The 55,842-nt window shown below is 65.9% G+C and carries 52 protein-coding genes (2 of these 52 only partly in view); 27 read left to right on the forward strand and 25 right to left on the reverse strand.

All coding sequences use genetic code 11. The features are described from left to right. The 6 genes in view from CEW88_RS00470 to CEW88_RS00495 are tightly spaced (at most 42 nt apart) and all read right to left on the reverse strand, a layout consistent with a single transcriptional unit that may run on beyond the window. Positions 1 to 744, reverse strand: the 5' end (the start) of a protein-coding gene (locus CEW88_RS00470; protein ID WP_108964200.1) for an ABC transporter ATP-binding protein. Its footprint begins 1,089 nt before the window's first position; 744 of the gene's 1,833 nt are visible here — the first part of the coding sequence; the start codon lies at positions 742 to 744; its stop codon lies beyond the left edge, outside the window. A 27-nt stretch (positions 745 to 771) separates the two neighbouring features. After that, on the reverse strand, positions 772 to 2,628 hold the full coding sequence (locus tag CEW88_RS00475) for an ABC transporter ATP-binding protein (RefSeq protein WP_108964201.1): 1,857 nt from the start codon (positions 2,626 to 2,628) through the stop codon (positions 772 to 774). Between the two features lie 42 nt (positions 2,629 to 2,670). Beyond that, positions 2,671 to 3,252, reverse strand: a complete 582-nt coding sequence (locus CEW88_RS00480) for a LysE family translocator (protein WP_108964202.1) — start codon at positions 3,250 to 3,252, stop codon at positions 2,671 to 2,673. A 9-nt stretch (positions 3,253 to 3,261) separates the two neighbouring features. Then, on the reverse strand, positions 3,262 to 4,425 hold the full coding sequence (locus CEW88_RS00485) for a CCA tRNA nucleotidyltransferase (RefSeq protein WP_254694414.1): 1,164 nt from the start codon (positions 4,423 to 4,425) through the stop codon (positions 3,262 to 3,264). Continuing rightward, positions 4,422 to 5,024 carry a CoA pyrophosphatase gene (locus CEW88_RS00490; protein WP_108964203.1) on the reverse strand — a complete coding sequence of 201 codons (603 nt, stop codon included), beginning with the start codon at positions 5,022 to 5,024 and terminating at the stop codon, positions 4,422 to 4,424. The genes CEW88_RS00485 and CEW88_RS00490 overlap by 4 nt, the downstream gene beginning before the upstream one ends. Then, positions 5,021 to 6,016 (reverse strand): Hsp33 family molecular chaperone HslO, encoded by a 996-nt coding sequence (locus CEW88_RS00495; RefSeq protein WP_108964204.1) that lies wholly within the window; start codon positions 6,014 to 6,016, stop codon positions 5,021 to 5,023. Before CEW88_RS00495 ends, CEW88_RS00490 begins: the two co-directional genes overlap by 4 nt. A 76-nt stretch (positions 6,017 to 6,092) precedes the next feature. On the opposite strand from CEW88_RS00495, the gene CEW88_RS00500 reads away from it, so the two are divergent. Further along, on the forward strand, positions 6,093 to 6,530 hold the full coding sequence (locus CEW88_RS00500; protein ID WP_108964205.1) for an NUDIX hydrolase: 438 nt from the start codon (positions 6,093 to 6,095) through the stop codon (positions 6,528 to 6,530). Between the two features lie 6 nt (positions 6,531 to 6,536). Here CEW88_RS00500 and CEW88_RS00505 read toward each other — a convergent pair whose 3' ends face one another. Further along, the gene (locus CEW88_RS00505; RefSeq protein WP_254694415.1) at positions 6,537 to 7,778 is read right to left on the reverse strand and encodes a PP2C family protein-serine/threonine phosphatase; all 1,242 of its coding nucleotides are present in this window, start codon (positions 7,776 to 7,778) and stop codon (positions 6,537 to 6,539) included. A 140-nt stretch (positions 7,779 to 7,918) separates the two neighbouring features. Between CEW88_RS00505 and CEW88_RS00510 the strand changes: the two genes are divergently transcribed. Next, positions 7,919 to 8,314, forward strand: coding sequence for an Hpt domain-containing protein (locus CEW88_RS00510; RefSeq protein ID WP_108967447.1), 396 nt, complete (start codon positions 7,919 to 7,921; stop codon positions 8,312 to 8,314). Positions 8,315 to 8,375: 61 nt separating this feature from the next. Here CEW88_RS00510 and ilvA read toward each other — a convergent pair whose 3' ends face one another. Together ilvA and CEW88_RS00520 are read right to left on the reverse strand one after the other, a co-directional pair. Continuing rightward, entirely contained in the window at positions 8,376 to 9,602 is a 1,227-nt protein-coding gene (gene ilvA / locus CEW88_RS00515) for a threonine ammonia-lyase IlvA (protein WP_108964207.1), read from the reverse strand. A 61-nt stretch (positions 9,603 to 9,663) separates the two neighbouring features. Continuing rightward, complete coding sequence (locus CEW88_RS00520) at positions 9,664 to 10,401, reverse strand: hypothetical protein (RefSeq protein ID WP_108967448.1); 738 nt, start codon at positions 10,399 to 10,401, stop codon at positions 9,664 to 9,666. Between the two features lie 133 nt (positions 10,402 to 10,534). On the opposite strand from CEW88_RS00520, the gene CEW88_RS00525 reads away from it, so the two are divergent. The 3 genes from CEW88_RS00525 to msrA all read left to right on the forward strand — a co-directional run bounded on the left by CEW88_RS00525 (position 10,535) and on the right by msrA (position 13,609). After that, positions 10,535 to 11,755: an argininosuccinate synthase gene (locus tag CEW88_RS00525; protein ID WP_108964208.1), complete on the forward strand. Its 1,221-nt coding sequence runs from the start codon at positions 10,535 to 10,537 to the stop codon at positions 11,753 to 11,755. Between the two features lie 204 nt (positions 11,756 to 11,959). Beyond that, the gene (locus tag CEW88_RS00530) at positions 11,960 to 12,382 is read left to right on the forward strand and encodes a DUF1810 domain-containing protein (protein WP_193989041.1); all 423 of its coding nucleotides are present in this window, start codon (positions 11,960 to 11,962) and stop codon (positions 12,380 to 12,382) included. Between the two features lie 582 nt (positions 12,383 to 12,964). Then, positions 12,965 to 13,609, forward strand: coding sequence for a peptide-methionine (S)-S-oxide reductase MsrA (gene msrA, locus CEW88_RS00535; protein ID WP_108964210.1), 645 nt, complete (start codon positions 12,965 to 12,967; stop codon positions 13,607 to 13,609). A gap of 78 nt (positions 13,610 to 13,687) precedes the next feature. Here msrA and CEW88_RS00540 read toward each other — a convergent pair whose 3' ends face one another. Together CEW88_RS00540 and CEW88_RS00545 are read right to left on the reverse strand one after the other, a co-directional pair. Beyond that, positions 13,688 to 14,560: a ribokinase gene (locus tag CEW88_RS00540; RefSeq protein WP_108964211.1), complete on the reverse strand. Its 873-nt coding sequence runs from the start codon at positions 14,558 to 14,560 to the stop codon at positions 13,688 to 13,690. 67 nt (positions 14,561 to 14,627) lie between these two features. Further along, positions 14,628 to 16,883: an NADP-dependent malic enzyme gene (locus CEW88_RS00545; protein WP_108964212.1), complete on the reverse strand. Its 2,256-nt coding sequence runs from the start codon at positions 16,881 to 16,883 to the stop codon at positions 14,628 to 14,630. Between the two features lie 143 nt (positions 16,884 to 17,026). On the opposite strand from CEW88_RS00545, the gene mutS reads away from it, so the two are divergent. Beyond that, positions 17,027 to 19,666, forward strand: a complete 2,640-nt coding sequence (mutS, locus tag CEW88_RS00550; RefSeq protein WP_254694416.1) for a DNA mismatch repair protein MutS — start codon at positions 17,027 to 17,029, stop codon at positions 19,664 to 19,666. A 130-nt stretch (positions 19,667 to 19,796) separates the two neighbouring features. Here the strand turns inward: mutS and CEW88_RS00555 are convergent, their stop codons facing one another. Both CEW88_RS00555 and hrcA read right to left on the reverse strand, forming a co-directional pair. Further along, entirely contained in the window at positions 19,797 to 20,351 is a 555-nt protein-coding gene (locus tag CEW88_RS00555) for a nucleotide exchange factor GrpE (protein WP_108964214.1), read from the reverse strand. A gap of 9 nt (positions 20,352 to 20,360) precedes the next feature. Next, positions 20,361 to 21,425, reverse strand: coding sequence for a heat-inducible transcriptional repressor HrcA (hrcA, locus tag CEW88_RS00560; protein ID WP_108967450.1), 1,065 nt, complete (start codon positions 21,423 to 21,425; stop codon positions 20,361 to 20,363). Positions 21,426 to 21,539: 114 nt separating this feature from the next. Between hrcA and rph the strand changes: the two genes are divergently transcribed. The 3 genes from rph to hemW are packed head-to-tail and all read left to right on the forward strand — an operon-like array spanning position 21,540 to position 24,020. Next, positions 21,540 to 22,250 (forward strand): ribonuclease PH, encoded by a 711-nt coding sequence (gene rph, locus CEW88_RS00565; protein WP_108964215.1) that lies wholly within the window; start codon positions 21,540 to 21,542, stop codon positions 22,248 to 22,250. Then, a complete protein-coding gene (gene rdgB, locus CEW88_RS00570; RefSeq protein ID WP_108964216.1) occupies positions 22,247 to 22,870 on the forward strand; it encodes an RdgB/HAM1 family non-canonical purine NTP pyrophosphatase in 624 nt (207 codons plus the stop codon). The genes rph and rdgB overlap by 4 nt, the downstream gene beginning before the upstream one ends. Then, on the forward strand, positions 22,863 to 24,020 hold the full coding sequence (hemW, locus tag CEW88_RS00575) for a radical SAM family heme chaperone HemW (RefSeq protein WP_108964217.1): 1,158 nt from the start codon (positions 22,863 to 22,865) through the stop codon (positions 24,018 to 24,020). The genes rdgB and hemW overlap by 8 nt, the downstream gene beginning before the upstream one ends. A 242-nt stretch (positions 24,021 to 24,262) precedes the next feature. On the opposite strand, the gene CEW88_RS00580 is transcribed toward hemW, so the two are convergent. The 6 genes from CEW88_RS00580 to rho are packed head-to-tail and all read right to left on the reverse strand — an operon-like array spanning position 24,263 to position 31,090. Next, complete coding sequence (locus tag CEW88_RS00580; protein ID WP_108964218.1) at positions 24,263 to 25,171, reverse strand: ParB/RepB/Spo0J family partition protein; 909 nt, start codon at positions 25,169 to 25,171, stop codon at positions 24,263 to 24,265. A gap of 27 nt (positions 25,172 to 25,198) precedes the next feature. After that, positions 25,199 to 26,008 carry a ParA family protein gene (locus CEW88_RS00585; protein ID WP_108964219.1) on the reverse strand — a complete coding sequence of 270 codons (810 nt, stop codon included), beginning with the start codon at positions 26,006 to 26,008 and terminating at the stop codon, positions 25,199 to 25,201. Continuing rightward, positions 26,001 to 26,621 carry a 16S rRNA (guanine(527)-N(7))-methyltransferase RsmG gene (gene rsmG, locus CEW88_RS00590; protein WP_108964220.1) on the reverse strand — a complete coding sequence of 207 codons (621 nt, stop codon included), beginning with the start codon at positions 26,619 to 26,621 and terminating at the stop codon, positions 26,001 to 26,003. Before rsmG ends, CEW88_RS00585 begins: the two co-directional genes overlap by 8 nt. Then, positions 26,618 to 28,495 carry a tRNA uridine-5-carboxymethylaminomethyl(34) synthesis enzyme MnmG gene (gene mnmG, locus CEW88_RS00595; RefSeq protein ID WP_108964221.1) on the reverse strand — a complete coding sequence of 626 codons (1,878 nt, stop codon included), beginning with the start codon at positions 28,493 to 28,495 and terminating at the stop codon, positions 26,618 to 26,620. Before mnmG ends, rsmG begins: the two co-directional genes overlap by 4 nt. 3 nt (positions 28,496 to 28,498) lie before the next feature. Beyond that, positions 28,499 to 29,782, reverse strand: coding sequence for a tRNA uridine-5-carboxymethylaminomethyl(34) synthesis GTPase MnmE (gene mnmE / locus CEW88_RS00600; protein ID WP_108964222.1), 1,284 nt, complete (start codon positions 29,780 to 29,782; stop codon positions 28,499 to 28,501). 24 nt (positions 29,783 to 29,806) lie between these two features. Then, the gene (rho, locus tag CEW88_RS00605; protein ID WP_108964223.1) at positions 29,807 to 31,090 is read right to left on the reverse strand and encodes a transcription termination factor Rho; all 1,284 of its coding nucleotides are present in this window, start codon (positions 31,088 to 31,090) and stop codon (positions 29,807 to 29,809) included. A gap of 539 nt (positions 31,091 to 31,629) precedes the next feature. Here rho and CEW88_RS00610 point away from each other — a divergent pair. Genes CEW88_RS00610 through dnaQ form a run of 4 tightly spaced genes read left to right on the forward strand, consistent with a single transcriptional unit; the run spans position 31,630 to position 34,331 of the window. Further along, positions 31,630 to 32,229, forward strand: a complete 600-nt coding sequence (locus tag CEW88_RS00610; RefSeq protein ID WP_108964224.1) for a Maf family protein — start codon at positions 31,630 to 31,632, stop codon at positions 32,227 to 32,229. Continuing rightward, positions 32,226 to 33,056, forward strand: a complete 831-nt coding sequence (locus tag CEW88_RS00615; protein WP_108964225.1) for a shikimate dehydrogenase — start codon at positions 32,226 to 32,228, stop codon at positions 33,054 to 33,056. The genes CEW88_RS00610 and CEW88_RS00615 overlap by 4 nt, the downstream gene beginning before the upstream one ends. Continuing rightward, on the forward strand, positions 33,056 to 33,646 hold the full coding sequence (gene coaE / locus CEW88_RS00620) for a dephospho-CoA kinase (protein ID WP_108964226.1): 591 nt from the start codon (positions 33,056 to 33,058) through the stop codon (positions 33,644 to 33,646). Before CEW88_RS00615 ends, coaE begins: the two co-directional genes overlap by 1 nt. After that, positions 33,639 to 34,331 carry a DNA polymerase III subunit epsilon gene (dnaQ, locus tag CEW88_RS00625; RefSeq protein ID WP_108964227.1) on the forward strand — a complete coding sequence of 231 codons (693 nt, stop codon included), beginning with the start codon at positions 33,639 to 33,641 and terminating at the stop codon, positions 34,329 to 34,331. Before coaE ends, dnaQ begins: the two co-directional genes overlap by 8 nt. Before the next feature lie 22 nt (positions 34,332 to 34,353). On the opposite strand, the gene secB is transcribed toward dnaQ, so the two are convergent. Next, positions 34,354 to 34,863, reverse strand: coding sequence for a protein-export chaperone SecB (secB, locus tag CEW88_RS00630; protein WP_108967451.1), 510 nt, complete (start codon positions 34,861 to 34,863; stop codon positions 34,354 to 34,356). A 60-nt stretch (positions 34,864 to 34,923) separates the two neighbouring features. Further along, positions 34,924 to 35,436, reverse strand: a complete 513-nt coding sequence (locus CEW88_RS00635; protein WP_108964228.1) for an FxsA family protein — start codon at positions 35,434 to 35,436, stop codon at positions 34,924 to 34,926. Positions 35,437 to 35,541: 105 nt separating this feature from the next. Between CEW88_RS00635 and CEW88_RS00640 the strand changes: the two genes are divergently transcribed. Genes CEW88_RS00640 through CEW88_RS00650 form a run of 3 tightly spaced genes read left to right on the forward strand, consistent with a single transcriptional unit; the run spans position 35,542 to position 37,852 of the window. After that, a complete protein-coding gene (locus tag CEW88_RS00640) occupies positions 35,542 to 36,201 on the forward strand; it encodes a Tim44/TimA family putative adaptor protein (protein WP_108964229.1) in 660 nt (219 codons plus the stop codon). Then, complete coding sequence (gene mltA / locus CEW88_RS00645; protein ID WP_108964230.1) at positions 36,198 to 37,265, forward strand: murein transglycosylase A; 1,068 nt, start codon at positions 36,198 to 36,200, stop codon at positions 37,263 to 37,265. Before CEW88_RS00640 ends, mltA begins: the two co-directional genes overlap by 4 nt. Continuing rightward, positions 37,262 to 37,852, forward strand: coding sequence for a Smr/MutS family protein (locus CEW88_RS00650; RefSeq protein WP_108964231.1), 591 nt, complete (start codon positions 37,262 to 37,264; stop codon positions 37,850 to 37,852). The genes mltA and CEW88_RS00650 overlap by 4 nt, the downstream gene beginning before the upstream one ends. Positions 37,853 to 37,856: 4 nt before the next feature. Here CEW88_RS00650 and idi read toward each other — a convergent pair whose 3' ends face one another. Continuing rightward, positions 37,857 to 38,372, reverse strand: a complete 516-nt coding sequence (idi, locus tag CEW88_RS00655) for an isopentenyl-diphosphate Delta-isomerase (RefSeq protein WP_108964232.1) — start codon at positions 38,370 to 38,372, stop codon at positions 37,857 to 37,859. Between the two features lie 149 nt (positions 38,373 to 38,521). Here idi and CEW88_RS00660 point away from each other — a divergent pair, with 149 nt between their 5' ends. Next, a complete protein-coding gene (locus tag CEW88_RS00660) occupies positions 38,522 to 38,935 on the forward strand; it encodes a c-type cytochrome (protein ID WP_108964233.1) in 414 nt (137 codons plus the stop codon). A 92-nt stretch (positions 38,936 to 39,027) separates the two neighbouring features. Here CEW88_RS00660 and CEW88_RS00665 read toward each other — a convergent pair whose 3' ends face one another. Beyond that, complete coding sequence (locus CEW88_RS00665; protein ID WP_254694417.1) at positions 39,028 to 40,149, reverse strand: polysaccharide biosynthesis/export family protein; 1,122 nt, start codon at positions 40,147 to 40,149, stop codon at positions 39,028 to 39,030. A 155-nt stretch (positions 40,150 to 40,304) separates the two neighbouring features. On the opposite strand from CEW88_RS00665, the gene CEW88_RS00670 reads away from it, so the two are divergent. Beyond that, a complete protein-coding gene (locus CEW88_RS00670; protein ID WP_108964234.1) occupies positions 40,305 to 40,916 on the forward strand; it encodes a sugar transferase in 612 nt (203 codons plus the stop codon). Here the strand turns inward: CEW88_RS00670 and CEW88_RS00675 are convergent, their stop codons facing one another. Continuing rightward, complete coding sequence (locus tag CEW88_RS00675; protein WP_108964235.1) at positions 40,917 to 41,582, reverse strand: YjbF family lipoprotein; 666 nt, start codon at positions 41,580 to 41,582, stop codon at positions 40,917 to 40,919. After that, on the reverse strand, positions 41,579 to 43,705 hold the full coding sequence (locus CEW88_RS00680) for a YjbH domain-containing protein (RefSeq protein WP_108964236.1): 2,127 nt from the start codon (positions 43,703 to 43,705) through the stop codon (positions 41,579 to 41,581). The genes CEW88_RS00675 and CEW88_RS00680 overlap by 4 nt, the downstream gene beginning before the upstream one ends. A 241-nt stretch (positions 43,706 to 43,946) precedes the next feature. Here CEW88_RS00680 and CEW88_RS00685 point away from each other — a divergent pair, with 241 nt between their 5' ends. The 9 genes from CEW88_RS00685 to flhA form a co-directional block, all read left to right on the forward strand. Beyond that, positions 43,947 to 44,780: an OmpA/MotB family protein gene (locus CEW88_RS00685; protein WP_108964237.1), complete on the forward strand. Its 834-nt coding sequence runs from the start codon at positions 43,947 to 43,949 to the stop codon at positions 44,778 to 44,780. A 117-nt stretch (positions 44,781 to 44,897) separates the two neighbouring features. Continuing rightward, the gene (locus CEW88_RS00690) at positions 44,898 to 46,196 is read left to right on the forward strand and encodes a flagellar hook protein FlgE (protein ID WP_108964238.1); all 1,299 of its coding nucleotides are present in this window, start codon (positions 44,898 to 44,900) and stop codon (positions 46,194 to 46,196) included. Positions 46,197 to 46,283: 87 nt separating this feature from the next. Further along, positions 46,284 to 47,744 (forward strand): flagellar hook-associated protein FlgK, encoded by a 1,461-nt coding sequence (gene flgK / locus CEW88_RS00695; RefSeq protein ID WP_108964239.1) that lies wholly within the window; start codon positions 46,284 to 46,286, stop codon positions 47,742 to 47,744. 12 nt (positions 47,745 to 47,756) lie between these two features. Next, positions 47,757 to 48,758 carry a flagellin gene (locus CEW88_RS00700; protein ID WP_108964240.1) on the forward strand — a complete coding sequence of 334 codons (1,002 nt, stop codon included), beginning with the start codon at positions 47,757 to 47,759 and terminating at the stop codon, positions 48,756 to 48,758. Next, the gene (locus CEW88_RS00705; protein WP_108964241.1) at positions 48,758 to 49,882 is read left to right on the forward strand and encodes a flagellar basal body P-ring protein FlgI; all 1,125 of its coding nucleotides are present in this window, start codon (positions 48,758 to 48,760) and stop codon (positions 49,880 to 49,882) included. The genes CEW88_RS00700 and CEW88_RS00705 overlap by 1 nt, the downstream gene beginning before the upstream one ends. A gap of 64 nt (positions 49,883 to 49,946) precedes the next feature. Further along, the gene (gene motA, locus CEW88_RS00710) at positions 49,947 to 50,816 is read left to right on the forward strand and encodes a flagellar motor stator protein MotA (RefSeq protein ID WP_108964242.1); all 870 of its coding nucleotides are present in this window, start codon (positions 49,947 to 49,949) and stop codon (positions 50,814 to 50,816) included. Further along, entirely contained in the window at positions 50,813 to 53,128 is a 2,316-nt protein-coding gene (locus CEW88_RS00715; RefSeq protein ID WP_108964243.1) for a hypothetical protein, read from the forward strand. Before motA ends, CEW88_RS00715 begins: the two co-directional genes overlap by 4 nt. 205 nt (positions 53,129 to 53,333) lie before the next feature. Then, positions 53,334 to 53,999: a transglycosylase SLT domain-containing protein gene (locus CEW88_RS00720; RefSeq protein WP_438839468.1), complete on the forward strand. Its 666-nt coding sequence runs from the start codon at positions 53,334 to 53,336 to the stop codon at positions 53,997 to 53,999. A gap of 12 nt (positions 54,000 to 54,011) precedes the next feature. Continuing rightward, positions 54,012 to 55,842: the 5' portion of a flagellar biosynthesis protein FlhA gene (gene flhA / locus CEW88_RS00725; protein ID WP_108967455.1), read on the forward strand. It continues 254 nt past the right edge of the window; the window shows 1,831 of its 2,085 coding nt (coding positions 1-1,831); the start codon lies at positions 54,012 to 54,014; its stop codon lies beyond the right edge, outside the window.

The raw sequence follows: 55,842 nt of genomic DNA on the forward strand, positions 1-55,842 counted from the left end.
CATGGCGTCGAGCGCGGCGCGGTCCTCGAACTCGTCATGGGCAAAGAGCTTCACGGTCTTGATGTTGGTCACCGTGTCGACCAGCTGGCCGGTGACCATCGCCCGCGCCGCTGCCCGCGCCTTGGACCGCGTGCGGATGCGCGGCATGAAGTGGCGCAGCAACAGCGCGTAGACGACGATCCAGCCGATCAGCGCCAGCCCGATGCGCCAGTCGATCGAGCCGACCAGCCAGACCGAGCCGATCACCGAAGCGAGCGCAAAGAGCACCGCCTGGATGACCTCCGAGATCACGTCGTTCAGCGCCCGCGCGGTTTGCATCTCCTTTTGCGAGATGCGCCCGGCGAAATCATTGTCGAAGAAGGTGACGGAATGGCCCAGCGTGTAGCGATGCACCCGGCTGAGGATAAGGTTGAACACATTGGGCTGCATGACGACCGACTGCACATAGGCCGAAAGCCCGGCGATCCCCGGCCGCAGCAGGATGAAGAAGGCGGCGCAGAGCAGCAGGAACAGCCAGTGATCGGCAAAGACCGTGCTGGCGGGACTGCTGAGGGTCTTGTCGATCACCTCGCCCAGCAGCTTTGCCGACATCACCTCGAAGATCCCGCCCAGGGCCGAGAGGATCGCCGCCGGGATCAGCACCGGCCAGGCCCCGCGCAGCGCCCAGAGCGTGAACCGCCCCAGGGTCTGCGGCGGCGGCGTCTCGGCGCGGGAAAACGGGTCTATCATGTCGGAAAGGCTCATGCCTCGCCCTCTCGGTCTTGGGTCAGATCATGCGGTGTCCTGCGCTTGGCTGTCGGCGTCGGGGTCGAGGAAGCCGCCGGACTGGCGCGCCCAGAACCCTGCATATAGTCCAGCCTTGGTCAAAAGCGCGTCATGGGTACCCTGCTCGACGATGCGCCCGTCGTCCATCACCAGAATGCGGTCCATGGCGGCGATAGTCGACAGCCGGTGCGCAATGGCGATCACCGTCTTGCCCTCCATCATGCCGTAGAGCGTGTCTTGGATGGCCGCCTCGACCTCCGAGTCGAGGGCCGAAGTCGCTTCGTCGAGGATCAGGATCGGCGCATCCTTGAGGATCACCCGCGCCAGCGCGATGCGCTGCCGCTGCCCGCCCGAGAGCTTCACGCCGCGCTCGCCAACATGGGCATCATAGCCGCGCCGCCCCTGCCCGTCCTCGAGCGTGAGGATGAACTCATGCGCCTGCGCCTGCTTCGCGGCCTCGATCATCTGCGCCTCGCTCGCCTCGGGGCGGCCGTAAAGCAGGTTCTCGCGCACCGAACGGTGCATCAGAGCGCTGTCCTGCTGCACCATGCCGATCTGGCGTCGCAGGCTGTCCTGCGTCACCCGGGTGATGTCCTGCCCATCGATCTCGACCTTGCCGGATTCAGGGTCGTAGAAGCGCAGAAGCAGCTTCACGAGGGTCGATTTCCCGGTGCCCGAGCGCCCCACGAGGCCGATCTTCTCGCCCGGGCGGATGCTCAGCGTCACCCGGTCGAGCCCTCCCGAGCCGCGCCCGTAGTGGTGCGAGAGATTCGAGACCGCAATTTCGCCCTGCGCGACCCGAAGCGGCTTCGCATCCGGGCCGTCGACAAGTTCGATCGGCTGGGCGATGGTCTCCATTCCCTCGGCCACCACGCCGAGCTGGCGGAAGAAGGTGGTCAGCGCCCACATGATCCAGCCGGTCATCGCGTTGAGCCGCAGCGTCAGCGCCGTCGCCGCCGCCACCGCGCCGGTGCTGGCCTGCCCTTGCATCCACAGGGCAATGGCCCAGCCGACAACGCCGACGATGAGCAGCCCGTTGAGCACCATCAGCCCCAGATCCATCAAGGTATAGAGCCGCATTTCCGCCTGGAAGGTCTGCCGCGCCTGCTCGATCGCCTCCTTGGCGTAATCGAGCTCCTGCCGGTCGTGGGCGAACATCTTCACCGAGTGGATGTTGGTATAGGCATCCACCACGCGGCCCGTCACGAAGCTGCGCGCATCCGAAGCGGCCTTGGACGCCGCGCCGACGCGGGCGACCGTCCATTTCATCAACCCGGCGTAGAGCACCAGCCAGAGCAGCATCGGGATCACCAGCCGCGGGTCGGCATCGCCCAGCAGCACCAGCGCGCCGACGAGGTAGGAGATCGAGAAGGTGATCGCGTCGAAGACCTGGAACACCGCCTCGCCCGCCGCCGGGGGCGTCTGCATGATGCGGTTGGCGATGCGCCCGGCAAAATCGTTCTCGAACCAGCCGATCGACTGGCGCAGCACCTGCTTGTGCGCCCGCCAGCGCACCAGGGTGCCGAAGTTGGGCATGATCGCATTGTTCAGCAGCAGCACGTCGAGCGCCTGGAACAGCGGCCGCAGCAGCAGGATGAAAAGCGCGAGGGCTATGAGATGCCAGCCGTGGTCTTCCCAGACCTGCGCCGGCTCGCCGCCGAGGATGTCGACGACCCAGCCCATGGCCCAAATGAGCCCGATCTCGATGCTTGCGACCACCACCGACAAGAGCCCTGTCCAGACGAAGACCCGGCGGAACGGCCGGGAATAGTCCAGCATGAAGGGCAGCAGCTTGGTCGGAGGCCGGTCCGTCTGCGGGTAGTCCACATAGGGATCGACCATGCTTTCGAAACGGCGAAACATGTGTCGTGTCCTGATTGTCTGACGCTAGGTCTAGGTCAGGCCTTACAGGAACACCATGACGGAAAAACTTGCCAGTGCGATGGCCATGGCCCGGTTGAACCAGCGCCAGGCCGCCGGGGTCGACAGCAGGTAGGTCAGCAATGCCCCAGCCGAGGTCCAGAAGAGGCACACCACGAGGTTCAGACCCGAAAAGGCCGACCCCAGCCGCAGCGCTTCGCCCAGCGGGCCGAAAGCCGAGGGATAGGCCGAGACCGCCGCCAGCGCCACCGCCCAGACCTTGGGGTTCACCCATTGGAAGAGCACCGCCTCGATCAGCGTCATGGGGCGGGCCGCCTCGGCCTTCTTGCGGCGCTCGGAATTCCACAGGCCCCAGGCCATGTAGAGCATCCAGGCGCTCGCCGCGATGCGCAGCGCGAACTCCAGCTTCGGCATCTGCTGCAGCAGCGCGGCAATGCCGAGCCCGGTGAGCCCGGCGGTGATGCCGACACCGATCACCACCCCGAAGAGGTGCGGCAAGGTGCGTTTCACGCCGAAGCGCGCGCCCGAGGCGGTCAGCAGGATGACATTGGGACCGGGCGAGAAGAGCCCGAAGAAGACAAAGGCGTAGAGCGGATCGATCGTCATGCAGGGCGCTTACTCGTCAGACAGAAGTTCCGCCTTGGTAAGCGTGAAACCCGATCCGATCCAGCGTTTCTCGGCTGCGCGCAGCGCCTCTCCCAGTGCGGGCCCCTTGAGCGCGGGCATGAAATCCTTGGCCGAGAGCGGGAAGCTGGCCTCGGTGCCCCGAGCCATCTCGAAGAGCGCCTCCTCCGTCACCGGCTGCTGAAAGGCTGCGGCGCGCAGCAGCAGCACGCTTTGCGCAACCTCGCCGCCGTGGCGATAGGCCAGCTCCGCCGGCCCCTGCGTCTCGCCGATCAGGCCCTGATACAGGGTAAGGTGCCGCTGCTGCGCCTTCGAGAGCCGCAGGTCGGGCGCTTCCACGCCGAGGCTCGCGAGCCGGCGCAGCGCGTCCGGGGCGACCGACAGTCTCTGTTCCTCGGCCACCAGCGGGCCCAGCGCGGTCACCGAAGCTCCGGGCAGCACATGCGCCAGCACTCCGACCTGCGCCATGACCGACACGGCGGGCACCGGATCGGGCGCGGCCAGAAGGCGCAGCATCTCTTGCCCGACACGCTCGCGCGACAGGGTGTCCAGCCCGTCCAGCGTTTCGGCAATGCCCGCCAGCGCCTCGGGATCGAAGCCCTGCTCGGGATCGCCGTACCAGGCGGAGAAGCGGAAATAGCGCAGCGTGCGCAGGTAGTCCTCGCGGATACGGTCGGTGGCCGCGCCGATGAAGCGCACCCGGCGGGCGCGCAGGTCCGGCAGGCCGTTCAAAGGGTCGAGGATAAGCCCCCGCGCATCCGCATAGAGCGCATTCATCGTGAAATCACGCCGCGCCGCATCCTCGGCGATGTCGTCCGAAAAGCGCACCACGGCGCGGCGACCATCCGTCTCGGTGTCGGCGCGGAAGGTGGTGATCTCGTGCCCAATGCCGCCCGCCACCACCGTCACCGTGCCATGCTCGATGCCCGTGGGCACTGGCTTCAGCCCCGCCGCCTGCGCCAGTTCGACCACCCGCTCGGGGCGCGCATCGCTGGCGATGTCGACGTCGCTCACCGCCACGCCCATCAGCGCGTTGCGCACGCAGCCACCGACCACGTAGCCCTGATGCCCGCCGTCCTCGAGCATGGCGAGCACCTGCTGCGTCTCGGGCCGGGTCAGCCAGTCGCCGGTGACCGTGGTCTTCGCAAGGCTCATGCCATGCGCTCCGCCAGCCCGCGCAGCATCCGCGCCGTCGCGCCCCAGATGTAATAGGGGCCGAAGGGCACCGTCCAGTAATGCCGCGTGGCGCCGCGCCAGCGGCGGCCCTGGATGCTGTACCGCTCCAGATCGGCGACATGCTCGAAGGGCACGCGGAACACCTCGGCGACCTCGCCAGGCTCCGGAACAGGCTCGAAATCATACATGACGAGACCGATGACCGGCGTCACCTGAAAGCCGGTGACCGTCTCGTGCGGCGGCAGCGTGCCCAGCACGTCCACCCGGCTTTCCGAAAGACCCACCTCCTCGCGCGCTTCGCGCAGAGCGGCGGCGACCTCGTCCTCGTCACCCGGATCGACCTTGCCGCCCGGGAAGGCGATCTGGCCCGGGTGGTGCTTGAGCCTCGAGCTGCGCTTGGTCAACACCAGCTCGAGCCCCTGCTCGCAGGCGACGAAGCCGGCGAGGACGCCGGCGGGACGCAGCTTGCGCCCCTCCGGCAGGACCGTGCCCGGGTTCAGATCGAAATCGGAGGAGGCGCCGGAGGTCGCCTCCAGCGCCCGTTTCAGCAGATCGATCTGATCCCGGACCCGGCTCACTTCTTGGCCTCGAACCCGACCGATTCCGGGTCGAGTTCATAATGCGCGCCGCAGAACTGGCAGTCCGCGGTGACCTTGCCGTCCTCGGTGGTCATCTTCTCGATGTCCCGCGCCGAGTAGATCGACAGCGACTGGCGCACGCGGTCTTCCGAGCAGGTGCAGCCGAAGCGCACCGGCTGGGCGTCGAACACGCGCGGGCCTTCCTCATGGTAGAGACGCACCAGCAGGTCGGTCGGAGGCAGGTCCGGGCCGATCAGCTCCAGCTCATCCACCGTATCGAGGTGGAAGTTCACGCGGCGCCAGTTCTCACCGTCGTCCGTATCGCCCAGCAGGTCCTCGGGGCGCAGGACGCCGTTCTCGCCGGTGCCGCCCTCGCCGTCGACTTGCGGCTTGGCGAAGGGCGAAGCCTTGGGCATGTGCTGCAGCATCACGCCGCCAGCGCGCCAGTGCGAGCTTCCATCCGCCTGCGGCACGTTGCCGAAGTTGAGCATGAATCGGGTCGGGATCTGCTCGGACTGGGCGAAATAGCTCTCGGCGCAGCGCGCCAGCGCACCGCCCGCGAGCGGGGTGATGCCCTGGTAGGGCGTGGTGCCCTTGCCCTGGTCGATGAGCACGGCGAAATAGCCGTCTTCGAGCTGGTCATAGGCCGGCGCTTCGGTGATCTGCTCGCGGTCGAAGCTGGCGTAGGCGCGCAGACGGGCCGGCTCGCCCTCTTTGGTGGGGGCAAAGTAATCGGTCGCGATCATGCGCAGCGCGCCGCGGGTCTGCACCTGCAGCGAGAGCTTCCAGCGCAGCTTCATGGTCTGGCCGATCAGCGCGGTCAGCAGGGTCATCTCCGCGATCAGAGCCTCGACAGGCTCCGGGTAGTCATGTTGGCTGAGGACCCCGTTCAGCACCCCGTCGAGCCGCGCCACGCGGCCCCGGATGTCGGCGTGATCCAATTGAAATGGCAGGACGGTATCGTCCCAGGCGAGTTTGCTGCCGATGGTCATGGGGTTTCCTTATCTGCCGGATCTTGGCATATCGGCCCCATATAAGCAGCAAAAACACGGGAACCAAGGGGGACCGATGACTGCAAGATACGGCGAGCCGCCCGAATCCGGGCGCAGGTATACCCTCCGCCCCGGGGCCTATGCAATCTTGCCGCGAAACGGGGCAGTGCTGGTCACCCATCAGGCAGATCCCTGGCCCGAGTACCAACTGCCCGGCGGCGGCATCGACGCGGGCGAGTCGCCGATCGCGGCGCTGCACCGCGAGGTCTACGAGGAAACCGGCTGGAAGATCGCTCAGCCGCGTCGTCTCGGGGCCTTCCGCCGCTTCACCTACATGCCCGAATACGATCTATGGGCCGAGAAGCTCTGCATCATCTACGCCGCCCACCCGGTCCGGCCGCTCGGTGCGCCCAGCGAGCCCGGCCACCAGGCGGTATGGATGGACCCGGTGCTGGCCTCAGAGATCCTCGGCAACCCGGGCGACCGCGACTTCCTGCGCCGCGTTCTGGGCTGATCGGGGTCAAATCCCGCCGAATTCCAGCAGCGCGGCCGACACATCATCCTCCAGCTGCGCGCCGCTGCGCATGCGCTGGGTGACCCGCCAGAAGAGATCGTCGAGATACTCGGTGCCCTGTCCCTGCACCTCGGGCGCCAGCGCCCGCAGCCCTGCAAGATCAAGCTGCGTGCCATCGGGCATCAGCGCCTCGGTCAGCCCGTCGGAATAGAGCAGCAGCCGGTCGCCGGGGCGCATCTGCAGCCGCAGCCGCTCGTAGCGCGCGCCGGGGATCAGCCCGACCGGCAAGCCGCCCTTCCCGATGAACTCGGCCCCGCCACCGGCGCGCAGCAGCAGCGGCGGCGGGTGTCCCGCCTGCACCAGCTCGACCTTGCCGGAATCGAGATCGGCCACGGCATAGGCCATGGTCAGATACTCCGCCACGCCCGGGTCCGCCGCCAAACGCTCGTTGAGCCGCCGCGCGACCTCCTCGGGCGGACGGAAGAGCGTCCCGTGCACGATCCTCTCGAGCGCGATGTTCTGATCGGGAAAGTCGCCACCCAGCAGCCCGGCGATCCGCGCGGTCATCAGCGCCGAGGTGATACCGTGCCCCGACACGTCGATGCTGTAGACCCCGACGCTGCGCTCGCAATGCGAGAAGCTGCCCACCAGATCGCCGCCCACATGGCCGCAGGGCTTGAGCAGCAGGCTCACCTGCGAGGTGCCGATGCGCCGATTGCGGCGCGGCACCAGCGCCTGCTGGATGGTGCGGGCCTGCTGCAGGTCGCGGTCCACGGCGTCATAGGCCTCTTGCAGCTGCCCGAGAGTCGCCGAGAGCTGACGCTGCATCTGCAGGATCCGCGCCCCGGCGTTGATCCGCGCCCGCAGTTCGCTGGCGTTCACCGGCTTGGTGAGGAAATCATCCGCCCCCGCGTCGAGCCCGCGGGCAATCTCGGCCTTGTCGCTCTTGCTGGTGAGCAGGATGAAATAGCCATAGCGATCGCCGCATTGGGCGCGGAACAGGCGGCAGAACTCCAGCCCGTCCATCCCGGGCATCATCCAGTCGGAAAGCACCGCATCGGGGCGCATCTCGGCGCAGAGCAGCAGCGCCTCGGCACCGCTCTGCGCCTGCGACACCTCGAGCCCCCAACGCTGCAGCATCGACGAGAGGATCTTCAGTTGCAGCGGACTGTCATCCACGACCAACACGCGCCGGATCGGGGCCCGCCCCCAGTTTGGTTCGAAACTCTCGGCCGTGTTCGGGATCACTCTGCGTCCTTCCAAGCTGCATCTGACCGGAATGCAGCCTAGGGTCCGCGCGTTAATGCGTGCTTTCACCGGTGGCAGTCCCCCGCACCGAAACGCTTCGTTCAGCTTTGCATGCAAGTCTCCGCACAGGAGGTACCCAGATGACCGAAGCCCCGACATCCCCCGCGACGCGCTCCCCCGAATCAGAGCCGGGTGGCCTGCTCATCGACTGGCACAGGGTGGCCGAGCTGCGCAACGAGATCGGGGCAGAGCATTTCGACGAGGTGGTCGCGCTCTTCCTGACCGAGGTGCAGGCCACGCTCGACCGCCTGCCTACGCATCCCGGGTCTCTGCAGGAACTCTCCGAACAGCTGCATTTCCTCAAGGGCAGCACGCTCAATCTCGGCTTCGAGCGGCTCTCGGCCCTTTGCGAGGCCGGGGAACTGGCGATCACCGCCGGGCTCGGCGCGCCGCTTGATCCCGAGCTGCTGCGCCGCTGCTACGCCCGCTCACGCGAGGAATTTCTCGCACAGTTGCCCGAGCTTCGCGCCGCCTGAGCTCTGCGGATCAGGCTCTGCGCCGGGCAGATCGCGCCCAGCGCATCGTCGCACGCCGTGATCAGATCACGAATTGCGCCAGCACCTCGTCGTCGGTGATGTCACGATAGGCATATCCATGGGCATCAAGATCGCTGAAAAGCCGGTCGAAATTCGCCGGATCCGCGGTTTCGATCCCGATAAGCACCGACCCGAAGTTGCGCGCCGATTTCTTCAGGTATTCGAACCGCGCGATATCATCCTCCGGTCCAAGGAAGTTCAGGAAATCCTTCAGCGCCCCGGGCCGCTGTGGCAGCCTCAGGATGAAGTATTTTTTCACCCCCGAGTAGCGCTGCGCCCGCTCCTTCACCTCCGGCAGACGTTCGAAGTCGAAATTGCCGCCCGAGGTGATGCAGACCACGGTTTTGCCTCGGATCGACTGTCCGAGATCCTTCAACGCGTCGATCGACAGCGCCCCGGCGGGCTCGAGCACCACGCCCTCGACGTTCAGCATCTCGAGAATGGTGGTGCAGAGCCGGTCCTCGTTCACCGCCAGCGTGTTCGCCACCCCGACGCCCTTCAGCACCTCGAAGGTTTTGGCCCCGATCCGCGCGACCGCCGCCCCATCTGCGAAAGTGTTCACCGATGGCAAGGTCACCGGCTTGCCCGCCTCGAGCGCGGCGCGCAGGCAGGCGCCGCCCAGCGGCTCGACAAAGGTGTATTGGCTCGCCGTGCCGAAATAGCTCAGCAGCCCCGAGCCAAGCCCGCCACCGCCCACCGGGATCACCAGATGGTCCGGAACCCGGCCGAGTTGCGCCTCGATCTCCACCGCCACGGTGGCCTGCCCCTCGATCACGTCCTCATCGTCGAAGGGCGACAGGAAATGCCCGCCGATCTCGGCGCAATAGTCCTGCGCGGCGCTGAGGCATTCGTCGAAATAGTCTCCGACAAGGCGGATCTCGACATTCTCGCCGCCGAACATGCGGGTCTTTTGGATCTTCTGCTGCGGCGTGGTCACCGGCATGAAGATCACCCCGGTCTTGCCGAACTGCCGGCACATGTAGGCGACGCCCTGCGCGTGGTTGCCGGCGCTGGCGGCAACGAAGGTCTCGACCTCGGGACGCTTGCGCATGGCATTGAAGGCGCCGCGCAGCTTGTAGCTGCGCACCGGGCTCAGATCCTCGCGCTTGAGCCAGATGTCGGCGCCGAAAATCGCCGAAAGGTGATCGTTGCGCAGAAGCGGCGTCTCGGGAAAGACCGAGCGCATCTCTTGCGTGGCGGCGCGGGCGTGAGCGAGAAAATCATCCATGCCCTAGGCATGTGGCGCATCGGCACGCTTTGCGCAAGGCCGCTGAAGGCCCGCTCGACGCTCAATCGATCGGGCGCTTCTCGACGAAATGGCCGTAGAGCGAGGTCAGCACCGAGATGCCGATCATTGTGGCGAACCAGTTGATCACCAGCCCGTAGACGAGGTTGACGATCGACCCCGCGCTGTTGTCGATCAGTGCCGGAAGCTCGACCAGCAACGAGCCGCCGATCACCAGCATGGCCAGGGTCACCACCGCGCCGTCGTCCTCGGCGGTGGCGCGCCAGGCCTGCTTCAGCGTCAGCTTCTCGCCCACCGCCGCGGCCGGCAAGATCAGCCCGAGCCGGAAGAACAGGTAGCCGCCCAGCCCGACAAGGCCGAAGACAAGCACCGGCGCCAGCCCGGGCACCGCCGCGCCGATCAGCGCCACCGGGATGGCCGAGATCATCATGCCGAGGAAGATAACCAGCGCGATGAGGATTGACCGGCCGAAATAGCCAAGGATCTCGCCACCGTGCCATCGTGGCAGCCAGCCGCGCGGCTCTTCGCCGGTCAGCACGAACCGGTGCCATGCCACAGCGATCCAGAGGCTGGCGAGCACCGCCAGCACCAGCAGCGCCAAGGCCGGAAGGCCGATCACCTGTACGGGCAGCCCGTCCGGACCAGCGTCATCGGCATGCAGGTATGTGGCGATCTGGCTGGCGGCCTGCACGAGGTAGAGCACGAGCGAGACGCGCAGCGCGGTGCCGATGTTGTCGACCACCATCCGCAGCGAATGCACGAAAATGCGCCAACCCTTCATGAAACCCCCGCCGCGTTTTGCCCAGACATCGCCGACGGCTAGCATATGAGCCCGGAAGGTCAACGGGCGATCCTTGATACCGGGGATAAAACCCAGTAATGCGCGAGGCCAGTTCATACGTGAGGGAAAGCCCATGTCCGCGCCCAAGAAAGTCGTCCTGGCCTATTCCGGGGGCCTCGACACCTCGATCATCCTGAAGTGGCTCCAGACCGAATACGGCTGCGAGGTCGTCACCTTCACCGCCGACCTCGGCCAGGGTGAAGAGCTCGAACCGGCCCGCGCCAAGGCAGAAATGCTCGGTGTGTCGAAAGTCTATATCGAGGATCTGCGCGAAGAATTCGTGCGCGATTTCGTTTTCCCGATGTTCCGCGCCAATGCCCTTTACGAAGGGCTCTACCTGCTTGGCACCTCGATCGCCCGTCCGCTGATCTCGAAGCGGCTGGTCGAGATCGCCGCGGCCGAGGGCGCCGACGCGGTGGCCCATGGCGCGACCGGCAAGGGCAACGACCAGGTGCGTTTCGAACTGGCCGCCTATGCGCTGAACCCCGACATCAAGGTGATCGCACCCTGGCGCCTCTGGGACCTGACCTCGCGCACCCGTCTTCTGGAGTTCGCCGAGCAGAACCAGATCCCCGTCGCCAAGGACAAGCGCGGCGAGGCGCCCTTCTCGGTCGACGCCAACCTTCTGCACACCTCTTCCGAGGGCAAGGTGCTTGAGAACCCCGCCGAGGAAGCGCCCGAATACGTTCTGCAGCGCTCCGTTCCCGTCGAGCAGGCTCCAAACGAGCCGGAATACGTCGAGGTGACCTTCGAGAAGGGTGACGCCGTGGCGATCAACGGCGAGGCCATGTCGCCCGCGACGATCCTCACCAAGCTCAACGAGCTTGGCGGCAAGCACGGCATCGGTGTTCTCGATCTTGTTGAGAACCGCTTCGTGGGCATGAAGTCGCGCGGCATCTACGAGACCCCGGGCGGCACGATCCTGCTGGAAGCGCACCGCGGCATTGAGCAGATCACGCTCGACAGCGGCGCCGGCCACCTCAAAGACTCGATCATGCCGCGCTATGCCGAGCTGATCTACAACGGCTTCTGGTTCTCGCCCGAGCGCGAGATGCTGCAGGCCCTCATCGACAAGAGCCAGGAGCATGTCAGCGGCACCGTCCGCCTGAAGCTCTACAAGGGCTCGGCCCGTACCGTGGCGCGCTGGTCGGATGAATCGCTCTACTCCGAGGCGCATGTCACCTTCGAGGATGACGCCGGCGCCTATGACCAGCAGGACGCGGCGGGCTTCATCCAGCTCAACGCCCTGCGCCTGAAGCTGCTGGCCGCACGGAAACGCCGCCTTAACGGCTGAGTCCTTTCCCAGCGCTCTGTTTGATGATCCCCGCCGGAGACGCCTCCGGCGGGATTTCTTTTGCCTGTTGGCCCCCCGCATCCGCCCTTCTGATAGGCACAAACATCCCGGGTGGTCCGCGCGCAGGCGCGTAAGAGGCTGCGCCCCGGTTTCGCCTTCGGCCTGCGCCGCGCTAGACTGGGGCGCATGACGGGGGGCGCTCTCATGGCCGAACTACAGGAATTTCTCGACGCGCAGGCGCAGGTCTGGCCGCAGGTCGTGCGCGAATTGCAGGCCGGGCAGAAGGTGAGCCATTGGATCTGGTGGGTCTTTCCGCAGCTCGAGACGCTCGGCCGCTCGGCGCGCGCTCGGCATTTCGGACTGCGCGATGCCGAGCAGGCCCGGGTCTATCTCGCGCATCCGGTGCTGGGGACGCGGCTGGCCGAGGCCTCGGGCTGGCTGCTGGATCACCCGGGGCGGAGCCCCGAGGCAATGCTCGGCCCGGTGGATGCGCTGAAGGTGCGCTCGAGCATGACGCTCTTCGAGGCGGTGCCCGGCGCGCCAGAGGTGTTTTCGCAGGTGCTGGAGCGCCTCTACGGTGGGAGCCGCTGCCCAGTCACGCGCGCGGCATTGCAGGGCGAACCCTGAGACACCGATCAAGGCTGATGCAAAAAAATTGCCGCCTCCGGTCACGACACCGGAGGCGGCCCAAGACGCGCCGAGGTGGGGATACGCAAGCGCGCCTTAGCTTGTGAGCGCCCGCCGCCGTCCCCGTGGGGACCCGTATATGCGGCTGGCGCCATGGCCCGTTTTCGGGAGGCCCTGTTGCGCCCCCTTTGACAGGCTTTGTTCTGTCTTTTCTTCCGTGACCCGTCGTCCGAACTCTTCCGCCATCTTGGACAATGGCGACAAATCGTTAACAACACCTCTAGTCCACAACCGGACGAGGGCCACGTCTTACCCTTCCCGCCGCGAAATCGGAGGCAGAAGCCTTCCCCTGACACCGCGGCACTGCTTCAGACACGCAACTCCTCCGCGAAGAGTTTCACCCACGTGCAACTTTTTTTCCGCTTTTTCCGCGAAGCGGACATGGCCCGATTTCCGCACCCGGCGTCGGCAGCAACGTGGCGCGCAGGACCGCCCGGCTCACCAAGCGGTGAGGCCTTCGCAAAACCATTGATCGCGCGACCGGAGCAGCGCAGGCTTGTCGCAAGAGAAGAGGGAGGAGATATGAAACACCATGTTTCGGGACTGTTCCTGGCCGCGTTGAGCCTATTTGGCGCGGCCTCGCCCGCGGCTGCGGAGACGCGCGAGCTCATCTTCGCCGGCGGCTGCTTCTGGTGCGTCGAGGCGGACTTCGAGAAGGTCACCGGCGTGCGCGAGGCAATCTCGGGGTACACCGGCGGCGCGCTGGCGAACCCCAGCTACAAGCAGGTCAGCCGCGGTGGCACCGGCCATTACGAGGCAGTGCGCATCCTCTACGACGACAGCCGCGTTTCGGCCGAAGACCTCTATGCGCTGTTCTTCCGATCCATCGACCCCACCGACGCAGGCGGGCAGTTCTGCGACCGCGGGGACAGCTACCGCACGGCGATTTTCGCCAATGGTCCGGCGCAGAAACGCGCGGCGATGGCAGCCAAGGCGCAGGCGCAGGCGGCGCTTGGGCAGACCATCGTCACCCCGGTTCTGCAGGCGAGCCGCTTCTGGCCCGCCGAGGCCGAGCATCAGGATTATTACAAGGGCACGGGGCTCGTGCTGACCCGCTTCGGGCCGCTGAAGCAATCCTCGGCCTACAAGCGCTATCGTGACGCCTGCGGGCGGGATGCGCGGGTTCGGGCGCTCTGGGGCAGCGCCGCGGCCTTCGCCGGGGGATGACCCCGCGCAGGGTCGGCGGGTCTGCTCCCACCATCCTGCGGAGGGCTCTCCCCCGGATGTCTCGCCGCGAAGCTTGGCTCAGAAGCGGTACTCGGTGACATCCTTGAGATCGGGGATGACGTCGGCGGTGCCTTGGCGGGTGACCATGATCGCGGCGGCGCGCTGCGCCATCTCGATCGAGGTGACCATGGGCAGACCCCGATCGAGACCCGCGAGCAGGTAGCCGGTGAATGTGTCGCCCGCGCCGGTGGTATCCACGGGGGTCACCGGCAAGGCTGCGAAATCGCGGGTTTGGCGCGAATCCGTGTTGATCCAGCGGCAGCCGCGGGCACCGAGCGTCACCACCACGTCGCGCACCGGGATGCTGTCGATGCCCTGCCCGGTTGCCTTCTCGAGCTGCGCGGCCTCGATCTCGTTCAGCACCAGCAGATCGAGAAGCGGCAGCACCAGCGTAACCGCATCGGCATCGAAGGGCGCGGCGGCATAGGCCACGCGCAGCCCGCGCGCCGAGGCCAGCTCGGCCGCCTCGCGCTGCGCGTTGGTCTCGTTCTGGAAGACGAAGATGTCCTCGGGTAAAGCCTCGGCCAGCCCGGTCTCGATGCGCTCGACCGAAAGCGCGCGGTTGGCGCCGGGGTAGATCAGGATGCAGTTCTCGGCCTCGGCATCGAGCATGATGATGGCATGGCCCGTGGCCTCGGAGAGCACCGCGATCTGCCGCGTGTCGACGCCGTATTCCGTGAGCCGCTCGATCGCCCAGCGCCCATCGTCGCCCACCGCCCCGAGATGGCGCACCTGTGCCCCGGCCCGCGCTGCGGCGACCGACATGTTGGCGCCCTTGCCGCCCAGCCCGCGGGTCAGCGAGCTGGTGGCCAGCGTCTCGCCCGGCGCCAGAAGGTGCGGCACGCGATAGGTCATGTCCGCGTTGATGGACCCGAGGTTGTAGATCGCCATGCGCGCGCGCCTTTCAATGTCTGGGAGACTGCGCCTGCCGGACCAGCCGGGCAGGCGCCTGATCGTGTCAGCCGACCTTGCAGGCCGCAAGAACCGCCATATTCAGGATGTCATTGGCGGTCATCGTCGTCGAGCAGATCTGGATCGAGCTGTCGACGCCTGCAAGGATCGGGCCGATCACCGTGGCGCCGCCCATCTCCTGCATCAGCTTCACCGAGATCGAGGCCGAATGGCGCGCCGGCACCACGAGGATGTTTGCCGGGCCGGTGAGGCGCTGGAATGGGTAGTTTTCCTGCGCCTTGCGGTTCAGCGCCACGTCGACGGTCATCTCGCCCTCATACTCGAAGTCGACGCCGCGCTGGTCGAGGATCACCGGCGCACGGTGCATCTTCGAGGCGCGCTCCGACACCGGGTAGCCGAAGGTCGAGAAGGACACGAAGGCAACCCGCGGCTCGAGCCCGAGGTGCCGGGCGATGCCGGCGGCGCGCTCGGCGATGTTGGCGAGGTCCTCTTCCTCGGGCCATTCGTGCACCAGCGTGTCGGAGATCAGCACGATCCGCCCCTTGTGCATGATCGCGGTGACCCCGGCGGCGCCGTGCTGCGTGTCGGCGTCGAAGACGTGGTTGATCGCCTCGAGCACATGCGCCGACTTGCGCGTCGCGCCGGTGATCAGCCCGTCGCCATGGCCGTGCGCCAGCATCAGCGCAGCAAAGACGTGCCGGTCGCGCGCGGCGAGACGGTGCACGTCCTGACGGTCGTAGCCCTTGCGCTGCAGGCGCTGGTAAAGGAATTCCTTGTAGGTCTCGAGATGCTCGGTGTTGGCGGCGTTCACCACCTTGATCTCGCGCACCGCGTCGGCGAGGCCGCTGGCCTCGAGCTTCTCCTTCACGTCCGCCTCGCGGCCGACGACGATCGCCTTGCCGAAGCCGTTGCGCTGGTACATGACCGCGGCGCGCAGCACGCGCGGATCGTCGCCCTCGGCGAAGATCATCCGCGATTGCGCGGCGCGGGCGCGGTTGTTGATGCCGCGCAGCACCGAGGCGGTCGGGTCCATGCGGCCGCGCAGCCCGGCCTCATAGGCCTCCATGTCGATGATCGGACGACGCGCGGCGCCAGTGTCCATGCCCGCGCGCGCCACGGCGGGCGGGATGCGGTGGATGAGGCGCGGGTCAAAGGGCGTGGGGATGATGTAGTCGCGGCCGAAGGTCAGCGACTTGCCATAGGCCAGCGCCACTTCGTCGGGCACGTCCTCGCGCGCCAGTTCGGCCAGCGCGCGGGCGCAGGCGATCTTCATCTCGTCGTTGATCGCCCGGGCGTGGATGTCGAGCGCGCCGCGGAACAGATAGGGGAAACCAAGGACGTTGTTCACCTGGTTGGGGTAGTCAGAGCGGCCGGTGGCGACGATCGCGTCGACGCGGACCTCATGCGCCTCTTCCGGGGTGATCTCGGGATCGGGGTTCGCCATGGCGAAGATCACCGGGTTGTCGGCCATGCTCTTGACCATGTCCTGGGTGACCGCGCCCTTGGCCGAGACACCAAGGAAAACATCCGCGCCAACCATCGCTTCCTCGAGGGTGCGCAGCTTGGTGTTGGCCGCATGGGCCGACTTCCACTGGTTCATGCCCTCGGTGCGGCCCTGGTAGATCACGCCCTTGGTGTCGCACATGATGCAGTTGTCATGCTGCGCACCCATGGACTTCAGCAGCTCGAGGCAGGCGATGCCCGCCGCCCCTGCGCCGTTGAGGACGATCCGCACGTCCTCGATCTTCTTGCCCGAAAGGTGCAGCGCGTTGATCAGGCCCGCGGCGCAGATCACCGCCGTGCCGTGCTGGTCGTCGTGGAAGACCGGGATGTCCATCTCTTCCTTCAGGCGCTGCTCGATGATGAAGCATTCGGGCGCCTTGATATCTTCGAGGTTGATGCCGCCGAAGGTGGGGCCCATCAGCTTGCAGGCCTTGATGAACTCCTCGGGATCCTCAGTGTCGAGCTCGATGTCGATCGAGTTCACGTCGGCGAAGCGCTTGAAGAGCACCGACTTGCCCTCCATCACCGGCTTGCTGCCGAGCGCGCCGAGATTGCCGAGGCCGAGCACCGCCGTGCCGTTCGAGATCACCGCAACGAGGTTGCCCTTGTTGGTGTAGTCGTAAGCCAGCTCGGGGTGGGCGGCGATTTCCTCGCAGGGGACAGCCACGCCGGGGGAATAGGCCAGTGACAGGTCGCGCTGGGTGGTCATCGGGACCGTGGCCTGGACCTCCCATTTGCCGGGGATCGGATCGAGGTGGAAGGCAAGCGCCTCTTCACGAGTGAATTTTGTTTTTGTCATTGGCTTGCGGTCCTCCGGTAATCGCGGCGTTTCTCTTAGCGCAGGGGAAGCCGCGGCTCAACTGCGCTCGACTGGGCGCATTTCGCCTTTCACCGCCCCTGCGCGCTTTGATATGTCTGCCCGAAGCAGCACTGGGGGACTAGATGACGGCAGTCACGCCGATGATGGCGCAATATCTTGAGATTAAGGCGCAATATCCGGATGCGCTCCTTTTCTATCGGATGGGCGACTTCTATGAGATGTTCTTCGACGACGCGGTGGCGGCGTCCGAGGCGCTGGACATCGCGCTGACAAAGCGCGGCAAGCATGCGGGCGACGACATTCCCATGTGCGGCGTGCCCGTCCATGCCGCCGAAGGCTACCTGCTGACGCTGATCCGCAAGGGCTTCCGCGTTGCCGTGGGCGAACAGCTGGAAAGCCCCGCAGAGGCGAAGAAGCGCGGCCACAAGTCGGTGGTGAAGCGCGACGTGGTGCGGCTGGTGACCCCCGGCACCCTCACCGAAGAGTCGCTTCTGGAAGCCCGCCGCCACAACTACCTCGCCGCATTGGGCCGCATCAGGGACGATTGGGCGCTGGCCTGGACCGACATTTCCACCGGCGCGCTGCACGTCATGCCGCTGAGCCGTGCGCGCATCGGCGCCGAGCTGGCACGGCTGGCCCCCTCCGAGGTTCTGGTCTCGGACAGCACCGACGAAGAGCTGCGCCCGGTGCTGGGCGATCTTGGCATCTATCCCACCGTGCTGGGCGGGGCGTCCTTCGACAGCACCGGCGCCGAAGAGAGACTGAAGCGGCTCTTCGGCGTGCAGACCCTCTCGGGCTTCGGCGCGTTCGAGCGGCCCGAGCTTTCGGCCCTCGGGGCGCTGGTCGACTATCTCGACATCACGCAAAAGGGCCGCCTGCCCCTGCTCCGCCCGCCGCAGCGCGACGCGGTCTCGAACCTGCTGCAGATCGATGCTGCCACCCGGCGGAACCTCGAGCTTACGCATTCGATGAATGGCGGCCGCGCGGGCTCGCTGCTCTCGGTGATCGACCGGACGGTGACGCCGGGCGGCGCGCGCCTGCTTGAGAGGCGCGTGTCCTCTCCCTCGCGCAATCTGGAGATGATCGAAGCCCGGCTTCAGGCTCTGGACTGGGCGATGGAGAGCGGTGAGGTGAAGCTTCTGCGCGACAGCCTGCGCAAGGTGCCCGACCTCGACCGCGCGCTCTCGCGGCTTGGTCTCGACCGGGGCGGCCCGCGCGATCTGGCCGCCGTGCGCAATGCGCTGGCGCAGGCCGAGGAGATCGCCGAGACCCTCGATAGAGCCGAATTGCCGCCGCTGCTGCGCGATGCACGTGAAACACTCACCGGCCACGACGAGCTGATCGCCATGCTCGAGGCCGCGCTGATCGCCGAGCCGCCGCTGATGGTGCGCGACGGCGGGTTCATCGCGCCCGGCTATGATGCGCAGCTCGACGAGGCCCGCACCCTGCGCGACCAGGGGCGCGGCGTGATCGCCTCGATGCAGGCGAAATATGCCGAGATGGCCGGGGTGAATTCGCTGAAGATCAAGCACAACAACGTGCTCGGCTACTTCATCGAGACCACCGCGACCCATGCCGAAAAGATGATGTCTGCGCCACTGAGCGAGACCTTCATTCACCGCCAGACCACAGCCAACCAAGTGCGCTTCACAACGGTCGAGTTGACCGAGCTGGAAACCCGCATCCTCAACGCCGGCAACGAGGCGCTGGAGATCGAAAAGCGGCTCTATGAAAGCCTCAAAAGCGCCATTCTCGAGCGTGCGCCGCAGGTGTCGGAGACCGGCCTCTCGCTGGCGGAGTTTGACGTGGCGCTGGGGCTTGCCGATCTGGCGAAAGCGCAGAAGTGGGCGCGCCCGCATGTTGATGACAGCCGCGCCTTCGAGATCGAGGCAGGTCGCCACCCGGTGGTGGAACGCGCCCTGCAGCAGCAGGGCGGCGCGCCCTTCATCGCCAATGATTGTGCCCTGAACGCGAATGGCGACGGTGCGGCGGTGACGCTGCTCACTGGCCCGAACATGGCCGGTAAGTCGACCTATCTGCGCCAGAACGCGCTGATCGCGCTGCTGGCGCAGATGGGCTCCTACGTCCCTGCCGACCGCGCGCATCTGGGCGTGGTCAGCCAGATCTTCAGCCGCGTCGGCGCCTCGGACGATCTGGCGCGCGGCCGCTCGACCTTCATGGTCGAGATGGTCGAGACCGCCGCGATCCTCAATCAGGCCGACGACCGGGCGCTGGTGATCCTCGACGAGATCGGCCGGGGCACAGCCACCTACGACGGTCTGTCGATCGCCTGGGCGACGCTCGAGCATCTGCACGGGGTCAACCGCGTGCGCGGTCTCTTTGCCACGCATTACCATGAGCTGACCCAGCTTGCCGCGAAACTCGAAGGGGTCGGCAATGCCACCGTCGCGGTCAAGGAATGGGAAGGCGAGGTGATCTTCCTGCACGAGGTGCGCGAGGGTGCCGCCGACCGCTCCTACGGCGTTCAGGTCGCGCAGCTGGCGGGCCTGCCCCCCGCGGTCATCGCCCGCGCCCGCGACGTGCTGAGCGCGTTGGAAGAGGGTGAGCGCGGCCGCACCTCGCCAAAGGCCCTGATCGACGACCTGCCGCTCTTCTCGGCAGCGGCGAAACCAGAGCCTGTTGCGGCGCCGAAGGGCCCGTCCGTGGTCGAAGAGCGGCTCGAGACCTTGCTGCCCGACGAGATGAGCCCGCGCGAGGCGCTGCAAGCGATTTACGATCTGAAGGCTCTGCTCAAGGGGTAAATGCGTTTCACGTGAATCCTTCCGACAGGCTTGGATTCACGTGAAACGGCGCCGTGCGGGCGCCCGGGCTGCCGCAAAGAAAAACCCCCGGCCTCGCGACCGGGGGTTTTCCGCTTCAATCCTTGAAAGATCAGCCCTGCATCGAGCTGACACCGACCTGCGCCGGACGCAGCAGGCGGTCGTAGAGCATGAAGCCCTCGGCCGAGACCTGGATAATCTCGCCCGCCTTGGTGCCGGGCACCGGGGCCTCGAACATCGCCTCGTGCATCTTCGGGTCGAACTTGTCGCCGACCTCGGGCTTGATCGTGGTCATCCCGTGCTTGCTGAACACGTTGGTCAGCTCGCGCAGCGTCAGTTCCACACCCTCGATCAGGGCCTCGCCGGCCTCTGCCTCGCGCGCGGCGTTCAGCGCGCGGCTCAGGTTGTCATAGACCGGCAGCAGGTCACGGGCGAGCTTGGAGCCGCCGTACTGCTGCGCTTCGCGGCGATCCTTGTCGGCGCGCTTGCGGGCGTTCTCGGCGTCGGCCAGCGCCCGCATGAAGCGGTCCTTGTACTCGTCGCGCTCGGCGCGCAGCGAGTCGAGCTCAAGCGCCTCGTTGTCGATCTCTTCCATCTCGTCGGCGAAGGCCTCTGCCTCTGCCGCCTCGATATCGTCGAGGAATTCGTCTTTCTTCGCGTCTGCCATGTCTAACCTCTAGCTCCGCTCGGCAATCAGCCTGCCGACCAGCTGTGCCGTGTAGTCCACGATGGGTACGATCCGCCCGTAGTTGAGCCGCGTGGGTCCGATGACCCCGACCGCACCGATTATCTTTCGATCCGCGTTCATATATGGAGAGACCACCAGAGAGGAACCCGAAAGTGAGAAAAGTTTGTTCTCGGAGCCGATAAAAATCCGCACCCCGTCGCCGGTTTCGGCAAGCTGCAGGAACTCGGCGATATCCCGCTTGCGTTCGAGGTCGTCAAACAGCGAGCGGATGCGGTCCAGCTCTTCGGCCTCGCCCTCCTGACCAAGCAGATTCGACGTACCGCGCACGATCAGCCGGGCGGAGTTGTCTGCATCCTTTTCCCAGGCGGCCATCCCGGTTTCGATCAACTCGGCGGCCAGCGTGTCGATCTCGCGGCGGCGGGTCGCGATCTGGCGGGAGATCTCGCCGCGCAGCTCCGAGAGCGTCTTGCCTTCGATCAGCGCGTTGAGGAAATTCGCCGCCTCACGCATCGAGCTCGGGGTCTGGCCTGCGGGCGGGCGGAACAGGCGGTTCTCGACGTGACCATCGCCGAAGACCAGCACCACCAGCGCCCTGTCATGGCCAAGCGAGACGAACTCGATGTGCTTGACCGGTGCCTCGTGCTTTGGCGTCAGAACCAGGGACGCGCCGTGCGTTACCCCCGACAGCGCCGCACCGACCCGGTCGAGCAGCCCGCCCATGTCGTCGCCGCCCTGCGTGGTGGTTGCCTCCAGCGCCATCCTGTCGGACGTGTCGAGATCGCGCACCTCGAGCAGCCCGTCGACGAACATGCGCAGGCCCACCTGCGTCGGCACGCGCCCCGCAGAAACATGCGGGCTGTCGAGCAGCCCGAGGTATTCGAGATCCTGCATCACGTTGCGGATCGTCGCCGCCGAGACTTTCTCGGACAGGCTGCGCGTCAGGGTGCGCGAGCCCACCGGTTCGCCCGTCTCGAGATAGGATTCAACCACGCGGCGGAACACCTCGCGCGAGCGATCGTTCATCTCCTCGAGAAGCCGGTTTCCCTCAGTCATGCGCAAACTCCCGCTGTTCAGGGTCATTAAAGGCCCCCTTCCGCAGCCGTCAATCGGGGTTGCGGGACAGCATCAGCCCCAGTATCCCGGCAGCAACCGAGAAGAGAGGCACTCATGAGACCTTCTGGACGAGATTTAAGCGATATGCGCAGCGTTTCAATCGAAACGGGCGTCACGAAACATGCCGAAGGCTCCTGCCTGATCAAGATGGGCGATACCCACGTGCTGTGCACCGCCACGCTCGAGGACCGCGTGCCGCCCTTCGTGAAGGGCAGCGGCCTTGGCTGGGTGACGGCGGAATACGGCATGCTGCCGCGCTCCACCGGCTCGCGCATGCGCCGCGAGGCAACCGCCGGCAAGCAGGGCGGCCGCACCGTCGAGATCCAGCGCCTGATCGGCCGGTCGCTGCGCGCCGGTGTCGACCGCGTCGCGCTCGGCGAGCGCCAGATCACCATTGACTGTGACGTGATCCAGGCCGACGGCGGCACCCGCTGCGCGTCGATCACCGGTGGCTGGGTCGCGCTGCGGCTTGCGGTGAACAAGCTGATGAAGACCGGCGCCATCACCACCGACCCGCTGACCCCGGTCGCGGCGGTGAGCTGCGGCATCTACGCCGGCCAGCCGGTTCTGGACCTCGACTATGCCGAGGACAGCGAGGCAGGCGTCGACGGCAACTTCATTCTGCGCGGCGACGGCCAGTTGATCGAAGTTCAGATGTCGGCAGAGGGCGCGACCTTCAGCCGCGACCAGATGAACAAGCTGATGGATCTGGCCGAGGCCGGTGTCTCGCAGCTGGTCGAAGCACAGCTGGCGGCCTGCAAATGAGCCGGGTGTTCAGCGACAAGAAACTGCTGGTCGCGACCCATAACACGGGCAAGCTTGAGGAGATCACCGAGCTGCTCGCGCCCTATGGGGTCGAGGTCGTGGGTGCCAAGGAAATGAACCTTCCCGAGCCCGAGGAAACCGGCACCACCTTTGTCGAGAATGCCCGCATCAAGGCCCATGCCGCCGCCAAGGCCACCGGTCTTCCGGCGCTGGCCGATGACAGCGGCATCTCGGTTGATGCGCTGGACGGCGCCCCGGGTGTCTATACCGCCGATTGGGCCGAAACCCCCAATGGTCGAGACTTCATCATGGCGATGGGCAAGACCCATGACGCCCTGCTGAAGACCGGCGCCGACCAGCCCTGGACCGCGCGCTTCAACTGCACGCTGGTGCTTGCCTGGCCCGATGGCACCGACGCCGTCTTCCCCGGCGTGATGGAGGGCAAGGTCGTCTGGCCGATGCGCGGCGACAATGGCCACGGCTACGACCCGATCTTCCAGCCTGAGGGCTTTGACATCACCTTTGCCGAGATGACCAGCGACGAGAAGAACCGCATCAGCCACCGCGCCGATGCCTTCGCCAAGTTCGTGAAGGGCTGCTTTGCCAGGGACGATGCCTGAGACGTGGCGTGAAGGAGGCTTCGGCCTCTACGTGCATTGGCCTTTCTGCGAGGCCAAATGCCCCTACTGCGACTTCAACAGCCATGTCGTTCGGTCGATCGACCAGACCCGCTGGGCAGACGCACTCAGCTCCGAGGTCCGCCGTTACGGCGAGATGACCTCGGGGCGCATCCTCAACTCCATCTACTTCGGCGGGGGCACCCCCTCTCTCATGGAGCCCGCGACGGTGCAGGCCGTTCTGGACGCCGCGAAAGAGCATTGGACCTGGGCCAATGACATCGAGATCACGCTCGAGGCGAACCCGCGTTCCGTCGAGGTTTCGAAGTTCGAGGGCTTCCGCGAAGCCGGTGTAAACAGGGTCTCCATGGGCATTCAGAGCCTGCGGCCGGATGATCTGCGCCAGCTCGGACGGCTGCATGACGTGGGTGAGGCCATCGCCGCGCTAGAGACCGCGAAGTCCGTTTTCGAAAGGGTCAATTTCGATCTGATCTACGCGCGCGAGAACCAGACCCTGCAAGGCTGGGAAACCGAGCTGCGCGAGGCCCTCGATCTCGCCGCCGACCACCTGTCGCTTTACCAGCTGACCATCGAGGAAGGCACGATGTTCTGGGAACGCGCGCAGCGCGGACAGATGAAGAAACTGCCCGACGAGGATCTCGCCGCGGACATGTTCCTCGCCACGCAGGAAATCACTTCAAAAGCGGGCTATGCGCCTTACGAAGTGTCGAACCACGCCCTGCCCGGCGCGCAGTCGCGGCACAATCTCGTCTATTGGCGCGGCGGCGATTACGTCGGCGTTGGCCCCGGTGCCCACGGGCGTGTCACGGTGAACGCCACGCGCCACGCGACCGAGGCCTGGAAAATGCCCGGCGCTTGGATCGAAAAGGCCGAAGCCGGACGCGCGGACAGTGTTTTCGACCCTCTATCTACTGAGGACATCATGACAGAATTTGTCATGATGGGTCTGCGCCTGAGTGAAGGGATCTCCCTCTCGCGCCTTGCCGAGATCTCGCCCAAGCCCCTGCCCGCGCACAAGCTGACCGAGCTTCGGCAACTGGGCCTGATCTGGCGCGAAGGCGACCTCATCGGCGCTACGACCGAGGGCCGACTGGTGCTCAACGGCGTGATCTCAGAGCTTCTGACCAACTGACGCCTCGCCGTTTCATGTGAAACGTTACCCACAGGATCCGGCCGGATCCTGTGGAGATCTCTCGGCGTCTTCAGGCACGGAAAACAACAAGGCCGAGCCACTTCGGGCTCGGCCTTCATTTCTGAACCAGATCCAACGGATCCGGTCAGATCTCGTGAACAAACGCGCCGCCTGAGACCTACGCTTTTTGCTTCATGTGAAGACTCTCGAGATCCTTCCACAGGATCTTGTGGAGAGATCTCTCAGCGCGCGGCGCTCAGGATGGCACAGAGCTTGTCCAGTTCCTCGAAGCTCTCATAGCTGACCACAAGCTTCCCGCTCTCCGCCCCCGGGGCGTTCTGGATCGCGACCTTCATCCCGAGCGCTGCCGAGAGATCCCCCTCGAGCGCCCGCGTGTCCGCGTCCTTCTGCGGCCCGCCAAAGCCATTCAGGCCCTGTTTCGGGGCTTTCTGTGTCTGCGGCTTGGCGAGCTGCTCCGCCTGGCGAACCGACAGCTTGCGCCGAACGATCTCTTTCGCGAGCTCTTCGGGATTCTCCGAGGTGATCAAGGTGCGCGCGTGGCCCGCGGTCAGCTCGCCGTCGACGACCATCGACTGTACCGACTCCGGCAGGTTCAGCAGTCGCAGCAGGTTCGCAATATGGCTCCGGCTCTTCCCCAGCGCCTCGGCGATCTTTTCCTGGGTATGGCCAAAGCGGCTCATCAACTGCTTGTAGCCCGCCGCCTCTTCGATGGCGTTGAGATCCGCGCGCTGGATGTTCTCGATGATCGCGACCTCGAGCACCTCGATGTCGTCGAATTCGCGAACCAGCGCCGGCACCTCGTGCAGCTGCGCCATCTGCGCGGCGCGCCAACGGCGCTCGCCCGCGACGATCTCGAACTCACCCTCGGCGCCGGGCCGCGGTCGCACGATGATCGGCTGGATGATCCCCTTGGCCCGGATCGATTCCGAGAGCTCGTTCAGCTGATCCGGCGTGAAGGTCCGGCGCGGCTGGTCCTTGTTCGGGAAAAGCTTCTCGATCGGAATCATCCGATCGGGCTGGCGCGGCGACGCCTCTTCCTCGGGGATCACCGCGGGCCGCACATCCACATCCGACATCAGAGCCGACAGCCCTCGCCCGAGTCCCCGACGCATTTCGCGCTTCTCTGCCATAACTGCCCTCTCGTCTCGAATTTTCTCTTATGCCGCCATCTGCGCATTGTTGCGCAGCAGCTCGTCGGCGAGCGCCCGATAGGCCAGCGCGCCCTTGGAATTCGTGTCATAGGTCAGCACCGGGCAGGCATAGGACGGCGCCTCGCTGACCCTCACGTTGCGCGGGATCACCGTGTTGAACACCAGATCGCCGAGGTTGGCGCGCGCATCTTCCTCGACCATGCGCGACAGGTTGTTGCGCGCGTCGAACATGGTCAACACCACGCCCTCAATCCGCAGCTCGGGGTTGGCGCTTTGGCGCACTTCGCGGATCGTCAACATCAGCTGCGACAGACCCTCCAGCGCGAAAAACTCGCTCTGAAGCGGCACCAGGATCGAATGCGCGGCAACCATCGCGTTGACCGTCAGCAGGTTGAGCGACGGCGGGCAGTCGATCAGGATGAAGTCGAACCCGAACTGAGCCATCTCGGCCTGCCGCAGCGCGTCATGCAGCAGGAAGCTGCGCTTCTCGTTCGCCACCAGCTCGATATCGGCCGAGGCGAGGTCCACCGTCGCGGGGATCAGCCTCAGATTGGCGGTTTCGGTTTCGAGGATCATGTCCGACAGCGGCGCATCCTCGAGCAGAAGCTCGTAGGCGGTGTATTCCCGCGCCTCAGGCTCGATCCCAAGCCCCGTCGACGAGTTCCCCTGCGGGTCAAGATCGACGATCAACACTTTCAGACCGCGCTCTGCAAGCGCCGCGCCGAGGTTGATCGTGGTCGTGGTCTTGCCAACGCCCCCCTTCTGGTTGGCAATGGCAACGATCTTGGCCGCGCCGGGCCGGAAGGTATCAGACATGAGTCAGAGCTCCGATTTGCAAGACAACCGCGTGAGGATCCGTAAGACTAGTATGCCGTTCCAGATCAAACTGCCACATCTTGCGTGCCTCTGCGATTTCTTTTTCGGCTTGGGCCCCCTTGGGAAAGAGTGCGCTGCCAGTCTTGCACATATGGCGGTCGGCAAAGCCAAGAAGTTTGTCGAGCGAAGCCAGCGCGCGGGCGCTCAGCAGATCCGCGCCAAGCGGAGCAATTTCGTCGATTCTGCGGGCCTCGACGGTGGCCTCGACTCCCGTTTCGCGAAGAACGGTGCGCAGGAAAGCGCATTTCCTCTGATCGCTCTCGACCAGTGTCACCGTCATTCCAGGTGCGAACTCATCGCGGAGGATGGCGATGACCAGTCCAGGAAAGCCGCCACCAGCGCCCAAGTCCGCCCAGTGCTGGGGATATTCCTGTGGAATACCCCAGATTTGCGCGGAATCCACGATGTGCCGCGTCCAGGCTTCCGCCAAGGTTGACGGCGAGACGAGGTTGATCTTGGGGTTCCACTTCTTCAGAAGATCCGTGTAGTGGTCGAGGCGGTCCCATGTTTCACGTGAAACACTGAGCCCGCCCCCAAGGTCCAATTCCCTCATGCGCTACGCGCCTTGTCGTTCCGACGCAACCGGATGAGCAGGAGCGAGAGGGCTGCAGGTGTCATCCCGTCAACTTTCGCCGCTTGCGCCAGGGTGGAGGGCTTCGCGCGCGCCAGCTTCTGTTTCAGCTCGGTCGAAAGGCCTTCGATGGTCGAAAAATCGAAGTCCGTCGGGACCTGGTAGGTCTCATCCCGTTTCAACGCTTCCACATCGCGCTTTTGCCGGTCAATGTAGTTGGCGTAGAGGGCATCCTTTGCAAGCTGCTCGCCGATTTCTCCATTTATCGCCGATAGATCCGGCACATGCGCGCGCAGGAACTCCATCGAAATATCCGGGTACGAGAGGAGCTGGAACAAGCTGCGTCGCGCGCCGTCTGCATTCATCTTAAGCCCCAGATCAGCCAACTCACGCGGGGTCATGGTGATTTCAGTCAGCAGCCCCCTACCCTCTTCGAGCTTTTCAGCCTTCTCCAGGAAAGCCACCTTGCGCTCTTGCGAGACACAACCAAGCTGCATCGCCATGGGCGTCAGACGTTGGTCGGCATTGTCCGCGCGGAGCGAGAGGCGGAACTCTGCCCGCGATGTGAACATGCGATAGGGCTCCGTCACCCCGCGAGACGTGAGATCGTCAATCATCACGCCGATGTAGCTTTCGGCGCGACTGAAGGTGATTTCGTCCCGACCAAGGCTCTGCGCAGCCGCGTTCAGGCCCGCAACCAATCCCTGGGCTGCGGCCTCCTCGTAGCCCGTGGTGCCGTTGATCTGCCCTGCGAGGTAGAGCCCCGAGCAGGATTTGACCGAAAGCCGCAGATCAAGCGCCCGGGGATCGACGAAATCATACTCGATGGCGTATCCAGGCTGAAGGATCCTTGCCTCTTCGAGACCGACGATGGAGTGGACATAGGCCTCCTGAACGTCTTCAGGCAGCGACGTCGAGATCCCGTTTGGATAGACCGTGTGGTCGTCAAGTCCCTCTGGTTCAAGGAAAATCTGATGAGATTCCTTATCCGCGAAGCGCACGATCTTATCCTCGATCGACGGGCAGTAGCGCGGGCCAATCCCTTCGATATGGCCACCATACATGGCGGACCGCGAAAGATTGTCACGGATCAGCTCGTGCGTGCGCGCGTTTGTATGGGTGATCCCGCAGGATATTTGCCGCACGAAGGGCGTCTTCGACAGAAACGAGAACATCGCCGGATCATCGTCACCGGGCTGGCTGTCGAGACGATCCCAATCGATCGTTCGGCCGTCGAGACGCGGCGGTGTTCCAGTCTTCAGACGACCCAGCGGCAACGCCATTTCATCTAGACGCTCAGCCAATTTTACGGCCGGCTTGTCGCCCATGCGGCCGCCGGGACGCTTCTGATCGCCAATGTGGATAACACCGCGCAGAAACGTGCCCGTGGTCAGCACCACGGCGCCGGATTTGAGCTCGGATCCGTCCGCAAGGGCGACGCCTTGAACGAGATCCCCCGTCTTCAGCAGATCCGTGACCTCCCCTTCCACAATGGAAAGGTTCGGTGCGGCTTCCATCTCGCGCAGCATGGCGTCGCGGTAGAGCTTCCTGTCGGCCTGGGTACGCGGCCCCTGGACCGCCGGGCCTTTGCGGCGGTTCAAAAGACGGAACTGGATGCCAGCTCGGTCAGCGACGCGGCCCATCACGCCATCCATGGCGTCGATTTCGCGCACCAAATGGCCTTTTCCGAGGCCGCCGATGGCCGGATTGCACGACATGACCCCAATCCCGCCTCGGGTCAGGGTGACAAGCGCCGTCTTTGCGCCCATTCGCGCCGAAGCCGCGGCGGCCTCGGTGCCTGCATGTCCGCCGCCAACGACGACGACGTCGAAATCGAGTTGTTTCACGTGAAACACTCCTTACTTACCCAGGCAGAAGCTCGAGAAGATCTTGTCCAGCAGATTTTCCACATCGACGCGGCCGATCAAGGCCTCGAGGCGTCGAATCGCGACCCGGACTTCCTCTGCAGCGATATCGTACCGCTCGGGTCCGAAATCAAGCAATTCCAGCGCGGTTTTGAGCGCATCGGCACCTTCTTGGAAGGCAATTCGATGTCGCTCCCGCGTCGCGAGGCCGCTGGATTGAACGCGCTCGGAAAGCGTGGCGCCAATCTCGGAAATCAGCGCCTCGATCCCCTGCCCGGTGGCCGCGGAAATCGCCTGCGCGTCGCCGGACAGATCTCCCTTGGAGCGGCGGACGATGTCGGCCTTGCGCGGAACGACGTCCAGCATCTCGTCGGCCTCCAAAAGGAAGACCCGCAGATCCGCCAGTTCGGCGCGATCGCGGGCGCGCTGAATGCCGATTTTCTCGACCGGATCTGCCGCCTCGCGCAACCCCGCCGTATCAAGGAGCGTCACCGGGAGGCCGGCAATTTCCATGCGGACTTCGATGACATCACGGGTCGTGCCCGCATGTTCCGAGGTTATCGCAGCGTCACGTCCCGCCAAGGCATTGAGAAGAGTTGATTTTCCGACATTCGGTCGCCCAATGATCGCGACCTCGAAGCCGGATCTGATACGTTCCGCAGCGTCAACGCCCGCGAGCCCACGCTCGAGTTCGCCTTTCACCTTGATCAGCGCCGAGCGCACATCGTCGCTGACGTCGACCGGCACCTCTTCATCGGCGAAATCTATCGTCACCTCGAGCAGAGAGGCCGCGAAGATCAGTTCCTCGCGCCAGAACTCGACCTTCTGGCCGAGGGCACCGGCGAAAATGGTCATCGCCTGGGTCCGCTGGCTTTCTGTTTCGGCCTCAATTAGATCCGCCAGCGCCTCGACCTGGGTCAGATCCAACCGGTCGTGTTCCAGCGCCCGGCGCGTGAATTCGCCCGGTTCAGCCTGGCGAACCCCCTCTATGGCGGCAAGTTCACGAAGAACCGCTCGCAGGATGGCGATGCTGCCGTGCAGGTGAAACTCGACGACCTGCTCGCCGGTGAAACTCTTGCCTGCCTCGAAGGTCAGCACCAGCGCTTCGTCGAGCACTTGCCCTGCCCCGTCGGTCAGCTTGCGCAGCGCGCTGCGGCGCGGCGCTGGCACATCGCCGCAAAGACGAGAACAGGCGTCCCATGCCGAGGGTCCGGAAACCCTCACCACGGAAACGCCTGCTTTGCCGACCGCGCTGGCAAGTGCGAAGATCGTATCCATCCCCGCCTCCTTTGCGGTTTATGTTTAGCTGTTCATCGAGTCGAAGAACTCGCCGTTGGTCTTCGTCTGCTTGAGCTTGGAGAGCAGGAATTCGACGGCGTCGGTCGTCCCCATCGGGTTGAGGATCCGGCGCAGCACGAAGGTCTTCTGCAGGTCGACCTTGTCTGTGAGCAGGTCCTCTTTCCGGGTGCCCGACTTGAGAATGTCGATCGCCGGGAAGACGCGTTTGTCGGCGACCTTGCGGTCGAGCACGATCTCCGAGTTGCCGGTGCCCTTGAACTCTTCGAAGATCACCTCGTCCATGCGCGAGCCGGTGTCGATCAGCGCGGTCGCGATGATGGTGAGCGAGCCACCCTCTTCGATGTTCCGCGCGGCACCAAAGAAACGCTTCGGACGCTGCAGCGCGTTCGCATCGACACCGCCGGTCAGGACTTTGCCCGACGACGGCACGACGGTGTTGAACGCCCTACCAAGTCTTGTGATCGAGTCGAGAAGAATCACAACATCTCGTTTATGTTCGACGAGTCGCTTGGCTTTCTCGATAACCATCTCCGAGACGGCCACGTGACGGGTCGCCGGTTCGTCGAAGGTCGAGGAGACGACCTCGCCTTTCACCGAGCGCTGCATGTCGGTGACTTCCTCGGGGCGTTCGTCGATCAGCAGAACGATCAGATAGCACTCGGGGTGGTTCTTCTCGATCGAGTTGGCGATGTTCTGCAGCAGCACCGTCTTACCGGTCCGCGGCGGCGCCACGATGAGCGAACGCTGACCCTTGCCGATGGGCGCGACCAGATCGATGATCCGGGCCGACTTGTCCTTGATCGTCGGATCCTCGACTTCCATTTTCAGGCGCTCGTCGGGATAGAGCGGCGTCAGGTTGTCGAAGGCGATCTTGTGACGGGCGCGGTCCGGATCCTCGAAGTTGATCGCCGAGACGTCGACCAGCGCGAAGTAGCGCTCTTCGTTGTCGGGCGCACGGATCTCGCCTTCGATGGTGTCGCCGGTGCGCAGCGAGTATTTCCGGATCATGTCTGGCGAGACATAGATGTCATCGGGGCCCGGCAGGTAGTTCGCCTCGGGCGAACGCAGGAAGCCGAAGCCATCCTGCAGCACTTCGAGAACGCCATCTCCGAAGATGGTCCAGCCTTCGTCTGCGCGCTCGCGCAGGATCTGGAACATCATCTCGCCCTTGCGCATCGTCGATGCGTTTTCGATCTCGAGCTCCTCGGCCATCGCCAGGAGATCCTTCGGGCTCTGCGCCTTGAGATCGGACAGGTTCAGACGCTCGACGATATCGGCATCAGTCATGAATTCCTCCGGGCCGCGATCGGCCGTCGTTTCGCAGCTATCTGCGTGTGTCTTTTGGGAAGGTCCCACCAGAACAGGTGTTGAGAAGATGCCTATCCCCTCCCCCGGTCGAAGTCAATTCCCGGAGCGGTTCGGTGCCAGCCCGCCTAGATTTCAAAAAATTAAATAAAGAAAAGAAGAGATGATTTTGATTATAGGTAACCCGACTCCGGTGGATCAAATGTTTCACGGAGCTCTGTCCACGGCGGATCCTTCTGTGGATAGATCTGCGGAGATCTGTCGGATCTGCTTTGGGTGAAACTATGTTTGGATCATATAAATAAGCCCTTATAACGCGTGATACCCCATTGTGGACAGATCTTGGAGAGATCCGGTCGGATCCGGTTCTCCACAGCGCGGAGTTATCCAAGCCCACAGACTCAGGAATCACCGCGACTCGACGTGAGCCTGAAGAGATCTCCCCAGCCTTGAAACCGGGGGCGATTTTCCCCAGAAGCTTCCCCTGACAAAGGCCCAAGTCTGCGAACAGGTTTATCCCCATGAGTCTTCCGCTCGTCCTCGCCTCCGGCTCCCAGATCCGCGCCGAAATGCTGCGCTCCGCCGGCGTTCCTTTCGGAATCGAAGTGGCGCGCGTCGATGAATCCTCGATTCGCGATTCGCTTCTGGCGGAGGGCGCCGCGCCGCGCGACGTGGCGGACGCGCTGGCCGAGTATAAGGCGCGCAAGGTGTCGGCCCGCGTCCCCGGCGCGCTGGTGCTTGGCTGCGACCAGGTGCTGAGCTGCAACGGCAAGCTCTATTCCAAGCCCGAAAGCCCCGAAGAGGCCCGTGCCCAGCTCCTGGAGCTTCGCGACCAGCGGCTGCAGCTTCTGTCGGCGGCGGTCATCTACGAGGCTGGCGAGCCGGTCTGGCGCCACGTCGGCGTTGCACGTCTCAAGATGCGGGCTTTCTCGGAAGCCTATCTTGATGACTATATAGAGAGAAACTGGGAGAGCCTGCGCACGTCCGTGGGTGGTTTCAAGCTGGAGGAGGAAGGCGTGCGACTGTTTGCGAGTATCGAGGGAAGCCATTTCACCATTCTGGGGCTGCCGCTGCTGGAGCTTCTGGGCTTTCTGGAAGTGCGCGGGGTGATTGCCGGATGAGCGGCGAGCGGATCCCTCTTGCGGGTGTCATTGGCTCACCCATCGCGCATTCCCGTTCTCCTCGGCTGCACGGGCACTGGCTGAAAAGCTACGGGCTTTCCGGGCACTACATCCCGATGGACGTGCCGGCAGCGAAGCTGGAAGAAACGCTGCGCCTGCTGCCCGAGATCGGCTTTGTGGGTGTGAACATCACCATTCCGCACAAGGAGCGGGTGATGGAGATCGCCGACATGGTCTCGGACCGGGCGACGCTTATCGGTGCGGCGAACACGCTGACCTTTCGCGAGGGCGGCAAGATCTACGCCGACAACACCGATGGCTACGGCTTTCTCGAGAACCTCAAGCAGGGCGCGCCCGACTGGCGCGCCACTGCCGGCCCGGCGGTGGTGCTGGGCGCAGGCGGTGCCTCGCGCGCGGTGATCACCGCGCTGCTCGAGGCCGGGGTGCCGGAAATCTATCTCAGCAACCGTACGCGGCTGCGCGCCGAGAAGCTGCGCGAGGACTTTGGTCAGCGCATCCATGTCATCGACTGGGTGCATGCGGGCAACGTGCTGGAAGAGGCGAACACGGTGGTCAATACCAGCTCGCTCGGCATGGTCGGCAAGCCCGAGCTGCGGGTGCCTCTGGATGGGCTGCGGCCCGGCACGCTGGTGACCGACATTGTCTACACGCCGCTGGAGACCCGCCTGCTGCGTATCGGCCGCGAGCTGGGCTGCACCTGCGTTGACGGCCTGGGCATGCTGCTGCACCAGGCGGTGCCGGGCTTCGAGCGCTGGTTCGGCACGCGCCCGGTGGTAGATCAGGCCACCCGCGACGCGGTGCTCTGATGCGGTTCAGGCTCGGTCTCACCGGATCCATCGGCATGGGGAAGTCGCAGACCGCAGGCTTCTTTGCCGAGGCGGGCTGTCCGGTCTGGGACGCCGATGCGGCGGTCCACAGGCTCTATGCTGCGGGCGGTGCGGCGGTCGCTGCCATCGGTGCGGCCTTCCCGCAGGCCATCGTCGATGGCGCGGTTTCACGTGAGGCCCTGCGCGAGGTCATTGCGGCGGATAGCACGGCGCTGAAGCTCCTCGAGTCCATCGTGCACCCGCTTGTGCGAGCCGATCGCGCAGAGTTCGACAGGACCCATCCCGAGGCCATCGGCGTCTTCGACATCCCCCTGCTCTACGAGACCGGATCCGAAACCGAGTTCGACGCGGTGGCCTGTGTCACCATTCCCGAAGACATCCAGCGCGACCGGGTGCTGGCGCGAGGCACGATGAGCGCGGAAGATCTCGATCGCATCCTCGCCCGCCAGATGCCCAATGCCGAGAAATGCGCCCGCGCGGATTTTGTCATCACAACGGACACGCTGGACCATGCCCGCGCGCAGGTTCAGGCTGTTCTGAAAGAAATCGAAAGGCGGCTCGATGCGTGAGATCGTTCTCGACACCGAAACCACCGGCTTCGAGCCGGAACAGGGCGACCGCATCGTCGAGATCGGCGCGGTCGAGCTCTACAACCACGTGCCGACCGGCAAGGTCTATCACCAGTACATCAACCCCGAGCGCGCGATGCCGCAGGAGGCTTTCGAGGTGCACGGGCTGGGCGACGACTTCCTGCGCGACAAGCCGGTTTTCGCCAAGATCGTCGACGAGTTCATCGCCTTTCTCGGTACGGACGCCAAGCTGGTGATCCACAACGCCAGCTTCGACGTGAAATTTCTCAACGCAGAGTTGAAATGGGCGAACCGTCCGCAACTTTCAAAAGATTGCGCCATCGACACGCTGATGATCGCGCGTAAGAAGTTCCCCGGCTCGCCCGCGTCACTGGACGCGCTCTGCCGCCGTTTCGGCATCGACAACTCCAGCCGGACGCTGCACGGGGCACTGCTCGACAGCGAGATCCTTGCGGAAGTCTATCTGGAACTGATCGGCGGCAAGCAACCGGACCTGGTGCTGGCGCCTGTCTCCTCGGGCCGCAACAGCGCGGGAGGCGAAGAGGAATGGCGACCGTCCCGGCGGCCCGTGGCCCTGCCTTCGCGCATCACCGAAGAAGAAAAGGCGGCTCACGCCGCCTTTGTCGAGAAACTCGGAGAGAAGGCGCTCTGGTCGCGGGGCTGAAGCCCCGCCACCTCGCAAGCGCTCAGGCGTCGAGCTTGCGCTCTTCGCCGGCCGCGGCAGTTGCCTGCTGACGGCGCGCGATCTCGTTGCGGTACAGCGCGACGAAGTCGATCGTCTCGAGGTTCAGCGGCGGGAAGCCACCGTCGCGGGTCACATCCGACACGATGCGGCGCACGAAGGGGAAGAGCATGCGCGGGCATTCGATCAGCAGGAACGGGTGCAACTGCTCTTGCGGGACGCCTTCGATGTTGAACACGCCGGCGTAGTCAAGCTCGAGGATGAACAGCATGTCGCCGGTCGCCTTCGACTTGGACTCGACCTTCAGCTTCAGGACGACTTCGTACTGGTTGTCGGCCGACCGCTTCTTGGCATCGAGGTTCACCTGCACCTGAACGTCGGGCTGGACCTCACCGGTCACGCCCTTCTGCGCGAGGATGTTCTCGAAGCTCATGTCGCGCACGAACTGCGCGAGCACGTTCATCTTCACCGCTGCCGGGGACTGCTGCGCGTCTGCCGCGCCGTTTTCGCTGATTTCAGCCATGGAAAGCTCCTGTTGGATTTTGTTTCCGAATAGCAGCCCCGGGGAAACGGCTCAATGCTTAGTCCAACCTGACCCTGGGTGATTGGGGCGCTTGGAGCCGGGAATCTCGGTAAATTCCCCCTCGATCACGTCATCTTGTGTCTGCGGGCCGGGGCGATAGGGCTCGGTTTGCGGGCGCGGGCCGCTCTGGGGATGCCCGCCCATCTCGAAACGCTGCACCTTGATGCGGGTCGAGATGAAACGCATCACCGCGTCCCGCACCGCGGGGATCAGCAGCGCGAAACCGCAGGCGTCGGTGAAGAAGCCGGGCGTGAGCAGCAGCGCGCCGGAAAACAGGATCATCGCGCCATGCGCCAGCGGCCGGGTCGGATCCTGAAGCCGCGAGAAAGAGCTCTGCAGATCCGACAGCGCCCGAAGACCCTCGCGCCGCACCAGAGCAGTGCCGAGGATGGCGGTCACCACCACGATCAGCAGCGTCGGCCACAGACCGATCAGCCCTCCGACCTGGATGAACAGCGTGATCTCGATGAGCGGCACCGCGACGAATGCCAGAAATAGCCACATGGCCTCACTCCTTTTCCGTGGGTGCGCACTGGTAGACTTGGCGCTGCCCAGTGCCTACATAGGAATGCAACACCAGATTTTCCATGTTTTGCCCAAGAGGTGCCGATGAATATGCCGATCGTCCAGCTGCTGGTACTTGCCGCGATCGCGATCTTTCTGATCCTGCGTCTGCGGAGCGTGCTGGGCACACGCGACGGGTTCGAGAAGCCGCCCGTGCAGGCACCGTCCCGCCGTGACGACAGCCGTCGCGACTTCGAGGTGATCGAGGGCGGGCCTGACCACGACATCATCGACCATGCCCCCGAGGGCAGCCCCTCGGCCAAGGCGCTGGCCAAGATGAAGGCGGTCGACCCGAGCTTCAATGTGGGCGAGTTCCTCGGTGGCGCGCGCGGTGCCTACGAGATGATCCTCATGGGATTCGAGCGCGGAGACGTGGAAGAGCTCAAGCCCTTCCTCGCGGAGGATGTATATGAGAGCTTTGCCGAAGTGGTCGAAAACCGCCGCCAGCAAGGCCTGACCATCGAGGCCGAATTCGTCGGCGTGCGCGAGATGTCCCTTGTCGAGGCGACCTTTGACGAGGTCTCCAAGCTGGCCGAGATCACCGTGCGCTACACCGGCGAATTGACCTCGGTTGTGAAGGATGCCTCGGGCACCGTGATCGAGGGCAGCCCGACATCGGTAAAACGTCAGAAGGATGTCTGGACCTACGCCCGCAACATGGGTAGCGACGATCCCAACTGGCAGCTGGTCGCGACCGACGAATGAGGCGCGCGATCCGGGCGGCCGTGCTGACAGGAGCAATACTGGCAGGGACCATGGCCGCTGCGGAAAGCGACACCAACTACGAGATCCTGAGCTTCGGCGATCTCGACGGATGGGCGACGGATGATCATTCCGCCGCCCTTTCGGTTTTTCTGAACACCTGCGGCGATATGACCGACCCCGACTGGCGGTCGCTCTGCGCACTGGCGCGGGATGCCGGGGAGGCCCGCGAGTTCTTCGAGCTGTTCTTCCGCCCGGTGATGATCACCGGCGCGCCGGAAGATGCCGAGGAAGGCACCGGCGGGCTCTTCACCGGTTATTTCGAGCCGGAGATAGACGGTTCCCTGCAGCGTGATCCGCTCCACACCCACCCGGTCTACCGCCTGCCGCCCGAAATCGCCGAGACCGAAGGTCCGTGGCTGACCCGGCGCGATATTCTCACCGGCGACGTCCTGCAGGGCCGCGGGCTCGAGATCGCCTGGGTCGCCGACCCCGTCGAGCTTTTCTTCCTGCAGGTGCAGGGCTCGGGCCGCATCCGCCTGCCCGACGGGCAGCACCTCAGGGTCGGCTACGGCGGTGCCAATGGCCATCCCTACCGCTCGATCGGCAAGGAGCTGGTGGCGCGCGGCATTTTCAGCCTGCACGAGGTCTCGGCACAGGTCATCAAGTCCTGGGTGCGCGACAATCCCGAGGACGGGGCCGAGCTGCTGATGCACAACCCCTCCTACGTCTTCTTCCGCGAGGTGAACGAGGTGCCCGCCGAGCTCGGCCCGCTTGGGGCGATGAACCGTTCGATCACGCCGCTGCGCTCGATCGCCGTGGATCCTGCCTACGTGCCTCTTGGCGCGCCGGTGTGGATCGAGAAAGCGGGCGCCGAGCCCCTGCACCGACTGATGATCGCGCAGGACACCGGTTCCGCCATCAAGGGTCCGCAGCGCGCCGATGTCTTCATGGGCACCGGCGACGCGGCCGGGCGCAAGGCCGGCACGATGAAGGATCCGGGCCGTCTGGTGGTGCTCCTGCCGATCCAGCGCGCCTATGCGCTGTTGCCGGAGTCGGTGCTGTGAGCCGCCGCAAGCTGCGTCCGGACGAGCTTGAGCTCTGGCAGCTTGTCGCGCGCAGCGCCGAGAAGCTGCCGGGCCGAAAGATGGCCCCCGAAACCCCTGCCCCCAAGCCTGCGAAGCTGCGCAAGCCGATAGTGCCCCGCGACCCGGTGCAGAATTTCGCGCTCGGGACCCGCGCGCCGACCCCGCAGGAGCGGCACGACTTCTTCGCCTCGACCTCGGACCGGCTGGCGCAGGACCCGGTGCGTATGGATGCCAAGGCCTTTGGTCGGCTCAAGCGCGGCAAGCTGCAGCCCGAGGCGCGGATCGACCTGCACGGCATGACGCTGGACCAGGCGCACCGCGAGCTGGCGGGCTTCATCCTCGGCACGCAGATGCGCGGCTTCCGGCTGGTTCTGGTGATCACTGGCAAGGGTTTGCGCGAGGATCCGCACGACCCCATGCCGCGCCGGCGCGGCGTTCTTAAGACCCAGGTGCCGCAATGGCTGCGGATGCCGCCGCTCTCGGCCTGCGTGCTGCAGGTCTCGGAGGCGCATATCAAGCACGGCGGCGGCGGAGCCTATTACGTCTATCTCAAGAAACGGCGCTGACGCGTCAGCCGACGATCATCTCGCCATGCTCGGCGAGATAGATGCGCAGCCAGGGGGTGAAGGCCTCGGGCTGCGCAGCGATGCGCTCGCGCACCTCGGACAGTGTGAGCCATTCGGTGTCCATGACCTCGGCGGGGTTCGGTGCGGGCTCGACCCCTGGCCCGGCCTCGGCGACAAAGATATCGACAAGCTCGTGCTCGGTCATGCCACCGCCGACCTCGGCCCGGTATTCTACCTGTCCGCGGTACTGCGGATCGAGCCCCCGCAGCGCCAGTTCCTCGTCGAGACGCCGAAGCGCGCAGTCGCGCGGGCTTTCGTCCCAATGCGGATGGGTGCAGCAGGTGTTCGCCCAGAGGCCCGGCGTGTGGTATTTCTCCAGCGCCCGGCGCTGCAGCAGCGTCCGTCCCTCGCGCATGACAAAGACCGAGACCGCCTTGTGGCGCAGCCCCTTGAGGTGCACTTCGAGCTTGTCCACCGGAACGAGGGTGTCCTCCACCCACGCGGGAATGTCCTGGGCCATGCGGCGCCTCCTTCTGAAGCGTCTGTTTCACTGCTGCCCGCGACAAGGTCAAGTCGCGGCATTTTTCCCGCGTCGGGCATTCCGTCGCAGCGCATCGCGGGGCAGACTGCCCTAGAACCGTAACCGGAGACGCGAAACTGGAGAATGGTATGTATAGCAAGATGATGCTGGGCATCACGGCCGCGTTCGTGGCGGGCTCCGCTCAGGCCGGGGACGCCGAGGCGGGCAAGAAGCTCTTCGAGCAGCGCTGCCGCGCCTGTCACGTGATCCAGGCAGACGACGGCACGCCGATCCAGAAAGGTGGCCGGACTGGGCCGAACCTTTACGGGGTGGTCGGCCGCGTCGCGGGCAGCGAGGACGGCTACCGCTACAAGGCCTCCATCGTCGAGGCCGGTCAGAAGGGCCTGGTCTGGGACGAGGCGAGCCTCGAGACCTACGTGCAGGATCCCTCGGGTTTCCTGCAGGAATATCTCGGCGACAGTTCCGCGCGCTCGGGCATGACCTTCAAGCTGAAGAAAGGCATGGAGGACGTCTACGCCTATCTCGCCTCGGTCACGGAGTGAGCCGGGCTCACCGACTGCAAACGGCTCTGAAACGGCAAAGGGCGCTCCTGCGGGAGCGCCCTTCTCGTTTTCTGATAGCTCACCGCCCGGTGTCAGTTGACGAGCGCGGTGGTGCGCTGCGTGGTGGTCACGCCGCTGTTGATGATGCTCAGCAGGGTCTGCAGGCCGGCCAGCGGGCTCTCGGTCGCCAGCACCACGTCGTCGGGGTAGATCGGGAACTTGCGCGCCGCGAAGAGCCCGTCGGCGGTGGTCATGTCGAAGGTGAAGACGACCTGCTGCATGTTCGGCCTGGCAGCGCCCGACCCCAGCTGCTTGGGCGTGTACTCCCGCAGCACCATCACCCCGGTGGGATCGGCGCGCACGTCGTAGAGCCCGCCGATCAGCGACAGCGCCTCGAGCGCGTTGATCTCGTCCTTGGGGAAGTTGACCAGCGTCTGCCGCGACGAGGCGCCCATGCCGGTGAAGGTGCGGTAGTCCTCCTCGATGACAACCGTGTCGCCGGGCAGCAGCAGCGAGTTGTAGGCGCCGCTCTCCATCAGGGTGCGGGCCGAAATTTCGTAGGTGGTGCCCTGCCGGATGAGCCGCACCAGCGGGTTCTTCAGGCCGGGGTTGATGCCGCCCGCATCGGCGATGGCGCCGAGGATCTTGTAGTTGCGCGAGGGCATCGGGAAGCTGCCCGGACGGGCGACGCCGCTGACCATCTCGATGGCGTTGCCACGGCCCTCGGTGAGGCTCACCTGCACCTGCGCCGTCGGCACGATGGCCTCGAGCTTTTCCTGGATGCGGCCGCGCGCCGACGCCGGGCTGAGGCCGCGCACGAACACCTCGTCGACGTAGGGCAGGAAGACCGCGCCATTGGCGCCGACCTCGACCGCGGGCAGCACGGTGAACTTCTCTGCGGGGTTGGTCAGCAGCGAGTTTTCCTGGCTGTCCCAGATGCGGATGTCGATGTGGTCGCCGGTCTGGATGACGCTTTGGTTGGTTCCGGTCGAGGTGCGCGGCCAGCGGCCGTCGAGCGTCGGGCCGGTCTGCGGCCAGGAGGCGATCAGCGGCATGTTCGCGCGGGTCACCTCGACCACCTGGAAGGTCGGATTCTGCTTGTCGGCCTGGGCGAGGATCTCGGATTGCATCGCGGCGCCACGCGGCAGCGCGCAGCCCCCCAGAAGAGCAAGGCTCGCAGCGACGGCAAAAAGACTACGCGAGAGTTTCAACACGGGGGTCTCCGGGACGTTCCGAGGGTTTCTAAAGCTTTGCTCGAAGTGATAGACAGTTTTGAGGCTTGGGAAAAGTCGCTTGCGCCGCAGCGGCAGCCTGGCTTGGCGATTTCTTCGCGCCGCGGTGCGCGATTTCTTGCAGGAGACAGACGGGAATGACTGTATCGAAGCGCGTGCTCGACATTTGCCTTGCCGCGCTGCTGCTCGTCCTGCTGTCGCCGCTGATCCTTGGTATCTGCCTCGCGCTTCTGTTGCGCGAGGGTCGGCCGGTGTTCTACCTTTCTGAACGCATGCGCAGCCCGGACCGGGGCTTCCGCCTTTGGAAATTCCGCACCATGCGCCCGGACGCGGGCGACCGCGGCGTCTCGGGCGGGGACAAAGCCGACAGGATCTCGGAAACGGGAAAATTTCTCAGACGTCACCGGCTCGACGAGTTGCCGCAACTTTGGAACATCCTGCGTGGTGACATCAGCTTTGTCGGCCCGCGCCCGCCGCTGCGCCGCTACACCGAGATGTTCCCCGAGCTCTATGCCGAGGTGCTGCGTGCGCGGCCGGGGGTGACGGGTCTGGCCACGCTGGCCTTTCACCGCACCGAGGAGCGCCTGCTGGCGCCTTGCCGCGATGCCGACGAGACCGAGGGGGTCTATTGCCGCCGCTGCGTGCCGCGCAAGGCCCGGCTCGACCTGATCTACGCGCGCCGACGGAGCCTGTGCTACGATCTGCGCCTGATGGCGGCGACCGTGGTCAGGCGCGTCGGTCTGCATTGATCAGCGCCGCAACTGTTGCAGGGTGACGTAGCCGGTGGTTTCGCCCAGCCATTGCCGCGCGCCGACGATCTCGCCCCCGGCATCGACGATGTAGACATCGGCGAAGTCCGGCTCCGTCTCGCTGCTGCAGGCGGCACGGACGGCCATGCCCGAGACACCCGGAATGACCTCGACCTGCTGCTGCGGGGTCACGCTGCAGCTGTAGGTCAGCACCTCGGTGACATCCTCCGGCGTCAGGAAGCGCTGGACGTAGCGCGCCTGTCCGGCGCTGCGGGCGCGGACGAGGCGCAGAAGCGCATCTTCCTCGACCGACATCAGGTCGCCGCCGAGACCGCGCGTCGCGGTGATCATGCCGTGGCGCAGGACGATGGCCTGGCGGCTGGCGGTGCCATAGGTCCGGTGCTCGCCGTTGCGCTCGATCTCAAGCGCCACGGCTTCGGACTTGCGGTCTTCGATGCGCAGGCGGAGCACCGGCAGGTCCGTGGCGGCGAGCGTCGCGGCGATCTCCTGATCGGAAATCGGCTTGTTGTCCTCGTCGCTCGTGCCGAACAGCGCGCTGTAGGCGCTTTCGAGCAGCGGGTCGCGCCGGTCGTCGTTGCCGCAGCCGGCGAGCGCGGCGATCAGCCCGCCCAGAAGCGCGGCGCGGCAGGTGGTCTTCAGGGTCATCGCCAGAACCTTCCCCAGGAGGCGGCCACGTCGGGCTCGTGATTTTCGCGGATGCGCTCGTAGAGCCGGTCGTCGATGGACAGCTTGGCGCCGCCGTCGCGCTGCACCGAGCGGATGGTGAGCGTGCTGTCGTTGCGCGAGGGCTGTCCGGTGCCGATCGCGACCGGGATGGTGAAGATCAGCCCCTTGTCAAAGGAGCCCTCGCCGAAGTCCTTGGCCGAGACATCGGTCTTCGTGGCGAAGGCGCCGATCCGCCAGCCGTTGGCGAACTCACGGGTGACTGTTACCGTCGCGCCGGCATCGCCGGCGATGTAGCGGCCGACATCGAGCTGCGCGTTGTAGCCATTGCCGAAGTCGTAATAGGCCGAAACGTGGCCGTTCACATGCGGGAAGCTGCGGGTGATGCCGGTGACCGGGTCGGTGGTCTCGTTGCCCTGCAGTCCGAAGAGCATGTCGAAGTCGCGGCGCTCGACGTAATTGAGCTCGGCGCCGAGGGCGAAACGGCTGGTGGCCGGTTTCCACAAAAGCTCGGCAGAGGCGCCGGCGTACATTGGCTCGAGATAGCCCAGCGTCAGGCGGCTGTAGAGCTGCGCCGCGGGCTTGCCATAGAACCCCAGCGTCAGGCGCGGGATGCGCGGGTCGGCCTGACGGGCGTATTCGGCGTAATCCGTCCGCACGCGCGGCAGCTTGGATTCCGACTCGCGGGTCACCTCGTCGAGATTGCCGACGATCGTCTTGTTGAGCGAGCCGTTCAGGACGATGTTCGGAGTGAACTCGATGGTGCCACGCAGCGAAGCGCCGAGATCGAGCCGCAGAGGCCCGTCCGGATCGAAGGTCGAATACCCGTAATAGGGCGCCAGCGACCACAGGAACTTGGGGTAGCTTTCCAGTTCCTGCGCCGGTGTGTCAGCGGGCGCTTCGCCGAAGCGGGCGCGCACCAGCATCTCGGTCGCGGCCTCGTTCTCGAGGGCTTCGAGATCCGAACGGCGCAGGGTGATCGCAGAGGCCGGGGCCCCGTTTTCCGAGGGGATGATCACGAATTCCTCGACAGATCCGGGCATGATCCGGCTCATCGAGCGTGCGGCGCGGCCCACGGCCTGCGAGGTCGCGCCATAGGTCTCGTTGCGCAGCCGCAGTGTGGCGCGATGCGGCTCCAGCCGGAAGCCCTCGAGCTCCAGTTTTTCGCGCTTCAAGCTGCGCGCGAGTCGGGTCTGCGTCGAGGCCTCGGTCGCAGCGAGGTCGGTGGCCCAGCCAAGATCGCGCGCCTCGGCGCCGGTGCGCGGCTTGATCGGAAGCGGCGCGCTCTCGATACCGCCGGGAATGCCAAGCGTCTTGGGGTTCATCGTATAGGTGTACTGGGCACCGATCGTGCTGCCGTAGGCATAGTAGAGCGAGAGCTGGCTGCCGCCCTTGAAGCGGTAGTCCATGCCAATGTTGATCGGTGAATTGTGATCGAAGGTCGAGTTTTCGCGCTCGAGATCGTATTGGTCCGAGGAATACTCGAGCTTGAACGTCAGCCGGTCGTCCGGCGACCAGGCGACGCCGCCAAAGGGGGCGATATCGCCGCGGAACCAGCGGTCGGTGGTGGGCTGGCCGCCTTCGTCGAGGACCTCTTCGGAGCGGGTGCCGAAGCCGCCGAACCCGTTGTAGCTGGCCAGACGGCCCCAGCCGAGGCCGCCGGTGATCTGCAGCCCGGGGGTGATCGTCTTGGTGGCGACGATGTACTCACCGCTGTAGATGCCGGTGCCGATGAAATCCTGCAGACCCACGACCACCGAGGGGCGCCAGTCGCCTTCGGTCAGCAGCTGGAAGCGCAGATCGAAGCTGCGGTCGTAATAGACCCCGTCCACCGAGGCGCGGTGATCGAAGCTGCCGATGCCGGTATAGCGGAAGGTGCCCACGAGCCGCGGTGCGATCTGGAAGCTGACGGAGCCGCGGTTGGCGGTGCCCATGCGACCGAAGGTCAGCCCCAGCGTCGCATCGGGCGACATGTTGGCGTCGGGCATGTCCACGAGCCCGGGCAAGCCATAGAGATTGTAACTCGGCACAGTTTCCGGATGGGCAGCCCCCGCCAGCGCCGTCGCCCCGGCCAGAAGTGCCGCGATACCTGCCCGTCGTGCCATCACGTCCTCGTTTCGCTTTCGTGTTTTCCCCAGAGCTAGAGCCAAACCACGGCCCTGTCCATGGATCACCTGCCGCAGGGTTGCTGCTGTGGGTTCTGCGGCACGGTTGCAGCGCGGATCCGCTTGGAGGGCGCCGTGGTGGTCGGGACCGGGGCGGATTTTCGGAAGATTTCTAAATTTTAAGACAGGGGTAACAGCGGGCGGGCTATTCCCGGTGCGGGGTGTTTGGAAGGGGATGGATATGGCCGCCGACAGCAATGTCGCGCCAGTCATCATCAAGCGGAAGAAGAAGGGCGGCGGCCATGCTCATCATGGCGGCGCCTGGAAGGTCGCCTACGCGGATTTCGTGACGGCGATGATGGCCTTCTTCATGCTCATGTGGCTGCTCAATGCGACGACCGAGAAACAGCGCAAGGGACTTGCGGATTACTTCAACCCGACCATTGCCGTGGCCCGGATTTCGGGCGGCGGGGATGGGCTGATGGGCGGCGAGAGCACCTTTTCCGAGAACGTGCTGCCGCGCATGGGCACCGGCTCGACCGCGCTCGAGGCGACCGAGAAGGACGCGGCGCGGGGCAGCGAGACCATGGGCGAGTCCGACCCCGAGGCGGCCGAGACGGCGGAGCTCGAGGAACTGCGCGACCGGCTCACCGCGCGCCATGGCGAGAGCATGGTGGATGACGGGCTGATGCGCCACGTGGTGACTCGGGTCACCGACGAGGGGCTGGTGGTGGAACTGTTCGAAACCCCCGACGCGCGGCTCTTTGCTCAGGACGGCAGCCCGACCTTCCTACTGCGGCGGCTGGCACAGATCATCGCCGGGGCGAGCCGGACGGTGCGCAACCCTCTGGCCGTCGAGGGCCACGTGCCCGCGGCGCCGATCGTGCTGGCGCGGGACCGCTCGTGGGACATCTCGGGCGAGCGGGCGTCCTGGATGCGCAGGCTGTTGCAGGAAGAGGGCGTGCCCAAGGCGCGCATCGCTCGCAGCACCGCCCATGCGGACCGCGAACCCTCACGCGGGAACCCGATGGACACGCGGAATGGCCGGGTCGAGGTGATCTTCCTGCGCAAGTAATCCCGAGCGCCTCGCCTCAGCAGCGGAAATGGTCGGGATTTTACCTGTTAGCCCGCCGTTAAGTCGCCGTCCGTAGGCTCAGGGGACGGGAACAGGTGACAGCAGAAAGGCGCGCCCATGACTATCTCTTCGTCTCTGAACGCCGGTGTCTCGGGGCTGACCGCGAATGCCAGCAGGCTCGCGGCGATCTCCGACAATATCGCCAATTCCTCGACCTACGGCTATCGCCGGGCCGAGACGGAGTTCAACGCGCTGGTGATGACCGATGGCGGGCGCTCCTACACGGCGGGGGGTGTCATGTCCTCGAACATGCGGGTGATCGACCAGAAGGGATCTCTGGTGACCACCGGCAACGCCACCGATCTTGCCGTGCGGGGCAGAGGGATGCTGCCCGTCGTCGGCGGCCCGCAATACCAGGCCAATCCGACCGAGCCCGAGCTTCTGCTCACGTCCACCGGCTCCTTCCGCATCAACGAGGAAGGGTATCTTGCCAATGAACTCGGCTATTTCCTCATGGGCTGGCCGGCGGACATCGACGGCACCATCCCGAACTTCCCGCGCGATACGGTCGACGGGCTCGAGCCGGTGCGGTTCAGCCTCAACCTGCAGGGCGACCCGACCACCGCGGTGGAGATGAGCCTGAATCTGCCCGCCACCGCCACGATGTCGGATTCCGACGGATCCTCCGAGACGCTGTCGGTGGAATATTTCGACAATCTCGGCGTGTCGCAGAACATCGCGATGACCTTCACGCCGACGGTCCCGGCGACCGGCATGTCGAACGAATGGACCATCGTGATGACCGATTCCGCCTCCGCCGGCGCCGTGATAGGCGAATATGTGGTCACCTTCGACGACACCCGCGCGGCAGGCGGCAAGATCAGCACGGTCACTACCGTCTCCGGCGGTGCCTACAATGCCACCACGGGCAAGATGACGGTGACCGTGGCCGGCGGGCCGATCGAGGTCGACATCGGCGCGGTCGGCGACAGCATCGGCCTCTCGCAGCTGTCCAACAGCTTTGCGCCGATCTCCATCGCCAAGGATGGCTCCCCGGTGGGCAACATGGTCTCGGTCGAGGTGGATGAGAACGGTTTCGTCAACGCGCTCTATGACAGCGGGGTCAGCAAGACGCTCTACCAGATTCCGCTCGCCGACCTGCCGAACCCGAACGGCATGATCCCGATGGACAACCAGACCTTCAAGCCCTCGCCGGAAAGCGGCTCTTACTTCCTCTGGGACGCGGGGGACGGGCCGACCGGCGACATCAAGTCATACGCGCGCGAGGAGTCCACCACCGACGTGGCGCATGAGCTGACCGACATGATCCAGACGCAGCGGGCCTATTCCTCGAACGCCAAGGTGATCCAGACGGTCGACGAGATGTTGCAGGAGACAACGAATATCAAGCGCTGAGCCGCTTCGCCCGCACGCCTGACGTAAGCGCACGCGCCCGCCGCAGGCAGATCTTCAGCCCGACCGCCCTCCAGAGGAGCCGCCCAAATGTCCCTGAACGGAGCTCTTTCCAACGCGACCAGCGGCCTGACCGCGAACAGCCGGGCCGCCACGGTGATCGCCTCGAACATCGCCAATGCGTCCACCGAAAGCTATGGCCGGCGCGAACTCGAGACGGCGTCCCGCGCCAGCGGCAGCCATGGCGGCGTGCAGGTGCTCGGGGTGCTACGCCAGGTCGATGCGGCGGTGCTCTCGGACCGTCGCCTGTCCGACGCGGGCAGCGGGTACGCCGGCGAGATGGAGGCCTTCGCCAGCCGCATCGCCGGGCTGGTTGGAGAGAGCGGCGCGCTGGGCTCACTCACGGGGCGCCTCGCGGCCTTCGAAACGGCGCTGGTCTCCGCCTCCGCCGACTCGGCCTCGACGCAGCGGCTGCAGACCCTGGCGAGGGCCGGACTGGATTTCACCGACATGCTGAACGCGCTCGGCAGCGACCTGCAGCAGAGCCGGGTGGCGGCCGATGCTGGGATCGCTCGGCGGGTGGACCAGCTGAACACTGGTCTCGCCCGTGTGCGCGCGCTGAACGAGGCGATCGCGGCAGACGTCCTCCGCAAGGGCGACGCCGCCTCGCTGAAGGATGAGCGACAGCGGGTGATTGATGCGCTTGCCGAAATCGTGCCGCTGCGCGTCGTCGACCGGCCGCTCGGGGCGCAGGCGATCTACGCCGCCTCGGGCACCGTGCTGCTCGACCCGACAATCAACAGCGCCCCGGCGGAGATCGGCTTCACCGCCACCGGGGCGATCGACGCGGCGATGACCCTCGCGGGGGGCGCGCTCTCGGGGCTGACCATCAACGGTGTCGCCATTTCCAGCAGCAACGCCGGACCACTTGGTGGCGGCAGCCTCGGCGCCCAGTTTCAGATCCGCGATCTGCTGGCGCCCGAACTGCAGGCTGTGCTCGACGGGCTGTCGCGGGACCTCATCGACCGCTTCGCCCCTGGCGGGCCGGATGGCACGCTTGCCCCCGGCGATCCCGGGCTTTTCACCGATGCGGGGGCGGTCTTTGATCCGCTCGACGAAGTCGGTCTGGCCGGGCGGATCACGCTCAACGCGCTCGTCGATCCGGAGGGCAGCGGTACCTGGCGCCTGCGCGACGGTGTGGGCGCGGCCACTCAAGGGCCGGTCGGCGATGCGACGCTGCTGACCGGTTACATGACCGCGCTGGAAACCCTGACTCTGCCCGCCTCGGCGAGCCTCGGCAGCGGCAGCAAGGGCTTCGCCCAGCATGTTGCCGAATTTCACTCGGCGCTTTCGCTGACCCGCATCCGGGCCGAGGACGAGCTGAGCTTCACCACGGCGCGCACCACGGCGCTGCGTGAAATCGAGCTCTCCAAGGGGGTCGACAGCGACGCCGAACTCCAAGCGCTGATCCGGGTCGAGCAGAGCTACGCCGCCAATGCCCGCGTGATCAGCGTGGTCGATGAGTTGATGCAGCGGCTGCTGGCGATCTGAGGAGGAACAGCCATGGACACGGTCGGAGATTTGGCGCGCAGCCTCGTGCTTGGCACGCATCACACGCGGCTCAACCGCGCCCTCGACCAGCTCGGCGTCGAGATCGCGACAGGCTTCCTGAGCGATCCGGCGCGGCACCTGCAGGGCGACGTCACCGGGCTGGTCGCGCTCGACCGCGACCTCTCGCGGCTCGAGGCCTTCCGCGTCAGCACGACCGAAGCCGCGGCGCGTTCGGCCACGATGCAGACCACGCTCGAGGAACTGCAGGGCCGGGCCGAGTTGCTGTCGCAGGTGCTGCTCTCGGCCGAGCTGACCCCGACCCAGGAAATGCGAGAGACCTTCTCGGAAGAGGCGCGCAATGCCATGGGGCAGCTGCTCGCCGGGCTCAACCGCACGATCGGCGGTCGTTTTCTCTTTTCCGGCACGGCCAATGACACGCCCGCCGTCGAAGGGACGGCGGATATGCTCGACGACCTGCGGCTCGCCCTCTCCGGGCAGTCCACTGCGGCGGATATCGGCGCCGCGCTCGACACATGGTTCGACAGCGCCGGCGGCGGCTTCGAGACCACCGGCTATCTCGGGGCGACGCAGGACGCGAGCCCGATCCGCATCGGCAGCGGCGAGTCGGTTTCTCTGGACATCCGCGGCGATAATCCCGTTTTCCGTGCCTTGCTGAAATCCGTCGCCAAGGCGGCGCTGGCGACCGATGACACGCTGGCGCTCGCCCCCGAGGTGCAGACCGAGCTGCTATCGCAGGCCGGCCGCGAATTGCTTGGTCATCAACAGGGCATCGTGGAGCTGCGCGCCGGGCTCGGCGCCAAGGAGGCCCGCATCGCGGAGATCACCACGCGCAACGCCGCCGAGCGTTCGGCCCTGAGCATGATGCGCGTGGATCTGGTCGGCACCGACAATTTCGAGGCGGCAACCCGCTACGAGACCATCCGCGCGCAGCTCGAAAGCCTCTACGCGATCACCGCGCGCTCGTCGCAGCTCTCCTTGGTGGACTTCCTGTGATGATCCGCGCGTGGGCTCTTCTGTTTCTTGCCGGAATCCTCGGCGCGGGTTTGCTCGGCAGTGCGGGACCATGTGCCGCGCAGGCGGTGCGCATCAAGGACCTGGTCGAGCTCGACGGCGTGCGGTCCAACGATCTGGTGGGCTACGGGCTGGTGGTCGGTCTCAACGCCACCGGCGACGGGCTGCGCAACGCGCCCTTTACCGAGGAAATCATGCAGAACATCCTCGAGCGGCTGGGCGTCAACGTCACCGGAGAGCAGTTCCGGCCGCGCAACGTCGCTGCGGTCTTCGTCACCGGGCGCTTGCCGCCCTTCGGCCGCGCCGGGAGCCAGATCGACGTGACGGTTTCGGCCATCGGTGACGCCAGCAGCCTGCTGGGCGGCACGCTGATCATGACGCCGCTCAACGCGGCAGATGGGCAGATCTACGCGGTGGCGCAGGGCACCGTGATCGCTGGCGGTGCCGAGGCGCAGGGCAATGCTGCGCGGGTGATTCAGGGTGTGCCAACCTCGGGGGTGATCCCTGCCGGCGCCCGGATCGAACGCGAGGTCGATTTCGATTTCACCCAGCTCGCAACCTTGAGACTGGCCTTGCGGGAGCCGGATTTCACCACTGCCGGTCGCATCGAGCGGGTGATCAATACCGCGGTCGGGGCCGCGGCGGCGCGCATGCTGGATGCGGGCACGGTCTCGGTCGATCTGCGCCGCACCGGCGCCGGGTCTCCGGCGCGGGCGGTGGTGGCGATCGAGAACCTGCCGGTGGAGCCGCAGCGCCGCGCTCGGGTGGTTGTCGACCAGCGTTCGGGCACGATCGTCATGGGCGAGGATGTGCGCATTTCGCGTGTCGCGGTCTCGCAGGGCAATCTCACCTTGCGCATCGACGAGGCGCCCCTGGTGGTGCAGCCCAACCCGTTCGCCGAGGGGCAGACGATCGTGGTGCCCCGCAGCAACGCCAATATCGTCGAGGAACCGGGCATCGGCCTTGCCGAGGTGCCGGGAGGGACCTCGCTGTCGGAGGTGATCGCCGGGCTCAATGCGCTGGGGGTTTCGCCGCGCGACATGATCGACATCCTCAAGAGCATCAAGGCGGCGGGCGCGCTCCATGCTGAATTCGTCGTCATGTGAGCCGGGCAGGGGCGATGCCCCGTGCCGCGGGTTGCGAGAAAACCAGGGGTGAAGGAGTCACCGGATGCTCGGCATCATCGGCATAGTTGTCATTTTCGGCATGGTCTTTGGCGGCTACCTGGCAGCGGGTGGGAAGATGTCGATCATCATCAAGTCGCTGCCGTTCGAGATGATGATGATCGGCGGTGCCGCGGCGGGCGCCTTCCTGCTCGGAAACGACGGCAGCGTCGTGAAGCACACCCTCGCGGATATCGGCAAGGTGTTCAAAGGTGTGAAGTGGAAGCCCAATGACTACAAGGAGTTGCTCTGCCTGCTCTTCGAGTTGATCAAGCTCGCCCGGCAGAGCCCCGTGGCGATCGAGGAACACGTTGAATCGCCGGGCGAATCGGCAATATTTTCCAAGTACCCGAAGATCCAGAGCGACAAGGTTGCCATCGAGCTGATCTGCGACACGATGCGCTCGATGTCGATGAATTACGACGACCCGCACCAGGTCGAGGAGGTGCTCGACAAGCGGATCGAGGCGCTGGAAGAGCATCGCATGCATTCCAGCCACGCGCTGCAGAGCATGGCGGATGCTCTGCCAGCGCTGGGAATCGTAGCGGCGGTGCTCGGGGTGATCAAGACTATGGCCTCGATCGACCAGCCGCCAGAGGTTCTGGGCAAGCTGATCGGTGGCGCGCTGGTCGGCACGTTTCTCGGGGTCTTTCTTGCCTATGGCTTCATGGGCCCCTTCGCCAACAAGGTGAAGGCCGTGGTCGGAGAGGACCTGCATTTCTACAAGCTGATCCGCGAGGTGCTGGTGGCCAACCTGCACAACCACGCGACCAATATCTGCATCGAGGTCGGTCGGCAGAACACGCCGGCGCATTTCCGGCCGAGCTTCGTCGATCTCGAGGAGGCGCTGAAATCGGTCAAGCAGGAGGCAGCATGAACACCGGGTGGCAGGAGATCAGGCGCCGCGCCCGGCTTCCGGTCCTGTTGCTGGTCCTTCTGCTGGAGCTGCGGCCGGACCCCACCGCGGCGCAGCAGGTCGTGCTGCGCAGTGGGGAGCATGACGGTTTCACCCGGCTGGTTCTCGACCTTCCCGAAGGCCTTGGCTGGCAGGGAGTCCCGGGTCGGGACGGCGCCAGCTACCTGGTCGAGCTGGCGAGAGGCGGCTTCGACATCCGTCTCGACGACGTTTTTCGGCGCATCGGCCGCGACCGGGTTGCTGCGGTCTCGGCGCTGCCCGGCGGAACGGGGGTCGAACTGGCGCTGGCCTGCGATTGCGTGGTGGAGAGCTCGCTCCACGACGGGCACTTGGCCGTGCTCGACGTGCGGCCGCGCCGGGCAAATGAGCCCAGACCCGCGCCGCCCCCTGCAACCGCGCAGGCGAACGGGGCGGCGCGGGTGGAAGACGGGACCGTGGTCGAGACACCGGGGGCGCAGCCAGGGCTGGACCTCGGTCTGCTTCCCGGCCTGTCCGACGCCACGGGGGCGCGGCGGTTGCTGCCGACCTTCGATCCGGGACCGCGGCTGGTCGACGAGGCGCGGACCCCCGCGGCGGATCGCGAGATCGCCCGGAGTTTCGGCCAGTCCCTCGCCGAGGAACTCGCCCGCAGCGCCACGCAGGGTCTGCTTGACGCCGATGGGCCGCTGCAGGAACCGACGGAACAGGCCTCCCCGCCGGAGGATGGCTCCGGTGCCGAGGCAGATCGCGCGGCGCAGGCCCGGGATCCGATCAGCGCCGAGATCCTGGCAGGTTCGGCGGCGCGCGGGTTCGGCGGCACCTCGGTGTTGCGCCTGGGCGGGCAGCGGGCCTGTGTCGAAGATCGGCGCCTCGACCTTCCCGGCTGGTTCGGCGAGGAGGGCGAAGCCGGCGCCGTTGCGCGGCTCGGGGCGCTGCGCAGCCGGCTGCTGGGAGAGTTCGACCGCATCGACACGCAAGTGCAGCGCGACCTTGCGCGGCTCTACATCTCTCTCGGGTTCGGTGCCGAGGCGCGGACGCTCTTGCGGCTCGAGAATGACATTCCCGACCCGGTGCTGATGACTCTGGCGACGCTGACCGAGGGCGGCGCCGATCCGGCGGGGGTGTTTGCCGGGCAGAGCGAGTGCCCCGGTCGCGCCGCGCTCTGGGCGGTGCTTGGCGCGCGCGGCTTGCCGGACACGGCGCAGATCGCAGTGCCGACGATCATGGCGACCTTCGAGGAGCTGCCTCTCGGGCTGCGCCGTATCCTCGGCCCGCGGCTGTCCGAGCGCCTTGCCGAGGAGGGCGAGTTCGACGCCGCACGCAACGTCCTGTCGCGGCTTGCGCGGGCGTTGGGGCGAGTGACCGAGGAAATGCAGCTCGCCGCGGCGCGGATCGCCCGGGCCACGGGTGCCACGGCAGAGGCGGAAACGCTGCTCTCCGAACTGATTGCCGCGCCGGGCGAGCTGGGGGTCGCCGCGGCGGTCGAAAGCATCGACCTCGCCACCGCCGAGGGCCACCAGGTACCGCCGGAAATGGTCGAGCTGACCGGCGCCTACAGCACCGAGCGACGCACGACCGACTCGCGCGATGCGATCTGGCTGGCGCATGTGCGGGCGGCTTGGGCCAACGCCGAATTCGACCGGGCCTTCGCCGAGATTTCCGGCCCCGCCGAAGTTGCCGCCGAGACGCGCCTGCGCGCCCGGACAGAGGCCCTGGAGGCGCTCACCGCCTCGGGCCCGGACGCGAAATTCCTGCGGCACGCGCTCGAACCTCTCAACCTCGCCCTCGCGACGGTGGACCCCGGTCTCGCGCTGCAGGTCGCGGACCGGCTCCTGGCGCTGGGCTTGCCCGAGGCTGCCGGGCGCTGGCTTGCGGGGCCCGCGCCGCCAGGGCGGGCACATGACTGGCGGCTTCTGGAGGCGCGTCTGGCGCTTGCGAGCCAGCGGCCCGAGGCCGCGGAAATCGCGCTGGTCGGGCTGCAGGGCGATGACGTGCTCCGGCTGCGTGCCGAGGCCCGCGAGGGCATGGGGGACTTCGAGTTTGCCCAAACCGCCTACGAGCAGCTCGGCGATGCGCAGAACGCGGCGCGCCTCGCCTGGCTCGCTGGAGATCTCGAAGCGACGGCGCGCGGCGAGGACCCGGTGCTGGCCGAAGCCGCGGCGCTGGCACGCGCGGCACCGCCGGAGGCAGGCATGCCCTCTCTGGAGCAGGGGCAGGCGCTGGCCGAGAGCGGCAAGAGCACGATCGAGACGATCCGCGCCTTGCTCGCCGAAAGCGCGGTTCCAGCGCTCTGACCGGGTGATCCTGGTCGGCGCAGCTTGGCCGGAAAGGAAATCGAAAGCGAATCTGCCTAGACCGACAGGATGATCTGCAGGATGCGGAATGAGAGACTTGAGACCCGGACCTCCTAGATCGCGCACCCCGAACCGCTGTGGCTGCCGGCGGCAGGACGCTGGGCATGCGGGCCTCCGCGACGCCGCGGGTGGCGCGCTGCTCGCGGTGGTCCTTTTGTTCTTGGGTCTGGCGGCGCCCGCGCGGGCAAGCGCGGCGGCAGAAGATAGGCTGCGCTGCGATCGCGCCGCCGTTCTGGCGGCAGAGCGGCTCGGGGTTCCCGTCCCGATCCTGCGCGCTGTCACCCGGGTCGAGACCGGGCGCCGCCGCGACGGCGCGCTGCAGCCCTGGCCCTGGACGGTGAACCTCGGCGGTGACGGCTTCTGGTTCGACAGCGCCGCAGAGGCGCGGGCCTTTGCTGCCGGGCAGCTGGCGCGCGGCCGTCGCAACATGGACATTGGCTGCTTCCAGGTGAACGTCCGGTGGCACGGGAAGGCTTTCGACTCCACCGACGAGATGTTCGATCCCGAGGCGAACGCGCTCTATGCCGCAGGGTTTCTCAAGCGGCTGCATGGCGAGGAGGGGGATTGGGACAGGGCGGTGGCCGCCTATCACAGCCGCACGCCGGAATATGCGCGCCGCTACATCGCGCGCTATCGCAGCGTGCGCGAGTCGCTCGCCGGAGCGCCGCCTCCTGAGGCCGCCCGCGACAACGGCTTTCCGCTGCTGGTGGGGCAGGGCGCGCGCTTGCCTGGCTCGCTGACGCCCCTGGGAGGCGCGGCGCGCCCCTTCCTCGACCTGCGCCAGGGTCGGCGCGATCCGGCGGGGGGCTGAGTCATGGCCGAGATGACCGCCGCCGCCACCCCCGGCCTTTTCCGACCGACGGTGCTGCTCGCCGTGGCGCTGATGGCGATCATCGTGATGATGATCCTGCCGATGCCCTCGCTGGTGCTCGACCTTGGCCTCGCGGTCTCCTTCGGCCTGGCGATCCTGATCTTTACCGTCACGCTCTTCATCGAGCGGCCGCTGGATTTTTCCTCTTTCCCGACGATCCTGCTCGGCGCGCTCATGCTGCGGCTCTCGCTCAACGTCAGCTCGACCAAGTTGATCATAGGGCAGGGGCACACGGGCACCGGCGCCGCCGGTGACGTGATCGAGGGATTTGCAAATTTCGTCATGGGCGGCAGCGTCTTTCTTGGGCTAGTGGTCTTCGGCGTGCTGATGATCGTGAACTTCGCGGTGATCACCAAGGGCGCCGCGCGCATGGCCGAGGTGGGCGCGCGCTTCGCGCTCGACGGCATGCCGGGCAAGCAGCTGGCGATCGACAGCGACATGTCCGCCGGCGCCATAGACCATGCCGAGGCCAAGCTTCGCCGCGAGCGCGAGCAGCAGGAGACGACCTTCTTCGGCTCGCTCGACGGCGCCTCGAAATTCGTCAAGGGCGACGCTGTGGCGGGGCTGCTCATCACCCTGCTGAACCTCGTGATGGGCATGATCATGGGGATTTTCGGCCATGGAATGGCGCTGGGAAACGCCTTCGAGACCTACGCGATCCTGACGGTCGGTGATGGGCTGGTCTCGCAGATACCGGCAGTGATCATCTCCATTGCCTCGGGGCTCCTGCTCGCCCGCGGTGGCGCCACCGGCGCGACCGATGTCGCCGTGGTCGGGCAACTGGCGCGGCATCCGGCAGCGTTGGGGACGGTGGGCCTGCTCATGGCGCTCTTCGCGCTGGTGCCCGGTTTGCCGTTCGTGCCCTTCATGTTGGGCGCGGCGATCCTTGGCACGCTTACGTTGCGGATGCGGCGGCGCCTGTCCCTTGCGGATACGGCGGCACTGCGCGAGGCGCAGCCCGACATTCCGCGCGAGCGGCCGATCGGGGATCTGCTCGACCTCGATGAGATCCATCTCGAATTCGCTCCCGACCTGGTGGACATGGTGCTCGATCCGGGCACCGGGCTCGACATCCGCATCGCCAACATGCGTCGGCACGTGGCGGCGAGCTACGGGCTGATCTTGCCCGAGATCCGGCTCACCGACGCGCCGGCGCTGGCAACCGGCGTCTACGTGATCCTCGTGCATGGGGTTGAGGTGGCGCGGGGCGAGCTCAATCCCGACCTGGTACTGGCGCTGGTGCCCGACGAGCCCCGCGCCCTGCCCGACGGTCGCGATGTGACCGAGCCGGTCTACGGCGCCCCCGCGCGCTGGATCCGCCCCGAGGATCAGGACCGTGCGGCGCTCACCGGGGTCACCATCGTCACCCCGGCCGAGGTTCTGGCGACCCATCTTCTCGAGGTCATCAAGCGCAATTTCGGCCGGCTCCTGACCCTCAAGGCGCTGCGCCGTCTGCTCGACGAGATGGTCTCGCTCTCCGATCCCGCGCGGGCCGAGGCGAACCGGCGGCTGCTCGACGAGCTGATCCCCGACAAGGTGCAGATCGACACGCTGCACGTGGTGCTGCGGCTGCTGCTCGAGGAGCAGGTGAGCATCCGCAACCTGCCGCTGATCCTCGAGGCGGTGGCCGAGATGCGCGGCCAGCAGAGCGCTCCCGAGGCGATCTGCGAGCACGTTCGCCAGCGGCTCGGTTTCCAGCTGGTCGCGGCGATGCGGCGCGACGACGGTACCATCCCACTGATCCAGCTTGCTGCCGAATGGGAGGATACATTCGCCAGCCACC

The organism is Alloyangia pacifica (assembly GCF_003111685.1).
Taxonomy (GTDB): Bacteria; Pseudomonadota; Alphaproteobacteria; order Rhodobacterales; family Rhodobacteraceae; genus Salipiger; species Salipiger pacificus_A.

Bases quoted from the DNA above. Each gene is read 5' to 3' on its own strand.
- CEW88_RS00475 (WP_108964201.1), bottom strand. From the start codon at position 2,628: ATGTTTCGCCGTTTCGAAAGCATGGTCGATCCCTATGTGGACTACCCG.
- CEW88_RS00480 (WP_108964202.1), bottom strand. From the start codon at position 3,252: ATGACGATCGATCCGCTCTACGCCTTTGTCTTCTTCGGGCTCTTCTCG.
- CEW88_RS00485 (WP_254694414.1), bottom strand. From the start codon at position 4,425: ATGAGCCTTGCGAAGACCACGGTCACCGGCGACTGGCTGACCCGGCCC.
- CEW88_RS00495 (WP_108964204.1), bottom strand. From the start codon at position 6,016: ATGACCATCGGCAGCAAACTCGCCTGGGACGATACCGTCCTGCCATTT.
- CEW88_RS00500 (WP_108964205.1), top strand. From the start codon at position 6,093: ATGACTGCAAGATACGGCGAGCCGCCCGAATCCGGGCGCAGGTATACC.
- CEW88_RS00510 (WP_108967447.1), top strand. From the start codon at position 7,919: ATGACCGAAGCCCCGACATCCCCCGCGACGCGCTCCCCCGAATCAGAG.
- ilvA (WP_108964207.1), bottom strand. From the start codon at position 9,602: ATGGATGATTTTCTCGCTCACGCCCGCGCCGCCACGCAAGAGATGCGC.
- CEW88_RS00520 (WP_108967448.1), bottom strand. From the start codon at position 10,401: ATGAAGGGTTGGCGCATTTTCGTGCATTCGCTGCGGATGGTGGTCGAC.
- CEW88_RS00525 (WP_108964208.1), top strand. From the start codon at position 10,535: ATGTCCGCGCCCAAGAAAGTCGTCCTGGCCTATTCCGGGGGCCTCGAC.
- CEW88_RS00530 (WP_193989041.1), top strand. From the start codon at position 11,960: ATGGCCGAACTACAGGAATTTCTCGACGCGCAGGCGCAGGTCTGGCCG.
- msrA (WP_108964210.1), top strand. From the start codon at position 12,965: ATGAAACACCATGTTTCGGGACTGTTCCTGGCCGCGTTGAGCCTATTT.
- CEW88_RS00540 (WP_108964211.1), bottom strand. From the start codon at position 14,560: ATGGCGATCTACAACCTCGGGTCCATCAACGCGGACATGACCTATCGC.
- CEW88_RS00545 (WP_108964212.1), bottom strand. From the start codon at position 16,883: ATGACAAAAACAAAATTCACTCGTGAAGAGGCGCTTGCCTTCCACCTC.
- mutS (WP_254694416.1), top strand. From the start codon at position 17,027: ATGACGGCAGTCACGCCGATGATGGCGCAATATCTTGAGATTAAGGCG.
- CEW88_RS00555 (WP_108964214.1), bottom strand. From the start codon at position 20,351: ATGGCAGACGCGAAGAAAGACGAATTCCTCGACGATATCGAGGCGGCA.
- hrcA (WP_108967450.1), bottom strand. From the start codon at position 21,425: ATGACTGAGGGAAACCGGCTTCTCGAGGAGATGAACGATCGCTCGCGC.
- rph (WP_108964215.1), top strand. From the start codon at position 21,540: ATGAGACCTTCTGGACGAGATTTAAGCGATATGCGCAGCGTTTCAATC.
- rdgB (WP_108964216.1), top strand. From the start codon at position 22,247: ATGAGCCGGGTGTTCAGCGACAAGAAACTGCTGGTCGCGACCCATAAC.
- hemW (WP_108964217.1), top strand. From the start codon at position 22,863: ATGCCTGAGACGTGGCGTGAAGGAGGCTTCGGCCTCTACGTGCATTGG.
- CEW88_RS00580 (WP_108964218.1), bottom strand. From the start codon at position 25,171: ATGGCAGAGAAGCGCGAAATGCGTCGGGGACTCGGGCGAGGGCTGTCG.
- CEW88_RS00585 (WP_108964219.1), bottom strand. From the start codon at position 26,008: ATGTCTGATACCTTCCGGCCCGGCGCGGCCAAGATCGTTGCCATTGCC.
- rsmG (WP_108964220.1), bottom strand. From the start codon at position 26,621: ATGAGGGAATTGGACCTTGGGGGCGGGCTCAGTGTTTCACGTGAAACA.
- mnmE (WP_108964222.1), bottom strand. From the start codon at position 29,782: ATGGATACGATCTTCGCACTTGCCAGCGCGGTCGGCAAAGCAGGCGTT.
- rho (WP_108964223.1), bottom strand. From the start codon at position 31,090: ATGACTGATGCCGATATCGTCGAGCGTCTGAACCTGTCCGATCTCAAG.
- CEW88_RS00610 (WP_108964224.1), top strand. From the start codon at position 31,630: ATGAGTCTTCCGCTCGTCCTCGCCTCCGGCTCCCAGATCCGCGCCGAA.
- CEW88_RS00615 (WP_108964225.1), top strand. From the start codon at position 32,226: ATGAGCGGCGAGCGGATCCCTCTTGCGGGTGTCATTGGCTCACCCATC.
- coaE (WP_108964226.1), top strand. From the start codon at position 33,056: ATGCGGTTCAGGCTCGGTCTCACCGGATCCATCGGCATGGGGAAGTCG.
- dnaQ (WP_108964227.1), top strand. From the start codon at position 33,639: ATGCGTGAGATCGTTCTCGACACCGAAACCACCGGCTTCGAGCCGGAA.
- CEW88_RS00635 (WP_108964228.1), bottom strand. From the start codon at position 35,436: ATGTGGCTATTTCTGGCATTCGTCGCGGTGCCGCTCATCGAGATCACG.
- CEW88_RS00640 (WP_108964229.1), top strand. From the start codon at position 35,542: ATGAATATGCCGATCGTCCAGCTGCTGGTACTTGCCGCGATCGCGATC.
- mltA (WP_108964230.1), top strand. From the start codon at position 36,198: ATGAGGCGCGCGATCCGGGCGGCCGTGCTGACAGGAGCAATACTGGCA.
- idi (WP_108964232.1), bottom strand. From the start codon at position 38,372: ATGGCCCAGGACATTCCCGCGTGGGTGGAGGACACCCTCGTTCCGGTG.
- CEW88_RS00660 (WP_108964233.1), top strand. From the start codon at position 38,522: ATGTATAGCAAGATGATGCTGGGCATCACGGCCGCGTTCGTGGCGGGC.
- CEW88_RS00670 (WP_108964234.1), top strand. From the start codon at position 40,305: ATGACTGTATCGAAGCGCGTGCTCGACATTTGCCTTGCCGCGCTGCTG.
- CEW88_RS00675 (WP_108964235.1), bottom strand. From the start codon at position 41,582: ATGACCCTGAAGACCACCTGCCGCGCCGCGCTTCTGGGCGGGCTGATC.
- CEW88_RS00680 (WP_108964236.1), bottom strand. From the start codon at position 43,705: ATGGCACGACGGGCAGGTATCGCGGCACTTCTGGCCGGGGCGACGGCG.
- CEW88_RS00685 (WP_108964237.1), top strand. From the start codon at position 43,947: ATGGCCGCCGACAGCAATGTCGCGCCAGTCATCATCAAGCGGAAGAAG.
- CEW88_RS00690 (WP_108964238.1), top strand. From the start codon at position 44,898: ATGACTATCTCTTCGTCTCTGAACGCCGGTGTCTCGGGGCTGACCGCG.
- flgK (WP_108964239.1), top strand. From the start codon at position 46,284: ATGTCCCTGAACGGAGCTCTTTCCAACGCGACCAGCGGCCTGACCGCG.
- CEW88_RS00700 (WP_108964240.1), top strand. From the start codon at position 47,757: ATGGACACGGTCGGAGATTTGGCGCGCAGCCTCGTGCTTGGCACGCAT.
- CEW88_RS00705 (WP_108964241.1), top strand. From the start codon at position 48,758: ATGATCCGCGCGTGGGCTCTTCTGTTTCTTGCCGGAATCCTCGGCGCG.
- motA (WP_108964242.1), top strand. From the start codon at position 49,947: ATGCTCGGCATCATCGGCATAGTTGTCATTTTCGGCATGGTCTTTGGC.
- CEW88_RS00715 (WP_108964243.1), top strand. From the start codon at position 50,813: ATGAACACCGGGTGGCAGGAGATCAGGCGCCGCGCCCGGCTTCCGGTC.